The following is a 56,424-nucleotide window of genomic DNA, read 5'->3' on the forward strand; positions in this document are numbered from 1 at the left end:
TCATCAGTCGGCTCCCTGCAGCGCGGCCTGCTTGTACTCGAGCAACAGGGCGCCGTGCACTTCTTCGGCGAACCGGCTCTGAAAATTTCCGACATCATGCGCACCTCGACCGATGGTCGCGGCACGATTTCGGTGCTGGCAGCCGACAGGCTGATGATGAACCCACGCCTCTACGCGACGTTCCTGTTGTGGATGCTGTCTGAACTGTTCGAAGAACTGCCGGAAGTGGGCGACCCGGAAAAGCCGCGACTGGTGTTCTTCTTCGACGAGGCCCATCTGCTGTTCAACGATGCGCCAAAAGTTCTCGTCGAGCGCGTGGAACAGGTGGTGCGCCTTATCCGCTCCAAGGGTGTCGGTGTCTATTTCGTCACCCAGAACCCGCTCGATGTGCCCGAAACGGTCCTCGCCCAGCTTGGCAACCGCGTTCAGCACGCTTTGCGCGCCTATACACCGCGCGAACAGAAAGCGGTTCGAACCGCCGCCGACACATTCCGCCAGAACCCCGCCTTCAACACGGCCGACACGATCACCACGCTCGGCACCGGTGAAGCGCTGATTTCCACGCTGCACGACAAGGGCGCACCATCGATTGTCGAGCGCACGCTGGTGCGTCCGCCATCTGGTCGGGTTGGCCCGCTGACGGATGCCGAACGCAAGGCGATGCTTGCCACAAGCCCGGTCGCAGGCCTCTATGATCAGGATGTCGATCGCGAATCCGCCTTCGAAATCCTTACCGAACGCGCCCGCAAGACGGCCGAGGCAGAAGCTGCCAAGCGCGCTGAAGAGGAAAATTCGGCAAGCCAGTCCGACAGCGCGGCAGGGCGCTGGCGTCTGCCTGGGTTTGGCGACGAAGAGCCGACGCAGGCCTCCACAACGGGCGCCCGCAATGGCGGTGCGGCCCGCAAGACGAGCGGCTACCAGCGTGAAACGGTGATCGAAGCGGCGATGAAAAGCGCTGCTCGATCCGTGGCAACCTCCGTTGGCCGCGCGCTTGTTCGCGGTATCCTGGGCAGCCTGAAACGCTAAGAAAACGGAAGGCGGTACGATAGCCGCCTGACCTTCCGGAGATTTCATGACGCCAAACGGTGATTACGTCGCTCTTCTGGGTACCAAGGGCGGGCCGGCCATCCGGCCGGGTTCGACCAACCCCACATCCAGCCTGCTGTCGCTTGCCAACCAGACGGTAATCGTCGATTGCGGCCTCGGCGTCACACGTGGACTGGTCGATCAGGGCATGTCCCTCAAAGACATTTCGCTAATCTTCATAACCCACCTTCATTCCGATCATTATCTGGAACTCGGTCCGCTGTTGCACACAGCCTGGACTGCCGGTCTCAAAACACCTGTGACCATCTACGGCCCAGAAGGCCTGAGCCGCTACTGCATACATTTCTTCGAGTCGATGCGGGATGATATCGACCTGCGCATCGAGGATGAAGGACGTCCCGACCTGCGCGACCTCGTGGTCGTAAAGGCCATTCACGAGGGGCCGTTCTTCGACAACGGAACCTTGCAGGTCCGTGGGATGTTGAATGAGCATCCACCGCTGAAAGAAAGTTATGCACTTGCGTTCGAGGCTAAAGGTCGACGCATCGTGTTTTCCGGTGATACCGCTTACCTGCCTGCCCTCGCCGATTTTGCCAGAAACGCTGACCTCCTCATTCATGAGGCGATGCTACGCGAGGGTATAGAAGCCTTGGTCGCACGGGTCGGCAATGGCGACGACCGACTACTGAAGCACCTACTCAGATCACATACGACTGCAGCGGATGCCGCACGGTTGGCACGCGATGCCAATGTGAAAGCTCTCGCGCTTCACCATCTTATTCCGTCTGACGATCCGGATTTCCAAGAGGAGCATTGGCAACGTGCCGTGTCGTCTGTCTTTGATGGGCCTTTGCATGTCGGCCGGGATGGCCTGGTCATTTCGATATAAACAAACACACCGCCTGCTTTACGCAGGCGGTGTGGTTGATCCCATCATTTCTCGCGATAGAAAATCATGCCGCCGTGATGCAGCACGTCTTCGATGAACTCGCCGTCGGCGGTGAAGCCGGTGTCATCCCAGTACAAGATGCGGTTGCCGGAGACCTCGTAGCGACCCTGATAGGCGCTTTGCCGTTGTCCACGGGCCTCGTCATATCGACCGTTCGGCAACAGCTCCTGCCTGATGTGACCGTCGCCTGTCACCCACATGCCGATATAAGGGTGGGGCACTTGCGATCGTCCCTGTCCGGTCTCCGGGCTCGCCGTCGCAGATGAGACCGCAAGAAACATCGCTGTGCCAAGCATGGATGGAATCCTCGATTTCATGGCGCCGTCCTCATGCTGCTGTCGGGCGAACGACGATCTCGTTCACATCCACATCGTCCGGCTGCTCGATCGCATATCGAACGGCGCGACCTATCGCGTTTGGCTTCAAGGCAATTGCCCGGTAGGTCTTCATCAAATCCGCCGCTGCCGGATCGGTGATGCTGTCGGCCAGCTCACTCTCGACGACGCCGGGGTGAATGCAGGCGACGCGAATGTCCTTGTTCTCCTGGCGCAATCCATCGGAAATGGCGCGAACGGCATATTTCGTCGCGCAATACACCGCAGCGGTCGGCGACACTGCCAGAGCGCCGATCGAGGCAATATTGATGATCTGTCCGGACTTGCGGCTGGTCATATCAGGCAGTACGGCGGCAACGCCGTAAAGAACCCCCTTAATGTTGACATCGATCATGCGGTCCCACTCATCGACCTTGAGGGAAGACATGAGCGAAAGAGGCATGACACCCGCATTGTTGACAATGACGTCGACCTGCCCAAAGGCCTTTCGCCCGGCGTCGGCGAACTCGGCGACGCTTTGTCTGTCCGTGACGTTCAGCGGATGCGCAATCACCTCCGCACCAGTCTCGCGAAGCTCCTGGGCCAGTGCTTCAAGACGGTCCATACGTCGGGCGCCCAGCACGAGTTTTGCACCAGCACTCGCGAGTTCACGGGCAATACCCACCCCGATGCCGCTGGATGCGCCGGTGATAAGAACGACTTTGTTCAAGGCCATGATTTATCTCCTTCGTGTTGCGGCGCCACCCGTTTCCTGGAGCAGCACCGTTGCAAGGAAGATAATTCGTTGGCATTGTCGTGATAACCGTCTCAATCCTTAACTTAATGGGTAGATTTTCTAACCAATGAACATTGATCTCAATGCGATTTCGATTTTCTGCATAGTGGCGGATGAACGGAATTTCCGCGCTGCCGCTGACCGCCTGGGCGTGACCCGATCTGCCATTAGCCAGACCATTCGCAAGCTCGAGGAAACGATGGGGATTGCGCTGGTGCAACGAACCACGCGGAGCGTGAGTCTGACGGAGGCAGGACAACAGCTATATGCAGAAGTCTCTCCCTCCATTGCCAATCTCGTCCAGGCGGCCCAGGCAGCTTCATCGCTCAGCCAAACCGCGCGGGGACAATTGCGGCTCGCCGTTTCCTCGATTGCCGAACGCTTTCTGTCCGGCCCGTTGCTTGCAGGTTTTTCCGAAGCACACCCACAAGTGCAACTGGATATCACCGTAACCGATGATGAATTTGATATCGTCGCCGAGCATTACGATGCCGGCGTGCGCCTCGGCGAACTGATCGAGCAGGACATGATTGCCGTGCCGGTGTCATCTGAACAGCGCCAACTTGCAGTTTGCTCGCCAGATTATGCGGCACGGTTTGCTCTGCCCAGCCATCCGCGTGACCTGATACGTCACAAGTGTATTGGCTGGCGGCCCCGTCCGGGCATTGCACCCTATCGCTGGGAGTTTGCGGAAAACGGTCGCGAATTTGCCGTCGCGGTCGAGCCGGAATTTACCACCAACGACATGCAGTTGATGACCAAACTCGCCTGTGCAGGCGCTGGAATCACATTTGGAATGGAAGAGACATTTGCACCCTATCTCGCAAATGGCCAACTCGTTGCCATGCTGGAAGAGTTCTCGCCGACGTTTGCGGGATTCTATCTCTATTATCCGAGCCGACGCAATCTTGCCCCCAAGCTGCGCGCCTTCATAGACCATGTCCGGCTTCCGAGAGGTTGATGACCGGCGTGCCGATCTCTTCCCGGGGAAAGACCGGGAAGAGACATAAACGGCGGGAGATTATTTCTTCTGTGACACGAGCGAGAAGAAGGCGCCCTGCGGGTCCTGGCAGTTGACGATCCAGCTTTCGCCGGGAACTTCCATCGGACCGTTGACGACCTTGCCGCCACCGGTGCTGACACGGGTTATCGCGTCATCGATGCCGTCGACATTGAAATAGTAACCCCAATGGCACACGGGAATTTGCGGCATCCGCCTCATTATGCCACCGACTGCTTTGCCGTTGTGCGCGAAGATGCGGTATGGTCCCATTTCGCCCATGTCGAAATCATGGTCCTTGGTCCAGCCGAAAACCGCACCGTAAAAGGCCATTGCCTCGTCGACATTTTCTGTGAACAGTTCGTACCAGCCAACATGCCCTTGAAGGCTCTGGGTATCCGCCGGAAACTCACCGGTATCCATCGGCAACGGCGTCATGATGCAGAGCACGGCGCCGAAGGGATCGACAACCACGGCAAAACGGCCGATCTCAGGAATGTCTTCCGGCTGGCGCATGACCGATCCGCCCTTTTCCGCAAACTGTCTCGCAGATGCATCGACATCGTCTACCGCGACATAGGCCGTCCAGTTCGGAGGAATACCTTGCGATTTGAAGGCGTCGGTCAGTTCCATCATCCCGCCCATGCCTTTGCCGTTGGCTTCGAAGATGGTGTAGGCCATATCCGGCGAGCCGAAATCCTTGAGCTGCCAGCCAACGACATGACTGTAGAAACGGCCAGCCGCATCGGTATCGGGTGTCATCAGTTCCACCCATATGAACTTTCCATGCGTATCAGACATCGGTTTTCTCCGGATATTGGACAGGCTTTCGGGTGAGGAACCGCAGCGCGCTCTGCCCTACGGTTTCAAGGTGTCTCGTGCAGCGTTCGCTTTGGATTTCTTCAGGTCTTTCGGCGAAATTCCGAGGTCATGAAGATCTCGAAACTGCCGTCCGGCTTTTTGACACTGCCGGAAAAGCTGCGGTGATTGTCATCATGCAATGTCAGGACATCGTGGTAGGTGTCGGTGCGATTTGAACCGTCGAAAGCCGGCCCCTCGGATTCGAGCGTCAACGTCTTTCCATCCGCCTCCAGCCAGCCATTATAGACCCAGAGATTGGACATCATCGAACCGATCCAGGTGCCGACGAAATTGCCTTTTACCGGATCGTAGCCAACCGTAATCACGGCTTTCATCGGCGTACCGTCAGGCATTTTCCCGGAGCCTTCACCAACCACCCACAGGCCACCGATAGAGCGGACCTTTTCAGTAAAAACCTGCTCGGGATCGTCTGCGTCATAGTCGTCGTGACCAGTGCTTGAAACCATTACCCAATCGCCGACGATGCGGTTAAGAAACTCATGTTCTTTCTGCGGCTTGGCACTTTCCATTTCCATGAGGGGTCCTCCTCCTTTTTTTCAGTGGCAGCAAGCGGCCGCAGCCTTCGGCTGGTCCTCGTACTGGTCATGCCTGCGCACCCAATCCATAATCTCCTCCTCATTGCGGCCTTTTGGAACGAGATCGAGCATCATCATCGTGCCCAACGTCTCCTCCGCGCCGCGCGCGTAGGTGGAATAGCTGTGATAGATCTTGCCATCCTCGCCCTTCACGAAAATGCTGAAACCGGGCATTTCATTCAGGCCTTCCTCCGCGGGCATGTCCCGGTAATTGTAGGTGATGGTGCCGGATGCGATGTCCTCATCCCGAAACGAAACCCGGTAATCGAAGTTGAATTCGCTGCCATTTGAGGACACCCACGGGAATTTCCAGCCCATGCGTTTTTTGTACGCCTCGATCTTTTCGAGCGGGGCGCGCGATACAGCGACAAAGTTGGCATCGGCGTGTTTCAGGTGAATGACGGCGCCGTCGATATGATCGGCAAGGAACGAACAACCCGTGCACCCCTCTTCCCAGTCAGGCGCCAGCATGAAGTGATAAACGATAAGCTGACTGCATTTTCCGAAGAGCTCACTGAGCGACTTCGGGCCTGAGGGCGCGTCGAAAACGTAGTCTTCCGCAACCGGCTCCCATGGCAAGGCGCGGCGGGCTTCGTTCAGCCGGTCACGTGCCCGCGTCAGTTCCTTCTCTTTCACCAGCAGATCGCGGCGCGCCGCCAGCCATTCCTCTTTCGATACGACGGGATGAGACATGATCTTTCCTCCTTGGATCTGCCCTTCAGCGCGAAAGGCAGGCTTCGACCTGCCTTCACGCTCTGCGTCGTCACACGCACCTCGCAATAACCGCAAACGCGGCCGCAAGTTCCGCTTGACTAATTACGTTGATATCAACATATTTACAGCATGTCAAACGCAGCCCTGATTCCTTTTTCGGCAACCATTTTTGTGCGCGACGCATGCCTTTGCCTGCATGCGCAACGTGCGGCGCGAGCACTCGCCCGGCTATTCGACAACGCGCTGAAACCGGCAGGTATCACCAACGGGCAATTCTCTCTGCTGATGTCGCTCAACCGTCCCGAACCGCCCCCCATGGGACCGGTGGCCAATCTTCTGGCGATGGACCGCACCACACTGACGGCCGCCCTGAAACCGCTCGAACGGCGTGGATTGGTCAGCATTGAACAGGACCCGAAAGACAAACGCGGCAAACGACTGCGTCTGACGACAGAGGGAATGGCTGTCCTTTCGGAGGCTCTCCCGATCTGGGAAAAAACACATGGCGAAATTGAATCGAAAATCGGCAGTGGCGATCCAGACCGCCTGCGCCGCGATCTCATCGACCTTGGCTGAACAGAAAGAACCCAGGAAACCCGCTCGGCCCCAGGGCGTTTCATCAACAACGTAATCGCAGATTCAAACCGGAGGAGAATGATAATGCGCGTGATCGTTTTCGTGAAAGCAACAAAAAGCAGCGAGGATGGCGTAATGCCATCGACCGAACTCATGGAAGCCATGGGCAAATTCAACGAGGAACTCGTCAATGCCGGCATCATGGTTGCTGGTGAAGGACTGAAGCCCACCGCAAAATGCAAACGCGTTGTCTTCGACGGCGACACCCGCACTGTTGTCGACGGCCCCTTCCCCCATACCAATGAAATCGTTGCGGGCTTCTGGATCTGGGAGGTGAAGGATCTGGAAGAAGCCGTGTCCTGGGTGAAGCGTTGCCCGAACCCGATGCCGGAACGCAGCGAAATTGAAATCCGCCCATTTTTGCAAATGGAGGATTTCGGTGCAGGACTAACACCTGAGATAATCGAGCAAGAAGAAAAGCTGCGCGAACGTCTTTCCCATAACTGATATCAAGCCTTACCCAAAAGCGCCGCAAGGCGTGCATCGGCAGCAAAATCCGATGCGGAGAAACCAATTCTCCGCATCGGAAACTCAGACAGCGCCTGCACCCCGGCTTTCGAAAGCCTTATGCGCCAACTTCCACGCTCCACAGGTACCTTCTCCGCAAACCCACGTGCCGTCAGCAAGGCAATGTTCAGCCCGGCTTCGGGGTCGCGCACCGACTGATAGAGGATCGCTTCAACGTTTGCCTGACGCGCAGCATCGGCAAGTGCTTGGCACGGCTCGTAGTTTGTGAGGCTCGTCCAGAAAGCCGCATCTCGAGAAAGCTCCGGCTTGGTCAGATCCAATGCCGATTCCGTCGTTATGACCGCCGCGAAAGCGGTATACTCTGCAGGATTTGCCGGAAGCGGCGTACCGGGCGACTCCGCATAGAACAGCAGCCGATAGAAAGCCATCTCAGCCAGCGCCGTCTCCACGCGTGCCGCGGCATAATATACACCTTCGGTGAACCCCGCCCTCCTGAAGCGTGACCCATAGGGATAAGCAGCCCCATACCGAAACGGCGTCGCGAGAAGATAATCCAGACCAGCGCATTCCGGTGGAAACGAACGCTTGCTTGTCTCCAGTATATCTTCCAGCAAAGACTGCTCATCCACCGTGTCAACGAGTTTCATGGTGGACACCTGGTGCTGCGCCTCCACCAGACGCCAGAATTTTCCAGAAAGTCTGCGTTTTTCAGACAGGAGCGCGGCGGGCGTCCAGGTAGGAAAGGACATCGATCAATCCGGTTATTGTGGCGAGCATATCGGCAGGCGCGGCACCGAGCGCCGTGTTGTGATTACGCAGCCAGTTCTTTGCGACCGCTTCGTCACCTCCAGCAATCGCGTCCAGCGACCGGAAGACGCGGATCAGCAAGACAGCAAGTTCAAACGGCTTGCTGCCCGGCTCCAACAGGAAATCGAGACGCTTCATGCGAGAAATCGTGGGGGCGGAAAGGCCGAGTATGTCGGCCGTGCGCGCTGCGTTCAGTCCTAGCCGGTCGGCAGCCGCCATGACAGCTTTGGTCACCACCCTGCCCTGTGCTGCAGGCTCAGGCGTATTTTGAACACGAACATTCATCTCGCACATCCTTTCCACAGAAAGAATATAGCAATTATCTTTCCAAAAACAAGAAGGCCGGGAGTGATCCCGGCCTTTGAGCTCGATTGTTTTGTTATCAGGCAACCGAAACCGGCACTTCCGTGGAAGTGCGCATGGCGTGGCTGTACGGGCAAACAATGTGAGCAGCAGCAGCCAGCTTTTCAGCGACTTCACGTTCGACACCTGGGATATTGACCTTCAGCGACACTTCAATGCCGAAACCGCCGCCATCTTCGCGCGGGCCAATACCGACCGTCGCCGTCACAGTTGTGTCTTCCGGGATCTTTACCTTTTCCTTGCCCGCGACGAACTTCAGTGCGCCGAGAAAGCAGGCGGAGTAACCAGCCGCAAAGAGCTGTTCAGGATTGGTGCCGCGAGCGCCATCACCGCCCAGTTCCTTTGGAACGGTCAAGGTGACGTCGAGAACACCGTCCTCGGACTTGGCGTTGCCGGCGCGGCCACCGGTAGCAGATGCTTTGGTCGTGTAGAGAATGGGCATGACATTTACTCCGTTCGGTTGATGTTGAATTTCATATAGCTCACAATTCGATTGCGCGCAATACAATTTTGCACATTGAATATCGAATTCTTTTTTGCGATAATTTTCGTGAAAATTCGCCGCGCTCCCATGCGGCAGGAACCGGAAGGCGGGGCAAATTGTTCCCTCTCCGGCATTTTTTGGAGCAAGACAATGAGCGCGGATGGCGACAACACCCGGTTGGAAGGCCTGTTGAGGCTGGATCAGCAAATATGCTTTGCGCTTTACGGCGCCGCCCACGCTTTCACGCGGGCCTACAAGCCACTACTCGAACCGCTCGGCCTCACCTATCCGCAATATCTCGTGATGATGGCATTGTGGGAAAAAGAGACAGCAACGGTCAAGGCACTGGGTGAAATGCTCGGCCTCGATTCAGGAACGCTGTCGCCGCTGCTCAAACGCCTGGAACAGGCAGGGCACATTACCCGCAAGCGGGGCACGGTTGATGAACGACAGGTGATGATTGCTCTGACACCGAAAGGAGCCGACCTCAAGAAGGAAGGTGTCAAGGTCATGGCCGCGATCGGCAATGCCACCGGCTGCGGACTGGATGAACTGGTCCAGATCCGCGACAGCGTCAATGCGTTGCGCGACAATCTGCAGAAATCCTGATTAGGATCGAGACAAGAAAGGCGGCTCAAAGGCCGCCTTTTTATTTTGGTCCGTTTCGGCTCTTCACTGCCAGACGACAACCCGGGCCTTGTTCGGCACGCGGTCATAGAGGTCAATGATGTCCTGGTTCATCAGGCGCACGCAACCGGAAGAGACAGCCTTGCCAATGGAATTCCATTCCGGCGAGCCGTGCAGACGGTAAAGCGTGTCCTTGCCGTTCTGGAAGATATAGAGCGCACGGGCGCCGAGCGGGTTTTTCAGGCCCGGCGGCATGCCGCCATTCTTGGACGAGTATTTGACCAGTTCCGGCTGGCGCGCGACCATTTCGTCCGGCGGCGTCCACTTTGGCCACTTCTGACGCCACTGGATAACGCCTTCACCCGACCACGCGAAGCCGTCGCGGCCGATGCCGACGCCGTAACGCATGGCGCTGCCGCCCGGCTCTACCAGATAAAGGAAGCGCGAACGCGTGTCGACGACAACGGTACCGGGACGCTCGCCGGTCGGGTCGACCACGCGCTGACGGTAATACCGCTTGTCGATTTTCTCGTAAGGCACGGCAGGAATGACGTAGCCGCCATCTTCAATCGAACCGTACATAACGGCCAATTCCGCAGCGCTGACGCCCGGCGAGAACATCTGGCGGAAATCGCTTCCGATGGCGTTCGCCTGCTGACGGATGGCATCACCGGTGCCTGAAGAAGCACAGCCTGCGAGAAGCGAGGCAGAGGAAATACCGAGAAGGGAAAGGAAGGTACGTCTGGAAAGATCTGTGTCGGTGCTTGTCATAAGGCCGGTTTGTCCCACATTTCGAACGGCTTGATCGCCGCATTACGCCACAACATGTACGTTGTTTGTTCCGCGTGATCAGAGGTATTGCGAAAATAGTTAATGGACCGCTAAAAGCGAGTCACAAGCCTGTTTGCGCTTCGAAGCCCGCGCGCTTTCTTCGTGAACGTGGTCAGATAACCACAATCTGCGCTCCCTGCGGCACACGCTCATAAAGATCGATCACGTCCTGATTGAGCATGCGCACACATCCCGACGACGTAGCCTTGCCAACCGATTGCCAGTCCGGCGTTCCGTGGACACGGTAGAGTGTGTCCTTGCCGTCCTTGAAGATGTACAGCGCCCGCGCGCCGAGTGGATTGTTCAAGCCGGGCGTCATGCCGCCATTGGCGGCAGAGATCGATGCAAGTTCGGGCTGGCGCTTGACCATGTCATCCGGCGGCGTCCAGCGCGGCCATTTTGCCTTCCACTGGATTTTTCCACGGCCCGACCATGCGTAACCGTCACGACCAAGGCCAACACCATAGCGGATGGCCTTGCCACCGGACTGGACGAGATAAAGATAATGCTGCTTCGTATCGACAACAATCGTACCGGGCACTTCGGCCGTCTGATACGTCACTTCCTGGCGAAGATATCTTGGATCGATGCGGCTATATGGAATAGCCGGCAATGTCCTGTCGTCATCACGAATCGAGTTGTAGATGACCCTATGCAACGGGTTCGAGACGGGAAGACCGTAGGTCACGGTCTGATCCGCAACAGGTGCCTGCCCACGCGCGGGCGGCACATAGTTCAAGCCCTGCCCCTGCACTGGCGGGCCATATTCCTGATGGAAACGCGTCCTGAAGAGATCCGGCGGCCGCGTCGAAAGCTGACCCGGCTGTGGCGGCAGTTCCGGCTTGCGGTTCGAACCGACCGAATTGAAGCCAAAGACCGGCGCCGTTTCCCGGACGAAGACATCCGGGTCCATCCGGGTCGTATCGGTCACGAACAGGCAACCACTGAGAAGCGGCAACAACATAAGGCCAGCCACAGAGACCGTACGACGGCAGGTTTTCGAGATAAGAGATGCCATGGGGACCGCTTCACAGAACTATCGTTGCTGCGATGATGCAATGTGTCGCTGGCGCGAAGCTGGTGTCGGGCATCAATAAAAAAGGAAAAACTTCATTTTTACCCTTGAACCTCTAGTTGCTAGAGGTGCCAGATTGACTGCAACTGGAATTCAGGAGCAGGAAAGATGAGTGTCTCGACACCCGGAACACAGGACCGCAACGACGAAGGGCAACTGACCTTCACGGTTGGCGGGATGGATTGCGCGAGCTGCGCGGCAAAGATCGAGACGGCGCTGACGCGACTGCCGGGCGTTGCCGACATCAATGTATCGGTCGCGAGAGAACGCGTGAAACTTTCGCTGCAGCAAGAAAAGACCTCCATCAACAAGATCGAAGATACGATCCGAAAGCTTGGCTACACACCGACCCTTCTACCGCGTGATACGGCAACGCCCGTCGGCAAGGCTGATGAACACTCTGAACATAGCCATGCTGGATGCTGCGGCGGCCATGACCATGCGCATGATCCCCATGGGCATAAAGCTCATGCAGAAAGCGATCACGTGGCGCACGACCATTCTGCTCATGGCCACGATCACCGCGAAAAAGCAGACGTGGTCGGAGCCTTGGGCCACGCACATGGCGCCGAAGAAAAAGGCCCTTGGTGGCAGAGTGCAAAAGCCCGCAATACGTTGACAGGCGCCATTCTTGTCGCTGTCGCCTATGTGGCGGAACTCGCATTCCCGGCCTGGGGCGGTTACGCCTTCATTATTGCGACACTGGTGACGCTTCTTCCCATCGCCCGTAACGCCATCAATGCAGCCCGTTTCGGGGCAATCTTCACGATTGAAATGTTGATGACGATCGCTGCGATTGGCGCGATCATTATCGGTGAAGCGGAAGAAGCCGCCATCGTCGTCCTGCTGTTCTCTATCGGCGAATTGCTGGAAGGCTTTGCCGCCGCTCGGGCGCGCTCCGGCATCAAGGCACTTGGTTCACTGCTTCCGAAAACGGCGTTAATCGAGGAAAACGGCTCGCTGCGGCAGATCTCGGCCAGCGAATTGCAGATCGGTCAGGTGGTCGTCGCCCGGCCCGGTGATCGCATCGCCGCCGATGGCGAAGTGCTTGAGGGCGCTTCGAGCGTGGACGAGTCGCCCATGACAGGCGAAAGCGTTCCGGTCTCTAAGGAGCAAGGCTCGCGGGTTTTTGCGGGTTCGATCAACCACGACGGATCGCTGCGCATCAAGGTCGATCGCACCTCGCAGGACAATACCATCGCGCGCATCATCGCACTGGTGGAAGAGGCCCAGGATGCGCGTGCACCGACCGAGCGCTTCATTGCAACCTTCTCGCGCTATTACATGCCGCTCGTCGTTGCCATCGCGGCGCTGACGGCCATCGTGCCGCCGCTTACCGGCATCGGCGATTGGGAAACCTGGATCTATCGCGGCCTCGCGCTGCTGCTGATCGGCTGCCCCTGCGCTCTGGTCATCTCCGTTCCCGCCGCCATCGCCTCGAGTCTTTCGGCGGCTGCGCGGCACGGCATGCTGGTCAAGGGTGGCGCGGTGATTGAAATGCTTGCCCGCACCCAGACCATCGCTTTCGACAAAACGGGTACGCTGACGCGCGGCGAACCCGTTGTAACGGACGTGATATCGCTTGACAGCAACGACAATGGGTTGATTGCGGAAGCGGCAACCATTGAGCACGAATCCAGTCATCCCCTGGCAAAAGCAATTGTCGATCACGCCACGCAAAAAGGCATCAAACCGCTGCCTGGCATGGATATCAAGGCAATCGCAGGACGCGGCATGGAAGGCATTATCGGTGGCAAGACGTTCTTCATTGGCGCGCCCCGATTCGCAACCGAGGTCGGGACTGTGCCCTCCGAACTGGTCGCGCGTATCAGCGCCCTCGAAACAGAAGGCAAGACCGTTGCCGTGGTGATGGCAGGCGGCACGGCGCGTGGCCTGATCGCCATGCGCGACGAGCCAAGACAGGATGCGGCGGACGGTGTCAGGGCGCTGACCGACATGGGCATTTCCTCGCTCATGCTCTCCGGTGACAATGCCCGCACCGCCAAAGCCATCGGCGACAGGCTGGGACTGGAAGCACGCGGTGAACTGCTGCCGCAGAACAAGGTCGAGGAAATCCGCAAACTGGCCGAGACAAAAACCGTCGTCATGGTTGGCGACGGCATTAATGACGCCCCCGCCCTTGCCGCAGCCAGCGTCGGCGTTGCCATCGGCTCCGGAACCGACGTCGCCATGGAGGCCGCCGATGCGGCGCTGATGCGCAACAATGTCGGCGACGCAGCCCGCCTGATCGGATTGTCACGCGCGACCATGCGCAATATTCGTCAGAACGTGACGATCGCGCTTGGGCTCAAGGCCGTTTTCCTGGTGACGACGATTGCCGGACTTTCCGGCCTGTGGCTCGCCGTATTCGCAGACACGGGCGCCACGGTTCTGGTCACCGCCAACGCGATGCGGCTGCTGGGTTACTTCAAGGGTAAAAGCGTTTAGCTAAACTGGTTGAAGAAGCGAATGCTTTCTTCTACCGCGCCCGGGACGACGCCATTGTGGGTTCCGGGCAGCAGTTTCTTGTCCACCTTGAAGCCCGACGACCAGGCGCGCTCGACGAAAAGCTGGTGATCGGCGTCGAATGGCCTCTCCTCCGTCCCACGCAACAGGAACGCCGGACATTTGAGGCTAGGGCCAAAGCAGACGGACGAACGCATGATGAACTCCATCTCGTTCGTCTCGTCGAAACAGATCTCGTCCGTGTAACGGTTGAAATAACGCCAGGAATTAACGCCGGCAGAAATTGGCGCGGCGGCGCGGAACTTGCGGCTCATCGCCGCGAGAATTGTCAGCGTTCCACCGTTCGAATGACCCGCCACGAAAAAACGCCTCTTGTCGATACCGGGCAGGTTTTCCAGATAGTCGGCCGCCGCCAGGGCATCAGACGTCTCGTCATAAAAACCGGAGTAATTGCCGTTTTGGCCGTTCTCACCGCGAAACGACGGAAGAAGAACAACAAAACCGGCTTCCCAATAGGGTTTCATCAACGCCCAATGCCCGTCGCCCGTGGCGTTGCCACCATGCAGAAACAGAACCGCGGGTTTCAGTGCCTTGGAGGGTTGATAGTGGGACAACCATGCGACCAGCTCGATCGAACCATCAGGGCCACCGCGATAGGTCACACGCTCAGCGCCAGGAGGTGTGCCAAGTGGTGACGATTTTTCCGGCGCGGCCATCTTACGCAACAGACGGGTGTGAAAACGGCGTCGCGCCTCGGCATAATCTTGGCTCTCCAGAGGCAGAACCTCTGGTGCCGGGATTGCTGCCCGGGCACCGGAACCGAAGAGCGCAATACTCGATAACCCAAAGGCACCCGCCAAAAGATGACGGCGTGTCAGGCTTCCGGAAACAAGCCCACTCCCCTCCTGGCCAAGTTGCAAGGAAACGAAGCGTTTGTCTGCCATGGATACACCTGCGCGACGGAAACAGAAGAAACAGTTCAACACTGCCAAGGATGGGTGTCCAATCACGGATTCGCGAATGACAACAACAGTATATTCGCAGCCATCATGGCAATTTCTGGACTGCCGTTGAGACTATGCGTCACGCTCGTCGATCATCGCAACCAGCGTCGACAAACGATCGGCTTCAGACGGCAATTTGTCTGCCCGCAATCTCGCAATGCGCGGAAAACGCATCGCGACGCCGGACTTGTGGCGTGTGGAGCGGTTGATGCCTTCGAAGGCAACTTCCAGCACAAAACCGAAATCAGGCGTTGCCCGTACGGCTCGGACGGGGCCGAAACGTTCGACAGTGTTGTCGCGCACGAACTTGTCCAGCACTTCCAGTTCCGCATCGGTAAAACCGAAATAGGCCTTGCCAACGGGAACGAGCTGTTCTCCGTCCTCACCTTCCGCCCAGACACCGAAGGTGAAATCCGAATAGTAGCTCGAGCGTTTTCCATGGCCGCGCTGCGCATACATCATTACAGCATCGACATTGTAGGGGTCGCGTTTCCATTTGAACCACGGCCCCTTGGCGCGTCCTGCCTGATAGGCGCTGTCCCGGCGCTTTATCATCACGCCTTCGATCACCGGATCGGGCGGGGTGGCGCGCATGCGATCGAGCTCGTCCCAAGTCGAAAACGCAACCAGTGGCGACAGATCAAAACGGTCATGTGGGGCATGCCCGATGATCTCCGCCAGCCGGTTCCTTCGCTCGATGTAACTGCCGGCGCGGATATCCTTTTCACCATCGAACAACAGGTCATAAGCACGGATGAATGCTGGATAGTCTTCCAGCATGCGCGTCGTCACGGTTTTTCGGTTCAGTCGCTGCTGCAGATCGGAAAACGTCCGGATGGTGGCGTTGGAGCGGGCCGTCCCGCCAATCAGCAGTTCGCCGTCCATTACTCCTTCAAACTCGATGGCACCAAGAATATCGGGAAACGCCGCGGAAATATCATCGCCAGACCGGGAATAGAGCTTTCGCGTTTCACCGCAACGGGAAAGCTGGACACGAATGCCATCCCATTTCCATTCGGCAGCATAGTCAGCAGGATCGAGGGCCTCCAGATCGCCATCAGCGACCGGCGTTGCCAACATGACCGAGTGGAAGATCGCTGGCGTGGCCAGCACAGGACGCCCCGCCCTGCCCTCCAGCCATGCAAAGAGCGCCGTATAGGGAGGCGTCATGCCATGCCAGAGCGTTTCGATATCGGTAATGTCCCTTCCCGCGAAATCGGCCAAGGCCTGCCTCGCCAGACGCGCCGAAACGCCAATGCGCAGGCTGCCAGTCGCCAGTTTGAGAAATGCGAAACGCGATGATGTATCGAGACGGTCGAGCAGATCACGCACGGCAGAGCGCACTTCCGTGCGGCCGAGGGAGTTCATCAACGTGACGACATCGCCCAGACGCGGGTCTTCTGCCTCACCATCTTCCGCGCCGCCAATGTTGCCCCACACCAGAGAAATCGTTTCGGCGAGATCACCGACATAATCGTAGGAGTAGCGGAACAGAACCTCATCCATGCGTTCCAGCACCAGTTCGCGCAGCATGGCGGGTTTGACGCTTTTGAGATCGAGCGTACCGGCAATCGCCGCCAGGCCGTATCCCCGGTCGGGATCAGGCGTATCGCGGAAATAATCGGTCAGAAGCTTCAGCTTGCCATTGCGCGAGGGCGTCAGCACCAGCCGGTCGAGAAGTGTGGCGAAGGCTTTCATCGCTCAATCCCCCTCGTCTTCGTAACCGACAAGATGCAGCGGCTTGGCGGCAATACCCTGCAATTCACACCAGCGCACCAACGCCTCTTCGCGGCCGTGTGTGACCCAGACAGCCTGCGGAGCGATTTCGCGGATCGTCTCCAACAGTTCAGGCCAATCGCAATGATCGGAAATAACCAGAGGCAGCTCAACACCACCCTGCTTGGCTCGTTGCCGCACCATCATCCAGCCGGAGGCAAAGGCGATCAGCGGTTCGTTGAACCGGCGTGCCCAACGTTCCTGGAAGGCCGATGGCGGGCCGACGACAATCGCCCCTTTGAAAGCGGCTGGGTCGCTTTTTTCGAGCGTCGCGGGGCGCAGATCACCCAGTTCAATCCCTTGTGACACGTAATAGTCGCAGAGCCTGGCAAGCGCACCATGAATATAGATCGGCTGCGTGTATCCGCGGTCACGCAACAGCCGGATGACGCGTTGTGCCTTGCCGAGCGAATAGGCACCGACGAGATGGGTGCGTTCCGGAAACTGCCGGATGGAGGTCAACAGCTTGTCGATCTCAACCTTAGGATCGGGATGGTGGAAAACCGGCAAACCAAATGTCGCCTCCGTTATGAAAACATCACAAGGCACCATCTCGAAAGACGCACAGGTTGGGTCAACACCGCGTTTGTAGTCACCGGAGGCAACGATCCGCATTCCCTGATGTTCGACGGAAATCTGCGCCGACCCGAGAACATGGCCAGCCGGGTGAAATCCGACTGTGACGCCGTTGACATCGACCGTCTCACCAAATCCGACCGGCTGCTCAGTCGCGCAAAACTCGCCTCCGTAACGAATACGCATGATGTCCAGCGTCTGAGGCGTTGCCAGCACCGCACCATGACCGGCACGCGCATGATCGGAGTGACCATGCGTGACTAGCGCCCGCGGCACCGGCCGAACGGGATCGATGTAGAAATCTCCAACCGGGCAATACAGTCCCTTCGGCGTGGAGTTCAGCAACTGTTCAGGCTTCATAGGCATTTGATACGGCCGCAGGTGAATTTCTAAAGTAATCGAAAGCTTGCGAACTGCAAACGCGGAAGGTGCTTGTAAATTTCCCTGCCTGTGGCTTAATTATTTTCATTGGCATAAATAGTATTTCACGACCGTCATGCCTGATATCTGGAAAAAAGTTCTTTTGCGCTCGTTCGTCGCCGCCCTGGTGTCGATAGCTGCGTCCCTGGCCATCTGCTTCACGATCGTTCCGATAACGGGTGGCAGCCTGGATGGCGTCGGGCTGATCATGGCGACGGTTTGCCCGCTGATCATCGCCTGGCCGGCAAGCGCCCTCCAATTCTATCAGTACGAACGTTTGCGGGAGACGCGTCTGGCGCTGGCTGAATCACACCGCAAACTGGAAACGATGCATGGAGAATTGAAGCAGGCGCATGAGGCACTGGCCTTCACGGCCAGCCGCGATGCGATGACAGGCGCTCTCAACCGTGAAAATTTCATGCTGGCTTTGAAAAATGCCAGATGCAGAACGGGAACGGTGCTTTTCATCGACGCCGACCATTTCAAGGCCATCAACGACACGTTCGGCCACCTGACCGGCGACGAGGCGCTCAAAGCCATTGCTGACCGGATCAACGCATGCATCCGAGGTGAGGACTTCTTCGGCCGGTTGGGCGGAGAAGAGTTCGCTGTCTTTCTCCACGGAGTGCATGAAAACCACAAGGTTCTCGCCATTGCGCAGCGCATCTGCGATGAGGTATCTGCCGTTGAGATGATGACTGCTGACGGGGCTGTCGTACCACTCAGCATCAGCATCGGGACTGCAAGCTTTACCCGCAGCCGTGACATGGATCGGTTGTGCAAAGAGGCAGACAACCAGCTTTACGAAGCAAAACGACGCGGTCGAAACCGCGTCGTGGTTGGTGGCAATATCGATGTTGGTGCGGCCAATGCCGAGATTACTTCTGCTGATCTGGCGCCGGGAGCCTGACGGGCTTTAACATCAACGCCGCGGCAAGTCCGATTGCCGCCGTTATGGCCGCAGCAAAGAACAACGGGGTGAAGGCGTGCGAATAAAGGGATGCAACAGCACTTTGCGAGGCAGCCGGCAGTTCGGCCAACATCTTCGGTGTCAATTCCTCGATCTTGCCAATGCCCGGGATCTCTACCGCCACACCCTTGAGGCTTGATGTGATGATCGCGCCGTAAACCGAAATCGCGATCGCGGCACCGCCCATACGCGTCAGCGTAACCGCACCACTGGCTGCCCCGATATCGGCCTTCGGTGCCGAATTCTGCACACCGATGATCGGCGCCTGCTGCCCGAGCCCGACAGCAAATCCCTGCACAAGCATCAACACGGCGATCAGCGAAAGCGGTGTTCCGGCGTGAACCTGCGAAAAGCACAGCATGGCGATGAGATTGAGCGTCAATCCCGCCACAGAAAGCGGCTTGTAGACGCCGGTGATCGAAATCAGTCGGCCTGCCGAAAGGGCGCCCACGACAATGCCACCTGTAACAGCGATGAAGAACAATCCAGCATGAGACGGAGAGAGGCCAGTCGTGGTCTGCAGGAACAGCGCGTAATAGTTCACCATGCCGATGCCGATACCGCCACTGGTCAGCGACACAATCATCAGCAACGGAAATGTCGAATCCTTGAAAAGTCGTAGCGGCACCACCGGTTCAGGTGCACGGCGCTCCACCTGCACCCACAGGAATGCTGCAATGACAGCGAAGGCGACGATGCCGAGGCTCGGACCTGCAAAAAGTGAACCAAACAATTCACTGCTATCTGCCCAGAACACGACGCTTGCGATCGTCGCGGCGAGCAGAACTGCACCGAGATAGTCGATCTTCGGTTGGCGTTGCGGACGCCGATAGGGGAGCATGAGAGCCAGGCCGGCAATGACGATCAAACCCAATGGCAGGTTGATCAGGAAGATCGAACGCCATCCGAACAGATCGCTCATCGTGCCACCCAGGATCGGTCCGACGCTGCCGGACGCCATGATCGTCAAGCTGGAATAGCTCTGATATCGGGCTCTTTCGCGTGGTTCGAAAAGATCCGCATTGACGGAGAAAATCGACACCATGATGCCGCCACCGCCCAGCCCCTGCAGAACACGGGCGGCGATCAACGAGTTCATCGACCATGCAAGGCCGCAGGCAAGCGACCCCAGGGTGAAAATCACCACCGCCGCGATCATCACGTATTTACGTCCGAACAGATCACCAAGCTTGCCGTAGATCGGCATGACCGCGCTTGTTGCCAGAAGATAGGCCGAACCGATCCAGGCGAAGCGCTCCAGCGCACCAAACTCACCGACGATGGTCGGCAAGGCAGTGGAGACGATCTGGTTATCGAGCGTCGCCATGAACATGGCGAGCATCAGGAACAGGAAAACAACAAGCCGGCGTCGGTGATCCGACACAAGCGGCGCCGCAGGGGCGGTAGACATGTCCATGGAAATATCTCTACGATTTTGCTGCGGCAATTTGTGTGCTATCAGCACATATATGTCAATAGCAAGGTTTTGACTTCCGTGCTACTAGCTATAAATGTGATCTGAAACTGACGCGGAAAGGATGTGGTCGAGCGTGGCGAAGGACGAAGACTGGAACGAGGACATGCCCGAAAACATCATCCGTATCGGCAACACGATGACGCGCATGCGCATCATGATCGGACGACGCATGATCGGACGCATGGCGCTTGCCAAGTTCGCCCCTGGTCTCGAACTCTCGCATATCGACGTACTGGATATTCTCAAGCGCGCGCAAGGCGAAGTGACCGTCGGCTCGATTGCCGAGGGCATGCGTATCGACCCGTCACGCGGCAGTCGGGTCGTGGCTGACATGGTTGGTCGCGGCCTGCTGAAACGTGCTGTTTCACAAGAGGACGCCCGCCGCAGCATCATCGAAATAACACCGATGGGCAGGAGCTTGCTGCAAGAGATGCGCAATACCAAGATGGGTATCGTGAAGGACGTCATGGACGGCTGGTCGGAAGAGGATATCGATTCTTTCGCCCGCCTGTTCGACAAATTCATAGGCCGTTTCGAAAGCCGTCTTTCCCCCGACGCCGAGGCGTCCACAGATCAGAAAAAATCATAATCCACGATGCTTTCGACAACTTCACTTTAGGTTGCGGAGCCCCTAACTTGCCGCCATCGAAAAGGCAAAAGGGTTACTTCGATGTTGACGATCTACGGTGTCTACCGCTCGCGTGCGACACGCACGCTCTGGCTCGCAGGCGAACTGGGCATAGAGTTCAAACATGTGCCGGTCATACAGGCACGCCGCCTCTCTGACCCGCTGGCTGCCGATGCGCCACTCAACACGTTGTCTCCATCTTTTCTCGCGATCAATCCGATGGGCACCATTCCGTGCATAGAGGATGACGGCATGGTTCTCTACGAATCCATGGCCATCAACCTCTATCTCGCGCGCAAATATGGTGGACCACTTGCGCCCGCCGATCTGAAGGAAGACGCGGCCATGTTGCAGTGGTCATTCTTCGCGGCCACCGAGATCGAAAGCAATTCTCTGAAGATTTCTTCCGCAATCGCAGAAGGCCTCGGCGACAGCGATTCCGGCAAGGCCGTCATCGATGTTGCCGGACGTTTGCTGAAACGCCCCTTCCGCGTGCTGGAGCAGCATCTTTCCCAACATGATTATCTGGTTGGCGACCGCTTTACCGTGGCAGACCTCAACGCCGCCGAGATCGTGCGTTACGCACAGGGACATGCCCGTCTGTTCGAAGCGCATCCGGCGCTAAAAGCATGGCTGGAACGCTGCCAGGACCGTACCGCCTTCAAGGCCATGTGGGATTCACGTTCGGCCGAAGCGGCCTGAGATATCAGCCTTTATTTGCCGTTACCCCGCCGGGGTAACGGCGCCAAAACAATTTCACGCCTTCTCGGCGACCAGAACCTTCTGAACAGCAGGCCTTGCGCTCATGCGCTTGAAATGGTCGTGCACCCTCGGAAAACGGGCTATGTCCACGCCGTCACTTTCAAGCCAGCCCGACATCACGAAGAGGTAGGGATCAGCGACCGAATAGGCCGTCCCGAGAACCCAGGGCCCATGCAACAGGCCTTTCTCGATCAACTCGAAACACTCGGTCATGGTCTGCGGCACTTTGGCCTTCATGTCGGCAAAGGAGGATTCTTCGTTTGCCCAGCGGCTACCGCGCCGTCCATGTGCGTGGGCGACATGTACGGTGGATGAAATAAAGGCATTGAACGACTGCATGCGTGCGAATTCAAAGGGGTCATCCAGCGGCGCAAGCTTCTTTTCCGGTGCCATCTGGGCGATGAAAGCCAGGATGGCAGGCGTCTCAGTCAACACGCCACTTGCCGTCACGAGTGCGGGAACACGGCCTTTTGGATTGATGGTCAGGAAAGCTTCGGAGCGTTGTTCGCCTTCGGCGAAATTGACGCGCTGCGCCTTATAAGGCAATCCCGATTCTTCAAGCACGATATGGCTGGCGCGTGAGCAGGAACCGGGAGAGAAAAACAATGTGAACATGGATGGGCGACCTCCGGACAATGAAGACGCTCGCCGCGCGAACTGAGGCGAACGTATGTGTGCGGGTGACTTTCGAGCGGCCACCTCACACACATCGGAGGATCATCAAGCTTCGACCAGCTTGCGTCAATATACTCTCTCAGAGACCAACGACGCGGATATCGCCAACGTGGATTCCATTCCAGTTGCGCATTGAACGGTTTGCCATGGCGAGCAAAGCCAGCTGTTCGGCACTGTCGTTTTCGAACTGTTTTGCCAGAAGGGCTGCGATCATCGCTTCGGCGGCACGCGTCGTGCCATCCTCACATTTGACAACCATGGCAATGCCCTTTTGCGGCATTGTTGCTACGAAGACACCTTCTGCGCCCGTCTTGGCGAAAATCTGTCCGGGCGCAATCTGCATCAGTTTCGTGCAGGCGCGGCCGGTTCCGGCAACATAAAACGGTTCCGCCATGCAGGCATCCATCAGGCGGCGAGACGCTGCGGCGCGTCCGGCTTCTAGTCCGCTGCCCGTCGCCATCTTTGCAAAGCCATGAGCCAGCCCCTTCAGCGGAACCGCATAGGTCGGAATTGAACAACCGTCGACGCCACAATTGTCTTCACCCAATGTAGCACCCGTCAAACTTTCCATGGTGGCACGGATCTCGCGCTGCAGTGGGTGATCGTAACCGACATAACCCTTCGGATCGGCTCCGGTATGGCAGCAGGTGCAGATGAAACCGGAGTGTTTGCCAGAACAATTGTTATGAAGCGCCGTCGGCTTCTCCAGCGTACGAGCCTGGTGGATGATCGTTTTCTGATCGGACGACCAATGCGCTCCGCATTCCAGCGTTTCGACGTCCCGTCCTGCTTTCGCAAGCATGCTGGCCGCAAGTGCCACATGTTCATCCTCCCCGGAGTGAGAGGAACAGGCAAGCGCCAGTTCACGGTCGCCAAAGCCATAAGCGTCTGCCGCGCCGCTTTCCACCAGAGGCAACGCCTGCATGGCCTTGCAGGCCGAACGCGGGAAAACGCCACGATCGACATCACCAGCGGAGAACAGAACGTCACCGTCGCCATCCACGACAATAGCCAGGCCGTGATGGCGGCTTTCGACGAGATTGCCTCGCGTGACTTCGACGGTAACGGAATTGTTCATTTTCCAAGCCTCAAAAAATCCGGAATCTATCTCGCTGATACCGCAATTGATTTTCCGATGCACGGGGCTGAACGTGAAATTTGCAAAACGTCTTCTCTTGGCAATTGCCGTCATCTACCTCCTGCCAGCGCTGGCCTCTGCCGGCCTATGGGCCATGAAAGACCATCCGCAGGGATGGAACAAAGCGCGGTGGTCTTCTTCCGGTACTCTTCCCGACGCGAAAGCCGACAGGGATGCGGCGGTCTATGTGTTTTCTGCGATGACGGGCGGGTTCAAGGGTTCGGTCGCCAGCCATGCGTGGATCGTGCTGAAAAAACCGGGAGCGAATTCCTACGATCGTTACGACAAGGTCGGATGGGGCACTCCGATCCGGCACAACAACTACGCAGCCGACGCCTACTGGTACTCAAACATGCCGCGACAGGTGGTGGCGATCCACGGCAAAGCTGCGGAAGACCTGATCCCAAAAATCGAGCAGGCGATTGCAGACTACCCCTATGGCAAGCCAGGTGGATATCGCATCTACCCGGGCCCCAACTCGAACACCTTTGTCGCCCACGTGTTGCGGAGCGTTCCAGAGCTTGGCGTCGTCCTGCCGCCTGACGCCGTGGGCCGCGATTACCTGCCGAATGGCGAATTTGTCCATATTGCCGATGACTGGAAGGATGGAAGCGTCTCACTCGGCGGATTGTTCGGCATCTCGGCAGGCGTGCGGAGTGGCTTCGAGGTGAATTTCCTTGGCCTGGTCGCCGGCATCGACTTTGCCAGACCCGGCATCAAGGTTCCTGGGCTCGGTTACTTCGGCGTTGCAGCCGATGGTTAAGTCTCGGCAGTCCGTGCGGCCCGTTTCGCACGGATGCTCTGGGCGATGAAGACGCGCGAAAGGCCGTGATAGAGCGGTTCGCGGGACACGAGACGCGAGGTGACATATCCCAACATCGCCGCAGCCATGATCGGGATCACCCCTTCATGGTTGCCGGTCATTTCGAGGATGATGACGAAAGCCGTCATCGGCGCCTGCACGACGCCGGCAAAATATCCGGCCATCCCGACGATTGCGCCAAGGCCTATGCTCGTTCCGAGCAGGGCGGCAATCGTACTGCCAAAACCGGCTCCGACGGAGAGCGACGGCGCGAAGATACCGCCTGGAATACCCGACATCATGGCAAGAAATGTCGCCGCCAGCTTTTCGATGAAGAAGAACGCAGGCGCCGCTTCGCCTTCGATCGCCGCACGTGCCTGCTCATAGCCCGTACCAAATGTCGCACCGCCGGTGGCAATGCCGATCATGGCGGACGCCAGACCGCAGATCGCGGCGGCCGTGAGCATGCGCTTCAAGGGCATGGCCTGTGCCCAGCGGCGGATACGTTGTGATATCCGCAGGGCGCCGGCGCTGAACAGCGCTCCGAGAGCGCCGCCACCGATGCCGCAGACCAGAACGAGAGCCCAGTCTCTTGCCGTTTCAGCCAGAACGGAACTTGTTCCGAAATAGGTGTAGCTACCCACGAGCCCGAGAGATGCAAGACCCGAGAGGATGACGGCCGTGAGGACAAGGCCGTTGGCTCGGGACTCATAGGTGCGGCTCATCTCTTCAATAGCAAAGACAATCCCTGCCAGCGGCGTATTAAAGGCTGCCGCAATACCCGCCGCCGAGCCTGCAAGGATCAATCCCCTCGCCTGCGCCATTCCACCCCAACGCGCCGCCTGAAGCATGATCGAGGCGCCAACCTGAACCGTTGGGCCCTCGCGCCCGATCGATGCACCGGAGAGCAGCCCCGCGACCGTCAGCACGATCTTGCCGAAAGCAAGTTTGAGTGACAGCAACCGCGACCGGTCTTCATCATCCCGCAAATGTCGTGCGGCGATCGCCTGGGGAATCCCGCTACCGCCAGCGTTCGGAAAGACCGTGAAGGCAAGCCAGGCGCAAAGCGTGAAACCGAGTGGCGTGATGAGAAGCGGCAGAAGAAACGCCCATTCGCCAGATGACGTCGCGGCAAAGAACAGGTGCTGGGCGCGGTCTGCCAAGCAGGCAAAGCCCACACTGATCACACCGACCGCCAAAGCCCCAAACCAGAAAACCGCCCGAGGTTTCCACACTCGCCAGGAGCCCCAGACAACGCGGGAACGGCGGAGCATTTTCATCTTCTTGTAGTCGACAGGCATGGCGGTCCAGATCGGATTTTTGGCAAATGTCAGGCGGGAAGGCCTGTTTATCTGCCTCTGCGGCAGGGATTGCAAGGTTCCATTTGCCACGCCACGCCACGCGACACGGCACAGCCCTGAACCGCATCACCATATTCCCGGCGGGCTCTGCAAAGGGGCCAATCCGCCGGCGGTCATGGCATATTCACCGATCGCTGATGGCCCCGCGTGGGTTGATCCAGGGTTCCTGGTTGGAGCGCGGTAATGGCTGCTTGCCAAGGATATGGTCAGCCGCCTTTTCGCCGGTCATGATCGACGGGCCGTTGAGGTTTCCGTAGGTCACATGCGGGAAAATGGAGCTGTCCGCCACGCGCAATCCGTCAACGCCGATCACCCGGCATTCCGGATCAACAACCGCCATAGGATCGTCGCGATCGCCCATTCGACACGTTCCGCAAGGATGGTAGGCGCTTTCGAGGTGCGCGCGCAGGAAGGCATCGATTTCCGCATCGGACTGCACCTTTTCGCCCGGCTGGATCTCCGGACCGCGAAACTCGTCAAACGCCGTCTGGCTGAAGATTTCGCGTGTGAGACGCACGCAGTGGCGGAAGTTTTCCCAGTCTTCCGGGTGGCTCATGTAATTGAATTGAATGACGGGGTCGTCCTTCGGATCGGCAGATCGAAGGGTGACGTTACCCCGCGATTTCGACAGGTTGTAGCCGACATGCACCTGGAAACCATGGCTCTTTGCCGCCGCCTTGCCGTCATAGGAAATTGCGACGGGCAGGAAATGGAACTGGATATCCGGCTGTTTCAAGCCGGCTGCCGACCGCAGGAATGCGCAAGCCTCAAACTGGTTTGACGCGCCAAGTCCGCCTTTCGACAGCAACCACTGCGCCCCTGCGACGCCCTGCCAGAACCAAGGCAACCACGAATACAGGGAGACCGGCTTCAGCGATACCTGCTGGAAATAGAACTCCATATGGTCCTGAAGATTGGCCCCGACACCTGGCCTGTCCACCTTTACCTCAACGCCCATGTCCCGCAGGTGGTCCGCCGGTCCAATGCCAGACAGCATCAAGAGCTTGGGCGAGTTGAACGACGAGGCCGAGACGACAACTTCGCGGGTCGCCATGATGGTTTCCACCACGCCCTTGCGCTCGATCTCGACACCCGTTGCACGGCCGTTTTCAATAACGATCTTGCGGGCAAAGCCATTGACCAAGGTCACATTGCCACGTTTCAGCGCCGGCCTCAGATAGGCGTTGGCGGCAGACCAGCGGCGACCGTCGTGGATCGTCTGCTCCATCAGGCCAAAGCCCTCCTGCTTGGAGCCGTTGTAGTCGTCCGTCAGCTCGAAACCGGCCTGCGAACCGGCCTGAATGAACGCATGGAAAAGTGGATTTTTGACCGGTCCCCGCTGCACATGCAGCGGACCATCCGTGCCGCGCCAGCCCTCCTCGCCGCCGTGACTGTGCTCCATGCGCTTGAAGTATGGCAGGACATCCGCATAGGCCCAGCCCTTTGCACCGAGTTCCTCCCACCGATTGAAGTCCTCCGCATGGCCGCGCACATAAACGAGACCATTGATCGACGAAGAGCCGCCGATAACCTTGCCGCGTGGCGCGGTAATACGGCGATTATTGAGGTTCGGCTCCGGTTCGGACAGGTAACCCCAATTGTACCGCTTCATGCTCATCGGCCATGCCAGAGCCGCAGGCATCTGGATGAAGGGGCCGAAATCCGACCCACCCGCTTCGATCACGATGACGGAATAGCGACCATCTTCCGACAGACGATAGGCCATGGCGGAGCCTGCCGAACCCGAACCAACGATAACGAAATCTGCCTGCTGCATCTCTTTTGCTTTCAAATATGCTGCCGAGGGTTCGCGGCGCGCGTACACTCCCTTAGCAGGGGAGCGCCTGGCCTCAGTATGGCGCCTCAACCTTGCCGGTTGCGACGTATACGGTTTTCAATTCGCTGTAGTGATCAAGCGCGGCGGCCGAGTTTTCACGTCCGAAGCCGGACTGCTTCAGACCACCGAAAGGAATTTCCACCGGGCACAGATTGTAGGTGTTGATCCACAACGTACCCGCCTCAAGCTGATCGACGACACGATGGGCGCGGGCGAGATCGGCAGTGAATACACCGCCGGCAAGACCGAACTCGGTGGCATTGGCGCGAGCCAGCACCTCGTCTTCATCGTCGAAATCGAGAACGCACATGACCGGGCCGAAGATTTCCTCGCGTGCGATGGTCATGTCATCCTTCACATCTGCAAAGACGGTTGGCTGAACGTAAAACCCCTCGCCCGAAACATTGTTGGGAATGCCGCCGCCGGTGACGAGCGTTGCCGCCTCTGCCTTGCCCTTTTCGATATAGGCCAGCACCTTTTCCTGCTGGGCTTTCGAGACCAGCGGTCCCAGGTGCGTGGCATAATCCAGGGGATCGCCGAGCACCATTGCCTCGGTGCGCTTCTTGAGGTTTTCAAGAAAACGCTCCTTTACCTTGCGCTGCACGAACACACGCGTGCCGTTGGAGCAGACCTGGCCGGAGGAATAGAAGTTGCCAAGCATAGCGCCGCCTACGGCACTTTCGATATCGGCATCGTCGAACACGATCAGCGGCGACTTGCCACCAAGTTCCATCGTGACATGCTTGAGGTGGCCGGCAGCGGCAGCCGCAACCTTGCGGCCTGTCGGCACGGAACCAGTCAGAGAAACCTTGGCGACATCGGGATGATTGACCAGCAGCGGACCCGTGTCGCGGTCGCCCTGAATAACGTTGAAAAGCCCTTTCGGCAGGCCGGCTTCCACCAATATCTCAGCGATCTTCAGCGCACCGAGCGGCGTATTTTCCGAAGGCTTGAACACCATGGCGTTGCCGGCCACCAGTGCGGGGGCAGCTTTCCAGCACGCAATCTGCTGCGGGTAGTTCCACGCGCCGATACCGACGCAGACACCAAGCGGTACGCGCTTGGTGTAGGCGAAATCGCCACCGAGCGGAATATAATCGCCATTCAACGCCGAGGCAGCAATGCCGCCGAAAAACTCGAAAGCGTCCGCGCCGGAGGTCGGATCGGCAACAATGGTTTCCTGAATGGGCTTGCCGGTGTCGAGCGTTTCCAGTTCCGAAAGCGCCTCATTGCGCTCTCGAATGATATCGGCCGCGCGCTTGAGAATACGGCCGCGTGCCGTCGGGCTCAATGCCGCCCATTCTTTCTGGGCCCGCTTGGCGGATGCAATAGCACGTTCGACAATGGCAGGCGTTGCGGCATGCAGTCTGGCAATCACTTCGCCTGTGGCCGGAAAGATGCTCTCGATGACCGTGCCAGCCGTATCCTCAACGTAGACACCATCGATGAAATGGGACGCTTTCGGCTGTGCCCGCAGGGCTTTGTCCGTAGTCATGTCGAATACTCCTTAAAGAAGATGGACAGGCGGCTTTGAGCGGCGCCCTTCCAGAAATGGTTTGAGCTGCACATCGAAGTAATCCTCGACGAGTGCAGGTGCGGATGAGAAGGCGGGCGGAGCCGCACGCAGGCTGTGGCGAATGTAGAGACCGTCAATCAGCGCGGCGGCGCCTTCGGCGATGCGCGCGGCATCGTCAGGCGGGCAAAGCCTGTTCAGGCTGGACAGAAGATTGGAGCGCAAACGACGGGCATAGAGAACCAGAAGCCGCCTTGTTTCCTCCGAACGCTGGGCATCGACATAAAATGCCAGCCACGCGGCCACAGCCTCGGGGCTGAACTGGTCACTCTGGAAAGAGACATGGATGATCGCACTCAGACGCTCTCGCGGCCCGGAGGCGCGGGTGAGCGCTGCGACGGCATCACGCCGCAGGTCACGCAGCAGACTGCGGATGGTTTCAAGAAGAAGCTGCTGCTTGCTACCGAAATAATGATGCGCCAATGCGGCCGATACGCCCGCCTCGCGCGCGATATCTGACATCGTGACATTCAGCGATCCGTGATGGCCGATGGTCCGCAGCGCGGCGTCAACCAGCGCCTTCTTTCGAACCGGCTCCATTCCGATCTTTGGCATCTCGTTCTCCTTGATGGGCGGCAAATTATTCTTGATTGACTCATCAATCAATAAAAAATGCGCCATTTTGGTTCCCTGTTTGCGCCAGATCAAATCTATGGGATCAGCGTTGCGCTATCCAGCAATCGTGATAGCTTGTTTCCCAACCAATTCCGGAGACAGAGAGATGACACACAGTCTCAATCCGCTCGGATTTTCGCCACTGAAAGCAAAGTGGGGATGGTTTCTGGCGCTCGGCCTCGTTCTCCTGACATTCGGCGTCATCGCACTCGGTAATCTTCTGGTCGCGACCGTCGCATCGGTCTTTTATGTCGGCGTCATGATGCTGATGGGCGGCGTCCTGCAACTCATTCATGCCTTTCAGGTGAAAGGCTGGGGCAACGCCGTTTTCTGGGTCTTGAGCGGCCTGCTCTACGCTGTGGCTGGTGTCATCGCCTTCCAGAATCCTGATCTGGCGGCGGCGGTTTTGACGCTGTTGATGGCTATATCCCTTGTTGTTGCCGGGGTTTTCCGCATCTTCGTCGGCTTCAGGCTGAAACCGGCCAAAGGCTGGGGCTGGATCGCCGCAGCCGGTGTCGTGACCGCCCTTGCGGGCCTCGTGATTGCGGGCGGCTGGCCGGTCAACAGCCTGTGGGTGCTCGGGCTGTTTCTGGCCATCGACCTGATCATGCAGGGATGGGCCCTCATTGCACTGTCTTTTGCAATTCGCGAATAGGATATGTCAGCTGCGGCGCAAACGTGCCGCCAGCTTGCCGAAACGGGAAAAACCAAACCACAATATACTGCAAATTGGGTATGGGACGCGTTTCGTGGTATTATAGACGGTGATACCAATTTCGCTGGAAGCGGCGCCAGACGAATGAACTGAAAAATGGCCGCTGAAAACAGGGAGAGATATCATGCCAATGGTGACAGTATCCATTTCCCCGGAACAGGCAGCAAGAATGCGCGACGCCGTGGACTGCGGCGAATATGCATCCGGCAGCGAAGTTGTCAGAGCTGCCTTGAGACTGTGGGCAGCGTCTGCGGCACAGAACGCTGGCGCAAAATCCGTGTCGGACAATGAGTCCGACAAGGAAAGACTGAATGTCGCGGAACTTTACGCGGCACACACGGTTCGCATCCACCGGGCCTGAGACCATCATCGCCAGGTCCCGACGGACTAAAAGCCTGCGAACCTGAACATCGGCGCGTCTACTCGGACGCGTCAGGGTACGCTGAACTCAAGATCTCTGTATCTTGGTTAACGAAAAGAGACCGCTTTCGTCGTCTCACGCAAGATTTCTACAACCCGCCACAACCTTCACAAAAGCTTCACATAGCTGAAAGCTTTTGTTGACTGCTGCAATGCATCATTCGCCGCAAAAGAAATTACGTCCTTCCAAGCCAGGTCTGATCAACACCTTACAAGGCACGGAAAGGAACGACAGGAGCGGAGAAAATTCGATGCCGGCGGCAACGTTTGAACAAGAGGTCATCCGGCGTTTTGCCTCCGGGCAGATGTTTCCCATGGCGAAACTGGTACTGGAAACCGCCTTTCAACCCATTGTCGAAGCAACAACAGGCACGATTTTCGGCTATGAGTCGCTGATGCGCGGCTATGATCGCCTCGGCTTTTCCAGCCCGCTGGCATTGCTCGATCAGGCCGCCGAAGATGGTGAGTTGATCAACTTCGAGCAGATGCTGGCAAGCAGAGCCCTGGCAAAGTTCTCGACGTTGCCCGACTTTTCGTCTGCCACGCTTTTCCTCAATCTTGACGTGAGAATGATCCGTCACGGTGACAGCATTCTCGACAGGCTGGTCGACAATCTCGCAAAGGCGGGTATCCCCGCCTCGTCGATCTGCTTCGAACTGTCAGAACGTTTCGACAATACCAGCGTGCCGGAGTTCAAGGCACTGATCGAGCGCATGCGTCGCGAAGGTTTCAAGCTGGCAATCGACGATTTTGGCGCGGGCCACGGCGAGATGAAACTCCTGTGTGACTTCCCGCTCGATTATCTCAAGATCGATCGCCATTTTATCAGTGGCGTCGATCACCATCCACGCAAGCAGCATCTCGTCCGCAACATCGTCAATATCGCCCATGTTCTCGGCGTTCGCGTCATTGCCGAAGGCATCGAAACCGAAGCCGAATTCCTCGCGTGCCGCGAGTACGGCGTCGATCTGGTGCAGGGATGGCTGATTGCCAGACCGACCGTCTTCACAAGTGAACTTCCCCAAAGTTTTCCGCATCTCAACCGCATCGGCGTCTCGCGTCGCAGCAGCCAGACGCTCGACGAGATTCTGATCCGCCGCGAAATCGAACGGCTTCCCACGGTCTACGAACATGACAGCGTCGACAGCGTTTTCGAACTTTTCCGCAAGAACCCGCAACAGGCGTTCTTTCCGGTTCTCAATGCAAATGGAGAACCGCGCGGCGTCATCAATGAATATCACCTGAAAGAATACATCTATCAGCCGTTCGGCCGCGATCTTCTGAAAAACAAGATGTATGAGCGCACGATCTCGCACTTTGTCGATGGTGCGCCCATCGTCGGACTGGATGCAAATGCCGACCAGTTGATGAACATGTTTGCCAGCATGGGCGGAAGCGCCTGCGTAATCCTGACCGAAAACATGCGTTATGCCGGTGTCGTTTCCGCTGCCTCGCTGATCAAGGTCATCAATGAAAAACAACTGAAGATGGCGCAGGACCAGAACCCGCTGACCGCCCTTCCCGGCAACCGCGCCATCGGGGGATTCATTGCCGACAGTTGCAGCGACGGCGACGAAACCCGGTTCTTCTGTTATTGCGACTTCGATAACTTCAAGCCGTTTAACGACAAATACGGTTTTCACGCGGGCGACCACGCCATCAGCCTGTTTTCCGCCCTGATACGACGTTATTTCTTCGCCGGAGACTGCTTCCTGGGCCATATCGGTGGCGACGACTTCTTCATCGGCGTCCGCGACTGGACCGTGGAGGAACTGACCGAAATCCTTGAGCGGCTGCTCAGCGACTTCCACGACGATGTGGCGGAACTTTATTCCCCGGAAGATCGCGAAGCAGGCCGCATGAAGGGCCAGGATCGCCATGGCAATGAACGGGATTTCTCGCTGCTGCGCTGCTCGATCGGCGTTCTGACTTTGCCCAAGGGCCTGGTACTGGCCAATCCGGAGCGGATCGGCAGCGAGATTGCGGCAATCAAGAAAGCGGCGAAGGAAGACGACGGCGGGCTTGTCCTGCGCAGTTTTGGCGAGACAAAATGACACTCGCGACAAAGGGTCTTCTTCCATAAGCGGGATACGTCCCTTAGGGTCGGAACTCCACCAGAGAACCAGCCCGCACGAAGGAACCCGCCATGACCCTGCCCGTCACCATGCGTTTCGTTGACCTCCCCTCCCATGGTGGTCCCGACGTCATGCAGCTTTCCAGAGGTGCGTTGCCGTCTCCACGTGCCGGAGAAATTCTCGTGAAAGTGCAGGCGGCTGGCGTCAACAGGCCTGACGTTGCCCAGCGGCAAGGCACCTATCCTCCGCCGAAGGATGCAAGCCCGATTCTTGGTCTTGAAATCGCCGGAGAGGTTGTGGCGCTCGGCGACGGCGTTGATGAGTTTGCGATTGGCGACAAGGTTTGCGCGCTGGCCAATGGCGGTGGCTATGCCGAATATTGCACTGTTCCGGCCGGACAGGCCCTGCCCTTCCCCAAGGGTTACGACGCGGTCAAGGCTGCGGCGCTGCCAGAAACATTCTTCACCGTCTGGGCCAATCTTTTCCAGATAGCCGGCCTGACGGAAGGCGAGACGGTTCTGATCCACGGGGGCAGCAGCGGTATCGGCACGACGGCGATCCAGCTCGCCAAGGCCTTCGGCGCTGAGGTCTTTGCCACGGCGGGTTCAAAGGAAAAATGCGATGCCTGCGAAAAGCTGGGTGCCAAACGCGCCATCAACTACCGCGATGAGGACTTCGCGACCGTCATAAAGGCGGAGACGAATGGCAAGGGTGTCGACGTCATTCTCGACATGATCGGGGCAGCCTATTTCGAAAAGAACATCGCCTCACTCGCAAAGGACGGGTGCCTGTCCATCATCGCCTTTTTGGGCGGCGCAGTGACCGAGAAAATCAACCTCACGCCAATCATGGTCAAACGGCTGACGGTGACAGGGTCAACCATGCGGCCGCGTACAGCAGACGAGAAGCGGGCGATCCGCGACGAGCTGGTCGAACAGGTCTGGCCGCTGATTGAAAGCGGCAAGATCGCCCCTGTCATCAATCGGGTTTTCACTCTGGAAGAGGTCGCCGATGCGCATCGTTTGATGGAAAGCAGCAATCACGTCGGCAAAATCGTGATGACAGTTTCGTGACGACAGACTTGCATTCGCCAGGAATCGTACTACCTTCGAGTTATGTTCAACGTACTGGAAGGAGGTGATCCAATGTCTAATGAGATTTCGGTCTTTGGTTCAGGCAATGGAAAGGGTGCGGTTTCGCCGGGGCAGCCCTCGGTTTAATACCCCTCTACCTTCGGAACGTTGAGAAACAGTCCCGGGTCTGAAAGAAGACCAAACTCATGGAAGGGTCGCCTCAGGCGGCCCTTTTCCATTTTCCGTTTATCTCGGCTTTCACCAAAGTGACTAGTCCGGCAGCGGGCTTCAATCCCCTGCCAGTCACGATCCAAACTTTCTATTCCGCCCAAGAAATGAGCTGACGAAACACCTGCTTGAGAAAGTGGAGACCGCTGCAATATTGCCAATCGCGGTCTCACCTCAGCTGCTTATTTGCGAAAGACCTTCCACCGTGTCGGACGAAAGCGCAGTTCAGCCCCAACGGCCACAGCGGCGTTGAGTGGAACTTCAATCTCAAGGTGGTAAGGTTCGTGACCGGCATTGGCGATATCGATTTCGGCAATGCGCGTTCCGGCAAGTCTCCGACAGGTGGTTACCTTGCCATAAAGAGCTTGTTTATCGTCCGTTAATTCCACGTCTTCCGGCCGGAAGAAAAGATCCCCTTCGGCCTCTCCGCTTTCGTTGATACCAATATGCTCGCCTTGAAAGAGTATATGGCCGCCGCGCACGGAAACCGGCAGGCTGGAGGATTCACCGATAAAGGAAAATACGAAAGGCGAGTTTGGCGTGTCGTAAACATCGTCAGCCGTGCCGACCTGCTCGATCTTGCCCTGGCTCATGACGACGACGCGGTCAGCCAGCTCCAGTGCCTCTTCCTGATCGTGGGTGACGAAAATTGTGGTGTGGCCGGTGCGGTCGTGGAACTCGCGCAACCAGCGGCGCAGTTCCTTACGCACCTTGGCATCAAGCGCGCCGAAGGGTTCATCGAGCAGCAGGACCTTCGGCTCGATGGCGACGGCACGGGCAAGCGCAACACGCTGACGCTGACCACCAGAGAGCTGGCTCGGATAACGCTTCTCAAGGCCGGACAGATGCACCATGTCCAGAAGCTCCGATACGCGCTTGCGGATCTCGGCCTTCGGCGGGCGCTTGTCGGAAGGGCGCACCTTGAGCCCGAAGGCAATGTTCTCGGCCACCGTCATGTGCCGGAACAGCGCATAGTGCTGAAAGACGAAACCGACATTGCGTTCCTGCACCGTCCGGTGTGACGCATCTTCGTCGCCGAAATAGATGCTGCCCTTGGTCGGTTGCTCCAGACCGGCGATCAGACGCAGCAACGTTGTCTTGCCAGAGCCGGACGGACCAAGCAGTGCGATCAGCTCGCCTGAGCGAATGTCGAGCGACACGTCGTTCAGCGCGGGAAAGCGATCAAACTGCTTGGTGATGCTGGAAACTTTCACTTCCATAAAGATGCCTTTCAATGCTTGCCGGCTGCGTTGCCCGCGCCAAAGCGAATTTCAAGAATTGTTTTGAGAACGAGGGTCACGAGCGCGAGACCAGCCAGCAAGGTTGCCACAGCAAAGGCTGCCACCATGTTGTACTCATTATAGAGAATCTCGACATGCAGCGGCATGGTGTTGGTCTCGCCGCGAATATGCCCTGACACCACCGACACGGCACCGAACTCCCCCATGGCGCGGGCGTTGCAAAGCAGTACCCCGTAGAGTAGCCCCCACTTGATGTTTGGCAGCGTGACATACCAGAAGGTCTGCCAGCCAGACGCACCAAGCGAGATGGCAGCTTCTTCATCGCCATTGCCCTGCTCCTGCATCAGCGGGATCAATTCGCGTGCCACGAAGGGGAAGGTCACGAAGATCGTGGCAAGCACGATGCCGGGCACCGCAAAGAGGATTTCGATGCCATAGCTTTTCAGCCATGGACCAAGAACGCTGTGTGAGGAAAAGAGAATGACGTAGACTAGGCCGGAAATGACCGGCGAGATCGAAAATGGCAGATCTATCAGGGTGATCAGGAACGCTTTGCCCTTGAACTCGAACTTGGCGATTGCCCAGGCAGCCGCGACGCCGAAGACAAGATTGAGTGGCACCGATATAGCCGCGACCAACAGCGTCAGACGGATGGCAGCAAGCGCATCCGGCTCGACGATCGCTTCCCAGAATGCGTCCGGTCCTTTGCGGAACGCCTCAAAGAACACCGAAATCACCGGCAGCACAAGAAAAGCCGCGAGAAACAGAAAGGCGACGGCCATCAATGTCAGCCGCGCTGGCAGACTTTCACTGGCGGGATCACGGAAGGCCTTGGCCGAGGTACGGGAAACGGTATCAGACATAACCGTACCTCTTGCGGCTCCAGGCCTGGATCAGGTTGATAACAAAAAGCATGGCGAAGGATATGATCAGCATGATCGTCGCGATCGCGGTCGCGCCCGCATAATTGAACTCTTCCAGCCTGATGACGATGAGCAGCGGGGCAATTTCCGAAACATAGGGAATATTGCCGGCGATGAAGATGACGGAGCCATATTCCCCGACACCACGCGCGAAAGCGAGCGCAAAGCCCGTGAGAATGGCTGGTGTCAGACTCGGCAGCAGAACCCTGGTGATGGTCTGGAAACGATTGGCGCCGAGTGTCGCAGCCACCTCCTCAACCTGGCGATCAATCTCCTCCATCACCGGCTGAACGGTGCGGACGACGAAAGGCAAGCCAATGAAGATCAAGGCAATGACGATGCCGGTTGGCGTGAAGGCGATCTTGATGCCGAAGGGCTCGAACAGCGAACCGACCCAGCCGCGATTGGCATAAAGCGTGGTCAGCGCGATACCAGCAACGGCCGTCGGCAACGCAAAGGGCAGATCGACGATGGCGTCAACGAAGCGGCGGCCGGGAAAGCGGTAACGCGTAAGAACCCAGGCGACGACGACGCCGAAAAAAGCATTGACCAGAGCGGCGATGAAAGCCGTACCGAAACTGACGCGCAGCGCATTCAGAGTACGACGGTCCGTGGCGACAGCGATGAAGTCCGAGAAACCGAGTTTTGCTGTGGACCAGACCAGACCGGCAAGCGGGATAAGAATAATGAGAAACAGATAGAAGACCGTGTAACCGAAGGTGAGGCCGAAACCCGGTATCACGCTCGATTGACGCCACTTCCACCTATTTCCGGACACGTTATTGGTCATCAAGGCTCCGGAGATACGATTAGAGGACCGGTTATTCTCCGGCCTTGTTACAAAGCATCGACCGGCACGATGTCCGGTCGATCAACCTCAGCTTTTTCGGTGTTGCTACCGGTGAGTGGGCTTTGGCGTCAGCCCATCATCCACCTAGTTTGCGGGCTTGTAAATCTGGTCGAAGATACCACCGTCACCGAAATGTTCAGGCTGCGCCTTGGCCCAACCGCCAAACAGCGGATCGTCAATGGTGACGAGCTTGATGTCGGGAAGCTGCTTGAGCAGATCCTTCGAAACCACGGCGGGATTGGACGGACGGTAGAAGTGTTTCGCCGCGATGTTCTGGCCTTCATCTGAATAGAGATAGTTCAGATAGGCTTCCGCCGCCTTGCGAGTGCCCTTTGCATCAACGTTGGCGTCAACGACGGCAACGGGCGGCTCGGCGAGGATCGAGATTGGCGGGACGACGATATCGAAGGCATCCGTGCCGAATTCCTGACCAGCCAGATAAGCTTCATTTTCCCATGCCAGCAGAACGTCACCGATCTGGCGCTGCGCAAACGTTACCGTCGAACCACGTGCGCCGGTGTCGAGAACTGGAGCGCGCTTGTAGAGCTCGGCCACATAAGCCTTGACCTTGTCCTTGTCGCCCTTGAATTCTTCATTGGCCCAGGCCCAGGCAGCCAGGTAGTTCCAGCGTGCACCGCCGGAGGTCTTCGGGTTCGGCGTAACGATCTGAACGTCACCCTTCACCAGATCGCCCCAATTGTGGATGTTCTTCGGGTTGCCCTTGCGAACCAGGAAAACGATGGTCGAGGTATAAGGTGAAGAATTGTGTGGCAGTCGGGTGCGCCAGTCCTTGGCGATCTTGCCGGTATTTTCGACAATGGCGTCGATGTCGCTCTGCAGTGCCAGCGTGACGACATCGGCTTCAAGGCCGTCGATAACCGAACGCGCCTGCTTGCCGGAACCACCATGTGACTGCTGGATGGTAACATCCTCACCCGTGTCTGCCTTCCACTTCTTGGCGAAAGCTTCGTTGAACTCCTTGTAGAGTTCGCGGGTCGGATCGTAAGAGACATTGAGAAGTTTGGTTTCCGCGAAAGCCGAACCAACGCCCCCCAGAGCCAGTGACAGGCCGAGAGCGACAACGCTCAAACCGGACAGAAGCTTAGTCATCGGTATTCCCTCCTGATGAAGATGGCTTAACTCTACCGGTCCAGTAGAGTTGGTCAATGAGGCCGAATACGATCGAAAAAGTGTTTCCCTTCAGCGTTTGCGCAGGCAACAAATACAGCGCACCATAACCGAAACGCGCAACAAGCGTCGTGTAAAACTTTGCTGAATGCAAAAGCATTTCGGATTTTTGGCGATTTTCCGCCCGTTTCACGGAAAATATTCTCGTAGTTTAGACGATTTTTTCGCCCCCAAGGTGACGCATACTGCATTGGCCTGGCCGATGGCACGCGCAACGATCCATGCTGGAAACATGGTCGGCACCGACGGCGTTCTACTCAGGCTGTCAGGAGTTCAGGCACTTCGACGCCGGCGACGGCATCGGCAATGGTGGTGTTGAACAGGATGTTGCGGGTGGCGTCTGCGACGCGTGCGAAGACGTGGCGTATCTCGCACTGTTTCTCACCATCGCAATCTTCGCAGCGGCGGTAGGCGATCTGCGACAGGCAGGGCAGCGGCGCAACAGGTCCGTCGATCAGCCGCAGCACTTCGCCGAAAGTGATATCGTTGGCCGGACGGCGCAGCAGATAACCTCCCTGCTTGCCGCGACGGCTTTCCACCATACCGTCATGTTTCAGCTCCAGAAGGATCTGCTCAAGAAACTTTTTCGGAATGGCTTGATCGCGGGCAATATCAGAAATCTGCACAGGCCCGGCCTCATTGGACTTTGCCAACGCAGCCAGCGCTCTCAGCGCATATTTCGCCTTCTGGGAAATCATCGTGAAACCAGTACAACACAACCCTAAACACAGGGCAATTCAGGCTTAGCGCAGTTGCTGTCACAATTCAAATACGGCCTTGAAACAAGGTGAACGGGCATCTTTTGCGCCGAGCCCCACGCGCGTGAGACATATTTGCTCTGAAGTGCAGCGGACTCAGACTGTGATTTCTGTCCGAAAGCCGGGATTTCAACAATAATCGGCCATCGTAATCCCGGACGTGACAATGAGCATTATGCCTGTTCCAGTAAACGCAACTGCCGATACCGCATCGCTTGATACCGCACTCGCAGCTCTCGATCTCGCTGGGCGGCTTTCATTTGTCGCCGGGCTCGGCGGACGCGCGGTTTTCACCACCAGCCTTGGCATCGAAGATCAGGTCATTACCGCGGCCATCGGCACGCACCGACTGCCGGTCGACGTCGTGACGCTCGAGACCGGAAGGCTTTTCAAGGAAACCGTCGATCTCATCAATGAAACCGAAGATCGCTTCGGCATTGAAATTCGCCGCTTCCGTCCCGAACAGGACGATATCGATGCTTACGCCGAAAAATACGGTCTCAACGGCTTCTACGAAAGCGTCGAAGCCCGTCACGCCTGCTGTCATGTCAGGAAACTGATCCCGCTGGGCAAGGCTCTGGAAGGTGCGTCCTTCTGGATCACCGGTCTGCGGCGCGGTCAGTCCGGCAATCGTGCGACCACGCCGTTTGCCGAGTTCGACGCGGATCGCAATCTCATCAAGATCAATCCGCTGGCGGATTGGGACATTGAAACGATCCGTGCCCACGTCGCTGCCGAGAACATTCCCATCAATCCGTTGCATGCGCGCGGTTATCCCTCCATCGGCTGCGAGCCGTGTACGCGCGCCATCAAGCCCGGCGAACCCGAACGCGCCGGGCGATGGTGGTGGGAAAACGACGAGAAACGCGAATGCGGTCTTCACGTCGCTGGCACGGAACAAGGTTCCGCCGCTTCCGCCATCCCGCAACGATAATCATTTCATAGACATATCCGGAGTTTCCAATGTCCAACGCAGTCCACGAGACGGACAGCAAGAATACCGTCGCATCCAAGCCGCCACTCGACCCGCATCTGAAGGCACTTGAAAACGAAGCTATTCATATTTTCCGCGAAGTCGCCGCCGAGTTCGACAAACCGGTGATGCTCTATTCCATCGGTAAAGACTCGTCGGTGCTTTTGCATCTTGCACGCAAGGCTTTCTTTCCCGGCCGCATCCCGTTCCCGCTCCTGCACGTCAATACAGGCTGGAAGTTCAAGGAGATGATCGAGTTCCGCGACAACATCGTCAAGGAATACGATCTCGATCTGATTTCCCACACCAACCCGCGCGGCAAGACGGAAAACGTTACACCTTTCTCCCACGGTTCGGCGCTTTATACCGACATCATGAAGACGGAAGCACTTCGCCAGGCGCTGGACGCCGGGCAGTTCGATGCCGCTTTCGGCGGCGCACGCCGCGATGAGGAAGCAAGCCGCGCCAAGGAGCGCATCTATTCCTTCCGTACGCCCGATCATAAATGGGACCCGCGCAACCAGCGCCCGGAACTGTGGAACATCTATAACGGCATGGTTCGCAAGGGGGAAAGCGTACGTGCCTTCCCGCTGTCCAACTGGACCGAGGTGGATATCTGGCGTTACATCGAAGCGGAAAACATTCCATTGGTTCCGCTCTATTACGCCAAGGAACGCCCCTATATCGAACGCGACGGCATGATGATCCTGGCCGAAGACGAGCGGCTGGAATTGCAGCCAGGCGAAGAAATCAAGCATGGCTCGATCCGCTTCCGCACACTTGGCTGCTTCCCGCTGACCGGCGCCATTCGCTCCGAAGCTGCAACACTTCAGGACGTTATTGCCGAGCTTGAAATCGCCACGGTTTCCGAACGCCAGGGCCGCGCGATCGATCGCGACCAGTCCGGTTCCATGGAGAAGAAGAAGCGCGAGGGCTATTTCTGATGACCGCCGCAGCACAAACACCCTCCTCTACCGCAACGATTCTGCCCTTTGCAGAACATTCGAAGGCAGCGCGCGATACGCGCCCGCTTCGGCTGATCACCTGCGGCAGCGTCGACGACGGCAAATCGACCCTGATCGGCCGCCTTCTCTGGGACACCAAGGCGGTCAAGGAAGATCAGGCTGCTACGCTTCATCGTGACAGCGGCAAGCAAAACGATCTCGGCTTGCCCGATTTCGCCTTACTGCTCGACGGACTGCAGGCTGAACGCGAACAGGGCATCACCATCGATGTCGCCTATCGTTACTTTGCCACCGACAAGCGTGCCTTCATCGTGGCAGATACCCCCGGCCACGAGCAATATACCCGCAACATGGCAACCGGCGCCTCGACGGCTGATCTTGCCGTTCTGCTGATCGATGCGCGTGTTGGCATTCTCGAGCAGACCCGCCGCCACGCCACCATTGCCGCTCTGATGGGCATCCGTCAGTTCGTACTCGCGATCAACAAGATCGACCTGACGGGTTACGACAAGGCCGGCTTCGAGTTGATCGCGCATGAATTCCGCGATTTTGCCTCGGCACTCGGCATCAAGCAGATCACCGCCATTCCAATGTCGGCATTGAAGGGTGAGAACGTCGTTCTCTCCGGCAAGGCGTCCATGCCCTGGTATGAGGGACCGACGCTGGTCGAAACCCTGGAGCTGGCTACAGTGCGCTCTGCACAGTCCGGTGGCTTCCGTCTGCCAGTACAGCGCGTATCGCGCCCCGGTGAAAGCTTTCGTGGTTATCAGGGCACCGTCGCCGGCGGTTCGGTAAAGCCGGGCGACAGCGTCGTCGTTCTTCCCTCCGGCATGGTGGCAAATATCAAGCAGATCGTGACATTCGATCTGGTGCGCAATGCCGCCGTCGCAGGCGATGCCGTCACGCTGGTTCTCGACCGCCAGGTCGATGTTTCGCGTGGCGACATGATTGTCTCCATCGAGGCGCAGCCGCAGACGGGCCTTGCCTTTGATGCGCAGCTCGTGGCGTTGCAGCCAGGCGGTATCGAACCCGGCAAACGCTACTGGCTGAAAAGCGGCAGCCGCCGCCAGCGCGTCAGCGTCCAGCCAGTCACACAGCTTGATCTCAAGGTTGGAGAGTGGAAGGCACATGAAACCACTTTGCCGATGAATGCGATCGGCAAGGTGCGGCTTTCCTTCGACGAAACAGCGATCTTCGATCCCTATGAGCAGAACCGCTCAACCGGCTCTTTCATTCTGATCGATCCCGACACCAACAACACGGTGGCCGGTGGCATGATCCTCGGCAAGCGCAACGCCGGTGATGCAGAGGTTAAGGGTGACAGGGTCGTACTGTCCCTACCCGCCGAACTGGCTGAAAAGCTGCTTGCCAGCGAACTCCTCGCCAGGCACCGCGATGACATTGAAATCCGTCGCACGGATACGGCAACAGCATCGCGTATCATCAGCGAACTGGACTAAGTCAGTTGGAATAAAACAAAAAAGGCGACCGCACCCGCGGTCGCCTTTTTTATTGCGTACCCAAGATATGGGCTCGCTTAAAATACGAACATGTAAAGCAGAATGATCACGAAGATCGGAACGCCCATGGCCCAAAGTGCAATACCCTTCAGCATGTTATCCTCCATTGCTATTGTGGATGAATAACGGCTGGGGAGCGTTCGCGTTCCCTTTTTAGGACAGGAAACTACGAAGTTGCGTTGACGAATTGGACACCAAACGGTCCGATTTCGAGTCCGCAGGTGAAATACGTAGATGTCCATGAAGTATCGGGAAACTTTTAAGCCTTTGATTTAAAGGCTTTTTTTAGCTGGTCGGAGTGAGAGGATTCGAACCTCCGACCCCCACGTCCCGAACGTGGTGCGCTACCAGACTGCGCTACACTCCGTGACCAGCGGCGCTTCTATAGACCAGCCTCTGGCGTTCGACAAGCGGGATATTACATTTTTTATGACAAGTTCCTGCGGATGGTTGACGTCCAGGAGGGAAAGCCTGCTCCACCGGTATTACAGGTTACAGAACGTTACAAAAAAGCAATTGTGGCAGGAAATTTTCGTCAAAGCTAAAGCCTCCCCTGCCGCCCGTCATCAAATCTGCTAGGGGAACAGAATGAACGGCAGAAGGGCCGGACACGGCACAAAGGACATCTCACCATGCAATTTCGCAGCGTAACGCTCGCAGGACTGGCAATTGCGCTTTCCGCCTGCACCACCTCGACAGGCTCCGCTCCCTCATTCATCCAGAAGAGCCCCGTTGAAGCCCGTTGGGTCGGTCAGTCGGCTGGCATTTTCTTCGCAAAGTTTGGCCCTCCGCAGAGCGACACTGAATCCGGTAGCTCGACCATCTACAACTGGCGTGGCGGTTACAAGAAGGCAACCGTTCCGGCGAAGTTCGAGGAAGGTAAGGACGGCAAGCGTGGCCGCCAGATTTCTCCTGCCCGCACCGCCTATCTTTCCTGCACGGTGCAATTGACCGTTTCGAGCGATTACCGGATTACCTCCGTTCGTACCGTCTCTGATCGCCCCGGCGTCAACGGCCCCAGCTATTGCGCAGAGTTTCTCGCCGCAGACTGAGCCTGAAATCGTCTAAAAACAGAGAGGCCCGCCCAGAAAACAGGCGGGCCTTGTTATTTTTTGAGCTTTTTTCGTGTCTCTGAGCGCATATCACCCATGCACGACACGCTTGACGGCAGCGTTTCCTAACCTTTGCACCCGTTCTGCTGGTTTTGACGTTTCAACCGTTTGAATGACGCCGCATCGTCCCGAAGATGGCAGATATGCGTCAAAAAAGGCGCCTTAAAAGCAGGTGCGCGACCATATGCCCCCATGAATTTACAGGTAATTCGCTTGACAGAAGCAGCCGATCGCTGGGTTGTGCCCACCGGTTGATTGCTATAACGGGGCCGCTGGGAGGAGTGTTTTGACAAACAACAAGAACCAGGTATGGCCGTGACTCCCATCGATCAAGACAAATTTCAGACCACCGATTTTTCCAACAATTCGCTTCCCATGAACCGTAGACAGGTTCTCGGCACCGCGCTGGCAGGACTTGCCGCAGCCGCATTGCCATCTTCGCCGGTATCGGCAAATAGCCCGACGCAGAAGGTCGACGTGCTGCTGATTGGCGGCGGCATCATGAGCACGACCCTCGGTGTTTGGCTGCGCGAACTCGAGCCGAACTGGTCGATCAAGATGATCGAGCGGATGGACAGCGTCGCACTCGAAAGCTCGAATGGCTGGAACAATGCCGGCACGGGCCACTCCGCGCTCGCCGAACTGAATTACACGCCCGAAGATGCCAACGGCAACGTCAAGATCACCCAGGCGATTGCAATCAACGAAGCATTCCAGATTTCCCGTCAGTTCTGGGCATGGCAGGTGAAGAACGGCGTTCTGAAGAACCCTCGCTCTTTCATCAACCACACGCCGCATATGAGCTTCGTCTGGGGCGACGAGAATATCGCCTATCTTGAAAAGCGCTATGAGGCGCTGAAGGCCAGCCCCCTGTTTGCCGGAATGGAATTCTCTACCGATCCGGAGCAGATCAAGAAGTGGGTGCCGCTGATGATGGAAGGTCGCGATCCTTCCCAGAAGATCGGCGCAACCTGGTCGCCACTCGGCACCGACATGGAATTCGGCGAGATCACCCGCCAGTTCGCCGCGCATCTGCAAAGCCAGCCTAACTTTGACCTCAAGGTCAACAGTGAGGTTTCCGACATCCAGCGCAATCCCGATGGAAGCTGGCGTGTGACCTACGCCAACGTGAACGATTCCAGCGAAGAAACCGTGGACGCCAAGTTCGTCTTTATCGGTGCTGGCGGCGGCGCGCTACATCTCCTGCAGATGTCCGGCATTCCGGAAGGCGACGACTATGCGGGCTTCCCGGTCGGCGGCTCCTTCCTCGTCAACGAAAATCCCGACGTGACGATGCAGCATCTGGCAAAGGCCTATGGCAAGGCATCGGTCGGCTCTCCGCCCATGTCCGTTCCGCACCTCGATACACGCGTTATCGGTGGCAAGCGCGTCATCCTGTTTGGACCTTTCGCAACCTTCTCGACGAAGTTCCTCAAGAACGGTTCCTATTTCGACCTGGTTTCTTCTGTAACAACCAGCAACGCCTGGCCGATGGTACGCGTCGGCGTCGATGAATACCCACTGGTCGAATATCTCGCGGGCCAGTTGATGATGTCGGACGACGATCGCTTCGCGGCATTGCAGGAATATTTCCCGAATGCCAAGCAGAACGACTGGCGTCTGTGGCAGGCAGGCCAGCGCGTCCAGATCATCAAGCGCGATGCCGACAAGGGTGGCGTTCTCAAGCTCGGCACGGAAATCGTCGCCTCGCAGGATGGCAGCATTGCCGGTCTGCTCGGCGCATCGCCAGGCGCGTCTACGGCAGCCCCGATCATGCTCAACGTTCTCGAAAAGGTCTTCAAGGACAAGGTAGCAACGCCGGAATGGCAGGCCAAAATCCGCCAGATCGTTCCAAGCTACGGTACGAAGCTGAACGATTCCGCCGACATGGTGCAGCAGGAATGGGCCTACACCGCCGAACAGCTGCAACTGCCTACGCCGCCGCAGATCAATCGCGACGCGCTGAACTCCGGCACAACGGCACCGGCTGGCGAGCCTGCGAAAAAGGTTCCCGATATCGCCCTGTAAATCGGGCTTCAAAACTCTGACAAAGTCTGCGGCGAGTGCTCAAAATGCAATCGCCGCAGGTACCCCGCAGAACTCACATCACCGATGAAGCGCGGTGATCAGTGGGCGCGATGCGGTTACGTCTTTTGAAAAGCTCGCCCGAAAAAGCAAGCCGTTCATTCGGCTTAGCTGTTATCTTCGGTCGGTGCGTCCGGGCCATTCTTCTTGATTGAGGCGATGGCGTTTTGCGCGCTCGCCTTGGAAGCATAACCTTCCGTCGCGAAGATGACTTCATTGTTGTATTTAAAGCGAACACGGAATTCGCCAGCCTTGTCTTTATAAATTTCGAATTTATGAGCCATTCAGGCCTCCTCAAGCACTGCGGTTTTTAATTGCACCGATAATCGCCGTCAGTATGGCGCCACCCGCGCCACCGGCAACCAATTGCGTCACCACGCCTCCCACGGACAGATTGCCCGCCTGAGCCGCCGCGGAAATCGCGGGTATCAAAAGCGTTACCAGTTGACCTAAAAGACCTCCCCCCAAGGCTCCGGCAATCGTGTTGCCTATGGTGCCGATATCAAAGTTTGATGATGTTTTTCCGATAGCATTCCCACCGACAGCGCCGGCGATCAGATTTATCAAGATCTGTTCCATGAGAATCTCCCACCAACAACACGTCAATCATGCCAAAACTTTATGTTCTTGCAAGACGTGTTAAATTCGCAGGATTAGACCGTGCCGACAGTATTCGCTGTAAGGGTACGGAGAGAAAAGCTTCGCTAGTTGGGCCCATGCGCAAACCTCTTTACTTAGCTTGTGAAGCACGAGCATTATCTCGACAGATATATGCTCGCTGTTTTTTCCAAGCTCCGCTGGTCCTCCACAAGAGCCAAGCTTCACTTCACACGACACAGCCCAAACGATGATATTTCTTCATTTTAAGCGTGTGCCGTGCTTTTGGTCTAAACAGACTTGAAAACAGGTCAGCTTCATCTCTTAAAGTAAGCTTCCACGAACAATTCCGATACGGCATCAGTCCGGATAAAGTCCCGAATTTGCTCTCTCGTTTTTTCTCCTGAGGCTCTAACTATGCCATCGAGGCAGTTGGCGACACTTTCTATTTTCCCAGCAAATCTTTCGTTGTCGGAAATAATGTTCAACACCTCTTGGCGTATAAACTTTTGCTGTCTTTTATGCGCATCTAGTACATCTGGCGACTTCCAATGTTCTCTGATCAGAGAAAACAATACATAAAACTTATAGATAACACGTGATCTTTCGATTTTCCCCGCCCTAATTAAGTAATCAAATTTGTAGAGCGCTAACGCGGCGACATGATAGAATTCGACGCTGTGATTTTCCCTAAATATCCGACTTGAGAATTCGTTTCGAATGCCCCTATGATCACGCGCTGCTCTATGCGGTTGAAAGAAAAACATTGCAGCCGCCACCTTCATCAGATCAGACGGCTTCATTATTCTAGTCCGCTCCACAGCAACGTCGCGATATTGATTGTCTCGCCTCTCAACAAGGATTCGTGCATCTCCTTCTTGTGCAGAGCAATAAACCTCCAGGTCCTTCATGAAGGGAAGCAGCGCCCAAAACTGATCATCACGTACTTCGTTCTGCTTGTTCGTTCCAATAATAATGCTTGCTACGAAATCTGGATCGTTGCTCCCGATAAGGCGAAGTGGAACAAAAATTTCATGTGCGTGATCTGGGACATGACTCAGGATATTTGTCGTCTGGCATCCATTGACAATTTGATAGTCCTCTATGGAAAAGGCGTCGCCTTTGCGCGTTATAGATTTCGCGACAACCGTTATGCCATTGTTTTTAAAAACAAATGACGAATAATCTCCCGATTGCAGCTCGTTGATAACGGCTCTATTGATGTCTGAATCTGGATTGAAGTCCCGCACATTATCGTAGAATACGGTACGGTTGATATGACGCGAACCATCCGCATCAGCGGGACCCCAAGCGATCCCAAGTATCTGATCCGCCGAAACAAATCCGATAAAAGCTTCATCGACCCTTGCGTGCGCTGGCATGGTTACTGCTTTGGGAAAATTTAGAGTTGCCGCAGTGGAATTTGTGGCTGCACGAAAACCCTCTTGGATAGCCTTTGCGCCAATGCATTCTACAGTGATGTCTCCGAATATATTTAAAGCCTCAAATCGCGACTTATTGCTTTCTATTAATTTATTTATAGCATCAGACACCTCTCCAGACCCTGTCGTACAGTAATAACACCGTAACTCAGGATTTGATTTTGTTGCAGATTGAAATATTAGCTCTTTAACTTCAGATAAATCGGCAACTTGATCTCCTGACAATAGCTTTAAATCTGTAAAAAAATCATACACGCCGTCAAGGAACTTTGATAATTCACCATAATCCAAGCCATCCGACGTTTTAGACTGGTAGAAATGGAAAGCGCCGGTATGCTGCTTTCCAACAGCAAGGACAGATGCAGCCTCATCGGCGTCGGTACAGAGAACGCCTTGAATAAGTATGGCAATTCCATCAACTCCAAATTCGGCGCCCTTTAGGTGCGCACGAAATGGATCAATATTCTCAGCCAGCAAGCCATTTTCTACGGCAAAGATTGACATGACTTCAAAGAGATCACTGTCGCTTCCGTCTTCACCAGGATTCGCTTTCCTAAATTCGCTGAGTTGCGCCTTAATAACTGGATTCATGGGCATGGATGCACAACCTTAAATTACTTTACATGAGTCGATACTTATCAAAAATTTAGTGCAGCCAGTCAATCGAACTTTGGCAAATCGTTTTTTGTATGTAAGTCGAACCGCTGAATAGCCGTCGTGAGCCGAAGCATGTTTGCCCCATAAGAGTGCGCTAATCATCGCCCAGTTTAAGGATACTTAGCAGTAGCACTCGAAACGGGCTGTGTTTCAGGTCAACCTGGTAACAGATGCCTGCAACAAATTCTTCTTGCAGAGGCTGATCTCAATCATTGGGAAAGCACGCGTTTCTCTCCTATGTCGCGAACGACGGCGCAATGAGGAAAAGCTGCGTTTTAAATATGTTGAGCAACAGCAATGGCGAACCTCACCAGGCAAGCAGTTCGTAAATTTATTCACCGCGCCAGATATTTAACGGCTGCAAAAAATCTCTATTGAAGAAGCATATAAGACTTGGCTGGGGCGCCAGGATTCGAACCTGGGAATGCCGGTACCAAAAACCGGTGCCTTACCGCTTGGCGACGCCCCAACAGGACAGCAAGGCGAAACACCGCTGTCCGAACCGCGCCTGATTAGCAAAGCCGGGCCGCAGCGGCAATCACCTTTCTCGTTATTTTTTCACAAAACCCAAGCTTTTTGAGTGCCGCACCCGAGAGGCCATGTTAGGGCTTGAAGATTGCGCGGCGTCGACCGTGGCTTTGGTTGGCATGGCATTACTTCAGGAGGTCTTGATGGCGGACCCGGCATTCGATCTCGATTTCCAGCCCGCCTATGGCGAACCGGTACCCGTTACCACCGGCATCCAGCGGATGACCGTCAACAATCCTTCCGCCTTCACCTTTCACGGCACGAACAGCTATATCGTCGGTGACCGCTCTGTTGCAGTGATCGATCCCGGCCCCGAAGATGAGGCACATTTCCAAGCCCTGATGGCCGCGCTGAAAGGCCGAGAGGTAACGCATATCTTCGTCAGCCACACGCATCGCGACCATTCGCCCCTGGCAAAACGCCTGAAAGCGGCAACCGGCGCACTGACCGTGGCCGAGGGACCGCACCGCGCCGCAAGACCGCTGCATGTTGGCGAAACCAATCCTTTCGCAGAAAGCTCCGATACGGACTTCGTACCGGATATTGCACTTGGTGATGGTGAGAGCCTTTCCGGCGACGGCTGGCAGCTTACCGCCCTGCACACGCCGGGTCATACGGCCAATCATGCCGCCTTTGCACTTGAGGGCACCGGCATTGTCTTTTCTGCAGACCATGTCATGGCGTGGGCCACCACCATCGTCGCTCCTCCAGATGGAGCGATGAGCGACTACATGAAATCACTCGATCGCCTTCTTCAGCGTGATGACCGCCTTTTTCTTCCGGGACATGGCGGCCCCTTGCGTGATCCTTCCGCATTCATGCGTGGACTGCGCGCCCACCGACGGATGCGCGAAAAAGCCATTCTCAAGCGCATCAAAGAAGGCGACCGGCTGATTGCCGACATGGTGAAAGTCATCTACGCCAGCACAGACAAGCGCCTGCATGGCGCAGCAGCGCTTTCCGTTCTGGCTCATATCGAGGATCTGATTGAAAAAGGGCTGGTGCAGACGGATGGCCCGCCCTCGCTTCTCGGCGAATATATTCCGGCCTGAAGGCCCGTTTCAACTGTCGTTGAGGCCCTGCATTTCTGCATCCAGCGCATCGAGGAACGTCTCAGCGATATCGGCGCCCATACCAAGATCATGGGCCCCGTAACGCGAAGCAACGCGGACATCGACAACTGTTGTCTCGGCCTCTTCCTTCAACCGGATCAACACATCGAAGCGCAATCCCCAGACGAGAGTGCGCATCTCACCCTGCATAAAAACGACCCCGCTGCCACTGAAGAAGGTCGGCGGCGGTGCATCGGCCGGGCGCGCCATCGGAACGGGCACATTTAACGGCAGATCATCCAGCGGCGTTTCCTCAGAAGGCGGCGTTCTGTCCTGCTCCGGCACGCCAATGGAAGGCTCCGTGGTGGCTCCAATGACACCTTTGGTGTGTGCGATACGAATTTTGCGTGCAGCCGCGGTTTTTCGTGCGGCAGCATAAATGCGGTCGATTGCGCCCTCATAACGGCGGCCGGCAAGGCTTGCGTAAGCGGTGGCCTGTGCTGCACGATCTTCAGCACCAATGATGGCAGGGCGAACAAGCCATTGCTGGTTGGCCACAGGCGGCACCAGCCAATCCGGCACATCCGTCAGATCGGTGGAAACATCATAAATCTTCGGCTGTTGCCAATAGAGGAAAGCACCATAGCCGACGACACCCAATGGCAGGCTCGAAAAGATCAGAGCCGCCAGTGCCCAGAGACCGCCTTTCGATCCTTTCGTCCAAAGACGCTCCAGCCCGATCAAAGCCAGAAGCACGGCCAGCACGGCTATGGCGGCGGCAATCAACACCAGACCGACGAAGTCCGGGGTGGTCAAAGGCCCGAAACGGTGAAGCCCGGCGGCGATGAGAAACAACACCAGACCGGCAAAGCCGAGATAACGGGAAAGGTAGGCCGCAAAAGATACGGGCCGGACGAAACGCACAGTCATGAAAGCGGATATCCGTTAGATTGCATGGGCCTATACGCGTTGCACCCGAGGTCTGGCGAAAGAATCACCGGTATATGGTGTCATAAACCGGATTTGCGGCGAGGAAAATAAAGGAGCGGACCGACCGGACCGCTTCCAAGATCGAGATCGGCAGAACTGGAACTTCATTTCTAAAACGCCATATTTTCCGGAATGAAACACCATCAATACGCGAATTACGCAAGTCCATCTCTTAAATGCTGAGAAATTTCGCATATTCTGCAGCGCCTATCCGGGAATGCATGCTAAAAGTGCAACATTCTCGATTTCCTGCTTAAAAATGAGACACATCATGTCACAGGCAACGACGTCCCCTCGCCCCTCGGGGGCAAAACCGTTTTATCGTAATTTCGGCTTTCAGGTGCTGACCGCCATGGTCGTCGGCCTGCTGCTTGGCCTCGTTGCGCGCAACATTGGCCCCGATGCCGCAGGCAGTCAGAACTGGCTTTCCGTCACGCTTCAGACAATTGGCAGCATCTTTGTGCAGTTGTTGCGCGCACTCGTTCCGCCGCTGATCTTCACTGCCATCGTCGCCTCGATTGCCAATCTGAAAAACCTGAGCAATGCCGCCAAGCTCGTCTGGCAAACCTTGCTGTGGTTCGCGATTACGGCGCTCATTTCGGTGGTGATCGGCATAGCACTTGGTCTCATCATCCAGCCTGGGGTCAACACCGCGATCGCAAATACCGCAGCCGCAGCACCGTCGTCCACGGGCTCCTGGCTCGATTTCCTTAAGGGCCTCGTTCCGGCCAATATCTTCGGTCTTGAAGCCTCGACCAAACTCAACAACGGTTCGGCCAGCACATCGCTGAATTTCAACGTGTTGCAACTGCTCGTGGTGTCGATTGCTTTTGGCGTAGCCGCACTGAAAGCGGGCAAGGCAGCCGAGCCGTTCCTGGCCTTCAATCAGTCTCTTCTCGCCATCGTGCGCAAGATTTTGTGGTGGGTCATTCGCCTTACGCCCATCGGCACGATCGGCCTTCTGGGTCGCGCTGTCGACCAGTATGGCTGGACGACGCTTTCGCAACTCGGCTGGTACGCGGCTGCGGTCTATATTGGGCTGGCGCTTGTGCTCTTCGTGGTCTATCCCGCGCTGCTGCTTGCTCATGGCCTGAAACCATCGCGCTTCTTTGCGGGCGCATGGCCTGCCATTCAGCTCGCATTCGTTTCGCGTTCCTCCATAGGCACCCTGCCCGTGACAGAAACCGTCACTGAAAAAAGCCTCGGTGTGCCGCGCGAATATGCCGCGTTTTCCGTTCCGCTCGGTGCGACAACCAAGATGGATGGATGCGCCGCAATCTATCCGGCAATTTCCGCCATTTTCATCGCGCAGTTCTTCCAGGTGCCACTCGGCATTCAGGAATACGTTCTGATCGTCTTTGTGTCCGTCCTCGGCTCCGCCGCAACAGCCGGTCTCACAGGTGCGGTCGTCATGCTGACGTTGACGCTATCGACACTTGGCCTGCCTCTCGAAGGTGTCGGCCTGCTGCTTGCTATCGATCCTATCCTCGACATGGGTCGCACGGCAGTCAACGTCGCCGGTCAGGCACTCGTGCCCACCATCGTTGCCAAGCGCGAGAGCATTCTGAACGAGGCCGTCTACAACAACGCCAAGGATATCGACACACTCGACGACCGTGAGGTTGCGACGGCGTAACCGCTGCTACCAGCTTCTGCAAAGGCCCGCGCCGCTCACGATGACCATCGGAGCGGCGCTTTCGTTGAATGGGCAAACGCTGTAATTGAAACGAAACGTCTTTCGTCCATGAGATGTGGCTGAAGCAACTCACCGAGGGACATCCGACATGTCGAGCAATGACGGCAAACGCGATCTTGCTCTTACGGTTCGGCGCATCCTGAAGGTCAATCATGCTGGCGAATTCGGCGCCATTCGCATTTATGGTGCGCAGATCTGGATGGCACGTCGCCTGTTTCCGGATATCGTCCCTGCACTTCAAGAGATGCGAAACGATGAGATAGATCATTGCCGCCTGTTTCGGGATGCAATGCCTTCGAGAAAGGCAAGACCTTGCCGCATCATCGCGCTCTGGAGCCTTGGTGGTTATGTGCTTGGTTTTTTGACAGCGCTTGGCGGCCGCAACATGGTCTGGATCTGCACGGAAGCCGTCGAGAGCACTGTTCACCGCCACCTGCAAGACCAACTGACATTCCTGCAAACCATCGATCCTGAACTGCATGGGCTGATTGCTTCCATACAAATGCAAGAACTCGCGCATCTGAAGGAAGCGGAGAAAAACCAGATGAAGCAGGGTCTAAGTCACGCGGTGCTTTTGCCCGTTATAAGCGCGCTTACCGATTTGATGATCTGGCTTTCCACCTGGGGAGATTCAAGCTGGATGCGCTCCGAAATGGCGCGCTTTGATCAAACCTGACGTAGCGGCGCGCAGGATGCAACTTTACCGGCTTAAACCGCTTTTCCCGAATAGGAAACAGGCGTATCAAACGCGAAGAACAAGTGCCGCGTTCGATACAGGTGTAGGGAGATAAAAAATGCGCGTTTCCATCGTCCTCGGTTCGCTGGCCGCCATGCTGACGTTGACCGCGTGCCAGACTTTAACGCCGGAAGAACGCCGTGCACGCGACGAGTCCACGTGCCGTGGTTACGGTTTCCGCCCCGGCACCGACCCAATGGCAGGATGCCTGCTCGATCTCGAGTTGGATCGCCGTGCGGACAATCGTGCCTGGCAGGCTCGCGTCGACCGAGACATGTTTTACCGGCCTGTCGTTGTCGAACGTCGCGTTATCGTCCAACCGAGGCCCTGACGGGAATGACGGCGACGTTGCTCGTCGTATCGCCGTTTCCAGTCTTCTCAACAAGGGCGGCCTGCGCCGCTGCGAGGCGTGCGATCGGCACGCGGAACGGTGAACAGGACACATAGTCCAAGCCGGCATCTTCACAGAAATGGATCGATGCCGGATCACCACCATGTTCACCGCAAATGCCGAGTTTCAGATCCGGGCGCGTCTGACGCCCGCGTTCTGCGGCAATACGGATCAACTCTCCAACCCCGTCGAAATCAAGCGAGATAAACGGATCACGCTCGATGATGCCCTTGCGCTGATAGGTATCGATGAACCGCGCCGCATCATCGCGGGAGATGCCGAAGGTCGTCTGCGTCAAATCGTTCGTGCCGAAGGAGAAGAACTCCGCCGCCTCTGCGATAACGTGCGCGCGTAGCGCTGCACGCGGCAGTTCGATCATCGTGCCGGAGAGATATTCGATGGTCATGCCGGTCTCTTCCGCGACGGCAGCCGCGACACGGTCGATGACGCCGCGCACGTAATCGAGTTCCGATCGCAGGCCGACCAGTGGAACCATGATCTCAGGCACAACCGGTGCACCGGTGATCCGAGCGGCCTCGACTGCCGCTTCGAAAATCGCACGTGCCTGCATTTCGGCGATTTCCGGATAGGAAATGGCAAGACGGCAACCACGATGACCCAGCATCGGGTTGAACTCATGCAGCGCGTCCAGACGCTGGCGGAAGACCGTCTGCGGCATTCCCATCGCAGCCGCGACTTCCACGATCTCACCATCCGTCTTGGGCAAAAACTCGTGCAGCGGTGGATCGAGCAGACGGATCGTGACCGGCAGACCGTGCATGATCGTAAACAGTTCGGTGAAATCCGAACGCTGCATCGGCAAAAGCTCATCGAGTGCAGCGCGCCTGCCCTTTTCGCTTTCCGCCAGGATCATTTCGCGCATCACATGGATGCGGTCACCCTCGAAGAACATGTGCTCCGTTCGGCACAGACCAATGCCTTCTGCACCGAAGGCGCGTGCCGCACGGGCATCGGCCGGCGTATCGGCATTGGTGCGCACCGTCATACGGCGAGCGCGGTCGGCCCACACCATCAACTTGCCGAAGTCACCCGAGAGCTCGGGCTGTGTCATCGGCACCTCGCCTTTCAACACGCGGCCGGACGAGCCATCGATGGTGATGATATCGCCACGCTTCAGCATGCAGCCAACGCCGATCAGAACTCTGTTGCGCATATCGACGCGCATCGAGCCTGCGCCGGTGACACAGGGAATACCCATGCCACGCGCTACAACGGCGGCGTGGCTGGTCATTCCACCACGCGTGGTCAAAATGCCTTCAGCGGCGTGCATACCGTGAATGTCTTCGGGGCTGGTTTCGATGCGCACCAGAATGACGCGCCGACCTTCCGCTTCTGCGGCAACGGCCTCTTCTGCCGTAAAGACAATCTCACCCGTTGCGGCACCGGGTGAAGCTGGCAGACCGGAGCCGATGATGGGCCGGGAGATATCCGGATCAATCGTCGGGTGGAGCAGTTGGTCGAGCGATGATGGCTCGATGCGGCAGACGGCTTCGTCCTCCGAGATCAACCCCTCCTCGACCATATCGACGGCGATCTTCATGGCGGCACGCGTGGTGCGTTTGCCGTTGCGGGTCTGGAGCATCCAGAGCGTGCCACGCTCGATGGTGAACTCCAGGTCCTGCATGTCTTGATAGTGAGTTTCAAGCCGCTTGCAGATCGCCGTGAACTCGGCGAAAGCCTCTGGCATCAGCTTTTCCATTGAAGGCTTGTCGGAACCAGAAACGATCCGGGCGGCCTCCGTGATGGATTGCGGTGTGCGGATACCCGCAACGACGTCTTCTCCCTGTGCATTGACGAGAAACTCGCCATAGAGCTCAGCTTCACCCGTGGAGGGATTGCGGGTGAAAGCAACCCCGGTTGCCGACGATGAACCGAGATTGCCGAAGACCATGGCCTGAACGTTGACCGCAGTTCCCCAGTCGCCCGGAATATTATGCAAGTGGCGGTAAGTGACGGCGCGATGGTTCGTCCAGCTAGCGAACACCGCACCGATTGCACCCCAAAGCTGAACATGACAGTCCTGCGGGAACTCCTCGCCCAGTTCATCCTCGATCAGCTTCTTGTAGAGCGAGACGACATGCTGCCATTCAACGGCGCCGAGGTCGGTATCATATTCGTAGCCGAGGCGGCTTTTTTCATCTTCCAGAATTTCCTCGAACATTTCATGATCGAGGCCCATGACGACATCGGCATACATCTGGATGAAGCGACGGTAGCTGTCCCATGCGAAACGTGCGTCGCCCGCGTCATGACCAAGCGCCTGCACCGTCTGGTCGTTCAGGCCGAGGTTTAAAACCGTATCCATCATGCCGGGCATCGAAGCACGTGCGCCTGAACGAACGGAGAGTAGCAAAGGGTGCGCGCTGCCACCGAACTTTTTTCCGGTGGAGACTTCCATGCCGCTAAGGCCTGACATCACCTGCAGTTTCAGTTCTTCGGGAAGATCGCGACCGTTTTTATGATAGAGCGCACAGGCATCGGCAATGATTGTGAGTCCAGGAGGGACAGGCAGGCCGAGACTTGCCATTTCGGCAAGGTTC

At 57.0% G+C, this 56,424-nt stretch carries 54 protein-coding genes and 2 tRNA genes (2 of these 56 only partly in view); 24 read left to right on the forward strand and 32 right to left on the reverse strand.

All coding sequences use genetic code 11. The features are described from left to right. Both ACIQT8_RS12580 and ACIQT8_RS12585 read left to right on the forward strand, forming a co-directional pair. Positions 1-1,026: the 3' portion of a helicase HerA-like C-terminal domain-containing protein gene (locus ACIQT8_RS12580; protein ID WP_400965649.1), read on the forward strand. It extends 555 nt beyond the left edge of the window; the window shows 1,026 of its 1,581 coding nt (coding positions 556-1,581); its start codon lies off the left edge, out of view; the stop codon is at positions 1,024-1,026. Positions 1,027-1,072: 46 nt separating this feature from the next. After that, a complete protein-coding gene (locus ACIQT8_RS12585; protein ID WP_400965652.1) occupies positions 1,073-1,936 on the forward strand; it encodes an MBL fold metallo-hydrolase in 864 nt (287 codons plus the stop codon). 44 nt (positions 1,937-1,980) lie between these two features. Here ACIQT8_RS12585 and ACIQT8_RS12590 read toward each other — a convergent pair whose 3' ends face one another. Both ACIQT8_RS12590 and ACIQT8_RS12595 read right to left on the reverse strand, forming a co-directional pair. After that, entirely contained in the window at positions 1,981-2,292 is a 312-nt protein-coding gene (locus ACIQT8_RS12590) for an Atu4866 domain-containing protein (RefSeq protein ID WP_400966352.1), read from the reverse strand. A 31-nt stretch (positions 2,293-2,323) separates the two neighbouring features. Next, positions 2,324-3,046 (reverse strand): SDR family oxidoreductase, encoded by a 723-nt coding sequence (locus ACIQT8_RS12595; protein WP_400965655.1) that lies wholly within the window; start codon positions 3,044-3,046, stop codon positions 2,324-2,326. A gap of 127 nt (positions 3,047-3,173) precedes the next feature. Between ACIQT8_RS12595 and ACIQT8_RS12600 the strand changes: the two genes are divergently transcribed. Beyond that, the gene (locus tag ACIQT8_RS12600; protein ID WP_400965658.1) at positions 3,174-4,067 is read left to right on the forward strand and encodes a LysR family transcriptional regulator; all 894 of its coding nucleotides are present in this window, start codon (positions 3,174-3,176) and stop codon (positions 4,065-4,067) included. Positions 4,068-4,127: 60 nt separating this feature from the next. Here ACIQT8_RS12600 and ACIQT8_RS12605 read toward each other — a convergent pair whose 3' ends face one another. The 3 genes from ACIQT8_RS12605 to ACIQT8_RS12615 form a co-directional block, all read right to left on the reverse strand. Next, positions 4,128-4,907 (reverse strand): VOC family protein, encoded by a 780-nt coding sequence (locus ACIQT8_RS12605; protein ID WP_400965661.1) that lies wholly within the window; start codon positions 4,905-4,907, stop codon positions 4,128-4,130. A 101-nt stretch (positions 4,908-5,008) separates the two neighbouring features. Next, positions 5,009-5,503, reverse strand: coding sequence for a DUF1579 domain-containing protein (locus ACIQT8_RS12610; RefSeq protein ID WP_400965664.1), 495 nt, complete (start codon positions 5,501-5,503; stop codon positions 5,009-5,011). A gap of 21 nt (positions 5,504-5,524) precedes the next feature. Further along, positions 5,525-6,256, reverse strand: a complete 732-nt coding sequence (locus ACIQT8_RS12615) for a DUF899 domain-containing protein (RefSeq protein ID WP_400965667.1) — start codon at positions 6,254-6,256, stop codon at positions 5,525-5,527. 150 nt (positions 6,257-6,406) lie between these two features. Here ACIQT8_RS12615 and ACIQT8_RS12620 point away from each other — a divergent pair, with 150 nt between their 5' ends. After that, a complete protein-coding gene (locus ACIQT8_RS12620; RefSeq protein ID WP_400965670.1) occupies positions 6,407-6,853 on the forward strand; it encodes a MarR family winged helix-turn-helix transcriptional regulator in 447 nt (148 codons plus the stop codon). Positions 6,854-6,937: 84 nt separating this feature from the next. Continuing rightward, on the forward strand, positions 6,938-7,360 hold the full coding sequence (locus tag ACIQT8_RS12625) for a YciI family protein (RefSeq protein ID WP_400965673.1): 423 nt from the start codon (positions 6,938-6,940) through the stop codon (positions 7,358-7,360). Between the two features lie 2 nt (positions 7,361-7,362). Here ACIQT8_RS12625 and ACIQT8_RS12630 read toward each other — a convergent pair whose 3' ends face one another. The 3 genes from ACIQT8_RS12630 to ACIQT8_RS12640 form a co-directional block, all read right to left on the reverse strand. Next, complete coding sequence (locus ACIQT8_RS12630) at positions 7,363-8,130, reverse strand: RES family NAD+ phosphorylase (protein ID WP_400965676.1); 768 nt, start codon at positions 8,128-8,130, stop codon at positions 7,363-7,365. Next, positions 8,090-8,473: an MbcA/ParS/Xre antitoxin family protein gene (locus tag ACIQT8_RS12635; protein ID WP_262524897.1), complete on the reverse strand. Its 384-nt coding sequence runs from the start codon at positions 8,471-8,473 to the stop codon at positions 8,090-8,092. The genes ACIQT8_RS12630 and ACIQT8_RS12635 overlap by 41 nt, the downstream gene beginning before the upstream one ends. A 97-nt stretch (positions 8,474-8,570) precedes the next feature. After that, complete coding sequence (locus tag ACIQT8_RS12640; protein WP_138794810.1) at positions 8,571-8,993, reverse strand: organic hydroperoxide resistance protein; 423 nt, start codon at positions 8,991-8,993, stop codon at positions 8,571-8,573. Between the two features lie 192 nt (positions 8,994-9,185). On the opposite strand from ACIQT8_RS12640, the gene ACIQT8_RS12645 reads away from it, so the two are divergent. Next, a complete protein-coding gene (locus ACIQT8_RS12645) occupies positions 9,186-9,644 on the forward strand; it encodes a MarR family winged helix-turn-helix transcriptional regulator (RefSeq protein ID WP_400965680.1) in 459 nt (152 codons plus the stop codon). Positions 9,645-9,707: 63 nt separating this feature from the next. On the opposite strand, the gene ACIQT8_RS12650 is transcribed toward ACIQT8_RS12645, so the two are convergent. Further along, positions 9,708-10,433 (reverse strand): L,D-transpeptidase, encoded by a 726-nt coding sequence (locus ACIQT8_RS12650; protein WP_138794808.1) that lies wholly within the window; start codon positions 10,431-10,433, stop codon positions 9,708-9,710. Positions 10,434-10,605: 172 nt separating this feature from the next. Next, entirely contained in the window at positions 10,606-11,511 is a 906-nt protein-coding gene (locus tag ACIQT8_RS12655; protein ID WP_400965683.1) for a L,D-transpeptidase, read from the reverse strand. A gap of 165 nt (positions 11,512-11,676) precedes the next feature. On the opposite strand from ACIQT8_RS12655, the gene ACIQT8_RS12660 reads away from it, so the two are divergent. Next, positions 11,677-14,016, forward strand: coding sequence for a heavy metal translocating P-type ATPase (locus ACIQT8_RS12660; RefSeq protein WP_400965686.1), 2,340 nt, complete (start codon positions 11,677-11,679; stop codon positions 14,014-14,016). On the opposite strand, the gene ACIQT8_RS12665 is transcribed toward ACIQT8_RS12660, so the two are convergent. From ACIQT8_RS12665 to ACIQT8_RS12675, 3 genes are all read right to left on the reverse strand, one after another. Next, positions 14,013-14,978, reverse strand: coding sequence for an alpha/beta hydrolase family protein (locus ACIQT8_RS12665; RefSeq protein WP_400965689.1), 966 nt, complete (start codon positions 14,976-14,978; stop codon positions 14,013-14,015). The two genes, ACIQT8_RS12660 and ACIQT8_RS12665, sit on opposite strands and share 4 nt — an antisense overlap. Before the next feature lie 132 nt (positions 14,979-15,110). After that, positions 15,111-16,736, reverse strand: coding sequence for a cisplatin damage response ATP-dependent DNA ligase (locus tag ACIQT8_RS12670; RefSeq protein WP_400965692.1), 1,626 nt, complete (start codon positions 16,734-16,736; stop codon positions 15,111-15,113). A 3-nt stretch (positions 16,737-16,739) separates the two neighbouring features. Next, the gene (locus ACIQT8_RS12675) at positions 16,740-17,756 is read right to left on the reverse strand and encodes a ligase-associated DNA damage response exonuclease (RefSeq protein WP_400965695.1); all 1,017 of its coding nucleotides are present in this window, start codon (positions 17,754-17,756) and stop codon (positions 16,740-16,742) included. A gap of 157 nt (positions 17,757-17,913) precedes the next feature. Here ACIQT8_RS12675 and ACIQT8_RS12680 point away from each other — a divergent pair, with 157 nt between their 5' ends. Continuing rightward, a complete protein-coding gene (locus ACIQT8_RS12680; RefSeq protein ID WP_400965697.1) occupies positions 17,914-18,720 on the forward strand; it encodes a GGDEF domain-containing protein in 807 nt (268 codons plus the stop codon). On the opposite strand, the gene ACIQT8_RS12685 is transcribed toward ACIQT8_RS12680, so the two are convergent. Then, a complete protein-coding gene (locus tag ACIQT8_RS12685; protein WP_400965700.1) occupies positions 18,689-20,197 on the reverse strand; it encodes an MDR family MFS transporter in 1,509 nt (502 codons plus the stop codon). The genes ACIQT8_RS12680 and ACIQT8_RS12685 overlap by 32 nt on opposite strands. Before the next feature lie 133 nt (positions 20,198-20,330). Here ACIQT8_RS12685 and ACIQT8_RS12690 point away from each other — a divergent pair, with 133 nt between their 5' ends. Further along, positions 20,331-20,846, forward strand: a complete 516-nt coding sequence (locus ACIQT8_RS12690) for a MarR family winged helix-turn-helix transcriptional regulator (protein WP_138794802.1) — start codon at positions 20,331-20,333, stop codon at positions 20,844-20,846. Between the two features lie 81 nt (positions 20,847-20,927). After that, positions 20,928-21,587, forward strand: a complete 660-nt coding sequence (locus ACIQT8_RS12695) for a glutathione S-transferase family protein (RefSeq protein WP_400965704.1) — start codon at positions 20,928-20,930, stop codon at positions 21,585-21,587. A gap of 54 nt (positions 21,588-21,641) precedes the next feature. Here the strand turns inward: ACIQT8_RS12695 and ACIQT8_RS12700 are convergent, their stop codons facing one another. Together ACIQT8_RS12700 and ACIQT8_RS12705 are read right to left on the reverse strand one after the other, a co-directional pair. Then, positions 21,642-22,262 carry a glutathione S-transferase family protein gene (locus ACIQT8_RS12700; protein ID WP_138794800.1) on the reverse strand — a complete coding sequence of 207 codons (621 nt, stop codon included), beginning with the start codon at positions 22,260-22,262 and terminating at the stop codon, positions 21,642-21,644. Between the two features lie 139 nt (positions 22,263-22,401). Then, positions 22,402-23,400, reverse strand: a complete 999-nt coding sequence (locus ACIQT8_RS12705; protein ID WP_400965707.1) for an asparaginase — start codon at positions 23,398-23,400, stop codon at positions 22,402-22,404. Positions 23,401-23,473: 73 nt separating this feature from the next. On the opposite strand from ACIQT8_RS12705, the gene ACIQT8_RS12710 reads away from it, so the two are divergent. Further along, the gene (locus ACIQT8_RS12710) at positions 23,474-24,223 is read left to right on the forward strand and encodes a DUF3750 domain-containing protein (RefSeq protein ID WP_400965710.1); all 750 of its coding nucleotides are present in this window, start codon (positions 23,474-23,476) and stop codon (positions 24,221-24,223) included. On the opposite strand, the gene ACIQT8_RS12715 is transcribed toward ACIQT8_RS12710, so the two are convergent. From ACIQT8_RS12715 to betI, 4 genes are all read right to left on the reverse strand, one after another. Then, positions 24,220-25,563 (reverse strand): chloride channel protein, encoded by a 1,344-nt coding sequence (locus ACIQT8_RS12715; protein WP_400966355.1) that lies wholly within the window; start codon positions 25,561-25,563, stop codon positions 24,220-24,222. The genes ACIQT8_RS12710 and ACIQT8_RS12715 overlap by 4 nt on opposite strands. Positions 25,564-25,747: 184 nt before the next feature. Further along, a complete protein-coding gene (gene betA, locus ACIQT8_RS12720) occupies positions 25,748-27,400 on the reverse strand; it encodes a choline dehydrogenase (protein ID WP_400965713.1) in 1,653 nt (550 codons plus the stop codon). Between the two features lie 73 nt (positions 27,401-27,473). Further along, entirely contained in the window at positions 27,474-28,937 is a 1,464-nt protein-coding gene (gene betB, locus ACIQT8_RS12725) for a betaine-aldehyde dehydrogenase (protein ID WP_400966358.1), read from the reverse strand. A gap of 30 nt (positions 28,938-28,967) precedes the next feature. Continuing rightward, positions 28,968-29,588, reverse strand: coding sequence for a transcriptional regulator BetI (gene betI / locus ACIQT8_RS12730; RefSeq protein WP_138794795.1), 621 nt, complete (start codon positions 29,586-29,588; stop codon positions 28,968-28,970). A gap of 166 nt (positions 29,589-29,754) precedes the next feature. Between betI and ACIQT8_RS12735 the strand changes: the two genes are divergently transcribed. The 4 genes from ACIQT8_RS12735 (at position 29,755) to ACIQT8_RS12750 (ending at position 33,931) form a co-directional block, all read left to right on the forward strand. After that, the gene (locus ACIQT8_RS12735; RefSeq protein WP_400965718.1) at positions 29,755-30,303 is read left to right on the forward strand and encodes an HdeD family acid-resistance protein; all 549 of its coding nucleotides are present in this window, start codon (positions 29,755-29,757) and stop codon (positions 30,301-30,303) included. A 184-nt stretch (positions 30,304-30,487) separates the two neighbouring features. Next, the gene (locus ACIQT8_RS12740) at positions 30,488-30,724 is read left to right on the forward strand and encodes a type II toxin-antitoxin system ParD family antitoxin (protein WP_262524863.1); all 237 of its coding nucleotides are present in this window, start codon (positions 30,488-30,490) and stop codon (positions 30,722-30,724) included. Positions 30,725-31,034: 310 nt separating this feature from the next. Next, entirely contained in the window at positions 31,035-32,837 is a 1,803-nt protein-coding gene (locus ACIQT8_RS12745) for a GGDEF domain-containing protein (protein WP_400965721.1), read from the forward strand. 92 nt (positions 32,838-32,929) lie between these two features. After that, on the forward strand, positions 32,930-33,931 hold the full coding sequence (locus ACIQT8_RS12750) for an NAD(P)H-quinone oxidoreductase (RefSeq protein ID WP_400965724.1): 1,002 nt from the start codon (positions 32,930-32,932) through the stop codon (positions 33,929-33,931). Positions 33,932-34,341: 410 nt separating this feature from the next. Here ACIQT8_RS12750 and ACIQT8_RS12755 read toward each other — a convergent pair whose 3' ends face one another. The 5 genes from ACIQT8_RS12755 to ACIQT8_RS12775 form a co-directional block, all read right to left on the reverse strand. Next, entirely contained in the window at positions 34,342-35,379 is a 1,038-nt protein-coding gene (locus ACIQT8_RS12755) for a sulfate/molybdate ABC transporter ATP-binding protein (protein WP_400965727.1), read from the reverse strand. A gap of 11 nt (positions 35,380-35,390) precedes the next feature. Then, positions 35,391-36,263, reverse strand: coding sequence for a sulfate ABC transporter permease subunit CysW (gene cysW / locus ACIQT8_RS12760; protein ID WP_138794790.1), 873 nt, complete (start codon positions 36,261-36,263; stop codon positions 35,391-35,393). Continuing rightward, positions 36,256-37,113: a sulfate ABC transporter permease subunit CysT gene (gene cysT / locus ACIQT8_RS12765; protein WP_138794789.1), complete on the reverse strand. Its 858-nt coding sequence runs from the start codon at positions 37,111-37,113 to the stop codon at positions 36,256-36,258. Before cysT ends, cysW begins: the two co-directional genes overlap by 8 nt. A 144-nt stretch (positions 37,114-37,257) precedes the next feature. After that, positions 37,258-38,283, reverse strand: a complete 1,026-nt coding sequence (locus ACIQT8_RS12770; RefSeq protein WP_262524853.1) for a sulfate ABC transporter substrate-binding protein — start codon at positions 38,281-38,283, stop codon at positions 37,258-37,260. Positions 38,284-38,618: 335 nt separating this feature from the next. Beyond that, the gene (locus tag ACIQT8_RS12775) at positions 38,619-39,059 is read right to left on the reverse strand and encodes an Rrf2 family transcriptional regulator (protein ID WP_262524851.1); all 441 of its coding nucleotides are present in this window, start codon (positions 39,057-39,059) and stop codon (positions 38,619-38,621) included. Between the two features lie 205 nt (positions 39,060-39,264). On the opposite strand from ACIQT8_RS12775, the gene ACIQT8_RS12780 reads away from it, so the two are divergent. From ACIQT8_RS12780 to cysN, 3 genes are read left to right on the forward strand one after another with little or no spacing between them, the layout of a single operon-like run. Next, positions 39,265-40,053, forward strand: a complete 789-nt coding sequence (locus ACIQT8_RS12780) for a phosphoadenylyl-sulfate reductase (protein WP_262526253.1) — start codon at positions 39,265-39,267, stop codon at positions 40,051-40,053. 29 nt (positions 40,054-40,082) lie between these two features. Beyond that, positions 40,083-41,036, forward strand: a complete 954-nt coding sequence (cysD, locus tag ACIQT8_RS12785) for a sulfate adenylyltransferase subunit CysD (protein ID WP_138794786.1) — start codon at positions 40,083-40,085, stop codon at positions 41,034-41,036. Next, the gene (cysN, locus tag ACIQT8_RS12790; RefSeq protein ID WP_400965733.1) at positions 41,036-42,517 is read left to right on the forward strand and encodes a sulfate adenylyltransferase subunit CysN; all 1,482 of its coding nucleotides are present in this window, start codon (positions 41,036-41,038) and stop codon (positions 42,515-42,517) included. The genes cysD and cysN overlap by 1 nt, the downstream gene beginning before the upstream one ends. 350 nt (positions 42,518-42,867) lie before the next feature. Here cysN and ACIQT8_RS12795 read toward each other — a convergent pair. Continuing rightward, positions 42,868-42,944: transfer RNA gene (locus ACIQT8_RS12795), tRNA-Pro, on the reverse strand. A 265-nt stretch (positions 42,945-43,209) separates the two neighbouring features. Between ACIQT8_RS12795 and ACIQT8_RS12800 the strand changes: the two genes are divergently transcribed. After that, on the forward strand, positions 43,210-43,629 hold the full coding sequence (locus ACIQT8_RS12800) for a hypothetical protein (RefSeq protein ID WP_138794784.1): 420 nt from the start codon (positions 43,210-43,212) through the stop codon (positions 43,627-43,629). A gap of 369 nt (positions 43,630-43,998) precedes the next feature. After that, positions 43,999-45,717 carry a malate dehydrogenase (quinone) gene (mqo, locus tag ACIQT8_RS12805; RefSeq protein ID WP_400965737.1) on the forward strand — a complete coding sequence of 573 codons (1,719 nt, stop codon included), beginning with the start codon at positions 43,999-44,001 and terminating at the stop codon, positions 45,715-45,717. A gap of 164 nt (positions 45,718-45,881) precedes the next feature. On the opposite strand, the gene ACIQT8_RS12810 is transcribed toward mqo, so the two are convergent. The 4 genes from ACIQT8_RS12810 to ACIQT8_RS12825 all read right to left on the reverse strand — a co-directional run bounded on the left by ACIQT8_RS12810 (position 45,882) and on the right by ACIQT8_RS12825 (position 48,939). Beyond that, positions 45,882-46,058, reverse strand: a complete 177-nt coding sequence (locus ACIQT8_RS12810; protein WP_138794782.1) for a YegP family protein — start codon at positions 46,056-46,058, stop codon at positions 45,882-45,884. 10 nt (positions 46,059-46,068) lie between these two features. Next, on the reverse strand, positions 46,069-46,353 hold the full coding sequence (locus tag ACIQT8_RS12815; protein ID WP_138794781.1) for a hypothetical protein: 285 nt from the start codon (positions 46,351-46,353) through the stop codon (positions 46,069-46,071). Positions 46,354-46,688: 335 nt separating this feature from the next. After that, entirely contained in the window at positions 46,689-48,410 is a 1,722-nt protein-coding gene (locus ACIQT8_RS12820; protein ID WP_400965740.1) for an AIPR family protein, read from the reverse strand. A 454-nt stretch (positions 48,411-48,864) separates the two neighbouring features. After that, positions 48,865-48,939: transfer RNA gene (locus ACIQT8_RS12825), tRNA-Gln, on the reverse strand. 202 nt (positions 48,940-49,141) lie between these two features. Between ACIQT8_RS12825 and ACIQT8_RS12830 the strand changes: the two genes are divergently transcribed. Continuing rightward, the gene (locus ACIQT8_RS12830; protein WP_400965743.1) at positions 49,142-50,050 is read left to right on the forward strand and encodes an MBL fold metallo-hydrolase; all 909 of its coding nucleotides are present in this window, start codon (positions 49,142-49,144) and stop codon (positions 50,048-50,050) included. Between the two features lie 9 nt (positions 50,051-50,059). On the opposite strand, the gene ACIQT8_RS12835 is transcribed toward ACIQT8_RS12830, so the two are convergent. Further along, positions 50,060-50,980, reverse strand: a complete 921-nt coding sequence (locus ACIQT8_RS12835; protein ID WP_400965746.1) for a DUF1499 domain-containing protein — start codon at positions 50,978-50,980, stop codon at positions 50,060-50,062. 331 nt (positions 50,981-51,311) lie between these two features. Between ACIQT8_RS12835 and ACIQT8_RS12840 the strand changes: the two genes are divergently transcribed. From ACIQT8_RS12840 to ACIQT8_RS12850, 3 genes are all read left to right on the forward strand, one after another. Continuing rightward, positions 51,312-52,676 (forward strand): dicarboxylate/amino acid:cation symporter, encoded by a 1,365-nt coding sequence (locus ACIQT8_RS12840; protein WP_400965749.1) that lies wholly within the window; start codon positions 51,312-51,314, stop codon positions 52,674-52,676. Positions 52,677-52,824: 148 nt separating this feature from the next. Then, positions 52,825-53,412 (forward strand): demethoxyubiquinone hydroxylase family protein, encoded by a 588-nt coding sequence (locus tag ACIQT8_RS12845; RefSeq protein ID WP_400965752.1) that lies wholly within the window; start codon positions 52,825-52,827, stop codon positions 53,410-53,412. Positions 53,413-53,530: 118 nt separating this feature from the next. Next, positions 53,531-53,803 (forward strand): hypothetical protein, encoded by a 273-nt coding sequence (locus ACIQT8_RS12850; protein WP_400965755.1) that lies wholly within the window; start codon positions 53,531-53,533, stop codon positions 53,801-53,803. On the opposite strand, the gene ppdK is transcribed toward ACIQT8_RS12850, so the two are convergent. After that, positions 53,781-56,424, reverse strand: partial view of a pyruvate, phosphate dikinase gene (gene ppdK / locus ACIQT8_RS12855; protein WP_400965758.1) — the 3' portion only. Its footprint extends 83 nt past the window's final position; 2,644 of the gene's 2,727 nt are visible here — the last part of the coding sequence; its start codon lies off the right edge, out of view — the gene reads right to left on this strand; its stop codon occupies positions 53,781-53,783. The genes ACIQT8_RS12850 and ppdK overlap by 23 nt on opposite strands.

The sequence above is a fragment of the Agrobacterium sp. NPDC090273 genome (assembly GCF_044772305.1).
GTDB lineage: Bacteria > Pseudomonadota > Alphaproteobacteria > Rhizobiales > Rhizobiaceae > Agrobacterium.

Excerpts from the sequence above, each read along its gene's own strand:
- ACIQT8_RS12585 (WP_400965652.1), top strand. The coding sequence starts at position 1,073 with ATGACGCCAAACGGTGATTACGTCGCTCTTCTGGGTACCAAGGGCGGG.
- ACIQT8_RS12590 (WP_400966352.1), bottom strand. The coding sequence starts at position 2,292 with ATGCTTGGCACAGCGATGTTTCTTGCGGTCTCATCTGCGACGGCGAGC.
- ACIQT8_RS12595 (WP_400965655.1), bottom strand. The coding sequence starts at position 3,046 with ATGGCCTTGAACAAAGTCGTTCTTATCACCGGCGCATCCAGCGGCATC.
- ACIQT8_RS12600 (WP_400965658.1), top strand. The coding sequence starts at position 3,174 with ATGAACATTGATCTCAATGCGATTTCGATTTTCTGCATAGTGGCGGAT.
- ACIQT8_RS12605 (WP_400965661.1), bottom strand. The coding sequence starts at position 4,907 with ATGTCTGATACGCATGGAAAGTTCATATGGGTGGAACTGATGACACCC.
- ACIQT8_RS12610 (WP_400965664.1), bottom strand. The coding sequence starts at position 5,503 with ATGGAAATGGAAAGTGCCAAGCCGCAGAAAGAACATGAGTTTCTTAAC.
- ACIQT8_RS12615 (WP_400965667.1), bottom strand. The coding sequence starts at position 6,256 with ATGTCTCATCCCGTCGTATCGAAAGAGGAATGGCTGGCGGCGCGCCGC.
- ACIQT8_RS12620 (WP_400965670.1), top strand. The coding sequence starts at position 6,407 with ATGTCAAACGCAGCCCTGATTCCTTTTTCGGCAACCATTTTTGTGCGC.
- ACIQT8_RS12625 (WP_400965673.1), top strand. The coding sequence starts at position 6,938 with ATGCGCGTGATCGTTTTCGTGAAAGCAACAAAAAGCAGCGAGGATGGC.
- ACIQT8_RS12630 (WP_400965676.1), bottom strand. The coding sequence starts at position 8,130 with ATGTCCTTTCCTACCTGGACGCCCGCCGCGCTCCTGTCTGAAAAACGC.
- ACIQT8_RS12635 (WP_262524897.1), bottom strand. The coding sequence starts at position 8,473 with ATGAATGTTCGTGTTCAAAATACGCCTGAGCCTGCAGCACAGGGCAGG.
- ACIQT8_RS12640 (WP_138794810.1), bottom strand. The coding sequence starts at position 8,993 with ATGCCCATTCTCTACACGACCAAAGCATCTGCTACCGGTGGCCGCGCC.
- ACIQT8_RS12645 (WP_400965680.1), top strand. The coding sequence starts at position 9,186 with ATGAGCGCGGATGGCGACAACACCCGGTTGGAAGGCCTGTTGAGGCTG.
- ACIQT8_RS12650 (WP_138794808.1), bottom strand. The coding sequence starts at position 10,433 with ATGACAAGCACCGACACAGATCTTTCCAGACGTACCTTCCTTTCCCTT.
- ACIQT8_RS12655 (WP_400965683.1), bottom strand. The coding sequence starts at position 11,511 with ATGGCATCTCTTATCTCGAAAACCTGCCGTCGTACGGTCTCTGTGGCT.
- ACIQT8_RS12660 (WP_400965686.1), top strand. The coding sequence starts at position 11,677 with ATGAGTGTCTCGACACCCGGAACACAGGACCGCAACGACGAAGGGCAA.
- ACIQT8_RS12665 (WP_400965689.1), bottom strand. The coding sequence starts at position 14,978 with ATGGCAGACAAACGCTTCGTTTCCTTGCAACTTGGCCAGGAGGGGAGT.
- ACIQT8_RS12670 (WP_400965692.1), bottom strand. The coding sequence starts at position 16,736 with ATGAAAGCCTTCGCCACACTTCTCGACCGGCTGGTGCTGACGCCCTCG.
- ACIQT8_RS12675 (WP_400965695.1), bottom strand. The coding sequence starts at position 17,756 with ATGCCTATGAAGCCTGAACAGTTGCTGAACTCCACGCCGAAGGGACTG.
- ACIQT8_RS12685 (WP_400965700.1), bottom strand. The coding sequence starts at position 20,197 with ATGGACATGTCTACCGCCCCTGCGGCGCCGCTTGTGTCGGATCACCGA.
- ACIQT8_RS12695 (WP_400965704.1), top strand. The coding sequence starts at position 20,928 with ATGTTGACGATCTACGGTGTCTACCGCTCGCGTGCGACACGCACGCTC.
- ACIQT8_RS12700 (WP_138794800.1), bottom strand. The coding sequence starts at position 22,262 with ATGTTCACATTGTTTTTCTCTCCCGGTTCCTGCTCACGCGCCAGCCAT.
- ACIQT8_RS12705 (WP_400965707.1), bottom strand. The coding sequence starts at position 23,400 with ATGAACAATTCCGTTACCGTCGAAGTCACGCGAGGCAATCTCGTCGAA.
- ACIQT8_RS12715 (WP_400966355.1), bottom strand. The coding sequence starts at position 25,563 with ATGCCTGTCGACTACAAGAAGATGAAAATGCTCCGCCGTTCCCGCGTT.
- betA (WP_400965713.1), bottom strand. The coding sequence starts at position 27,400 with ATGCAGCAGGCAGATTTCGTTATCGTTGGTTCGGGTTCGGCAGGCTCC.
- betI (WP_138794795.1), bottom strand. The coding sequence starts at position 29,588 with ATGCCAAAGATCGGAATGGAGCCGGTTCGAAAGAAGGCGCTGGTTGAC.
- ACIQT8_RS12735 (WP_400965718.1), top strand. The coding sequence starts at position 29,755 with ATGACACACAGTCTCAATCCGCTCGGATTTTCGCCACTGAAAGCAAAG.
- ACIQT8_RS12740 (WP_262524863.1), top strand. The coding sequence starts at position 30,488 with ATGCCAATGGTGACAGTATCCATTTCCCCGGAACAGGCAGCAAGAATG.
- ACIQT8_RS12745 (WP_400965721.1), top strand. The coding sequence starts at position 31,035 with ATGCCGGCGGCAACGTTTGAACAAGAGGTCATCCGGCGTTTTGCCTCC.
- ACIQT8_RS12750 (WP_400965724.1), top strand. The coding sequence starts at position 32,930 with ATGACCCTGCCCGTCACCATGCGTTTCGTTGACCTCCCCTCCCATGGT.
- ACIQT8_RS12755 (WP_400965727.1), bottom strand. The coding sequence starts at position 35,379 with ATGGAAGTGAAAGTTTCCAGCATCACCAAGCAGTTTGATCGCTTTCCC.
- cysW (WP_138794790.1), bottom strand. The coding sequence starts at position 36,263 with ATGTCTGATACCGTTTCCCGTACCTCGGCCAAGGCCTTCCGTGATCCC.
- cysT (WP_138794789.1), bottom strand. The coding sequence starts at position 37,113 with ATGACCAATAACGTGTCCGGAAATAGGTGGAAGTGGCGTCAATCGAGC.
- ACIQT8_RS12770 (WP_262524853.1), bottom strand. The coding sequence starts at position 38,283 with ATGACTAAGCTTCTGTCCGGTTTGAGCGTTGTCGCTCTCGGCCTGTCA.
- ACIQT8_RS12775 (WP_262524851.1), bottom strand. The coding sequence starts at position 39,059 with ATGATTTCCCAGAAGGCGAAATATGCGCTGAGAGCGCTGGCTGCGTTG.
- cysD (WP_138794786.1), top strand. The coding sequence starts at position 40,083 with ATGTCCAACGCAGTCCACGAGACGGACAGCAAGAATACCGTCGCATCC.
- cysN (WP_400965733.1), top strand. The coding sequence starts at position 41,036 with ATGACCGCCGCAGCACAAACACCCTCCTCTACCGCAACGATTCTGCCC.
- ACIQT8_RS12800 (WP_138794784.1), top strand. The coding sequence starts at position 43,210 with ATGCAATTTCGCAGCGTAACGCTCGCAGGACTGGCAATTGCGCTTTCC.
- mqo (WP_400965737.1), top strand. The coding sequence starts at position 43,999 with ATGGCCGTGACTCCCATCGATCAAGACAAATTTCAGACCACCGATTTT.
- ACIQT8_RS12810 (WP_138794782.1), bottom strand. The coding sequence starts at position 46,058 with ATGGCTCATAAATTCGAAATTTATAAAGACAAGGCTGGCGAATTCCGT.
- ACIQT8_RS12815 (WP_138794781.1), bottom strand. The coding sequence starts at position 46,353 with ATGGAACAGATCTTGATAAATCTGATCGCCGGCGCTGTCGGTGGGAAT.
- ACIQT8_RS12820 (WP_400965740.1), bottom strand. The coding sequence starts at position 48,410 with ATGCCCATGAATCCAGTTATTAAGGCGCAACTCAGCGAATTTAGGAAA.
- ACIQT8_RS12830 (WP_400965743.1), top strand. The coding sequence starts at position 49,142 with ATGGCGGACCCGGCATTCGATCTCGATTTCCAGCCCGCCTATGGCGAA.
- ACIQT8_RS12835 (WP_400965746.1), bottom strand. The coding sequence starts at position 50,980 with ATGACTGTGCGTTTCGTCCGGCCCGTATCTTTTGCGGCCTACCTTTCC.
- ACIQT8_RS12840 (WP_400965749.1), top strand. The coding sequence starts at position 51,312 with ATGTCACAGGCAACGACGTCCCCTCGCCCCTCGGGGGCAAAACCGTTT.
- ACIQT8_RS12845 (WP_400965752.1), top strand. The coding sequence starts at position 52,825 with ATGTCGAGCAATGACGGCAAACGCGATCTTGCTCTTACGGTTCGGCGC.
- ACIQT8_RS12850 (WP_400965755.1), top strand. The coding sequence starts at position 53,531 with ATGCGCGTTTCCATCGTCCTCGGTTCGCTGGCCGCCATGCTGACGTTG.